General features: G+C 39.2%; 52 protein-coding genes and 1 tRNA gene (2 of these 53 only partly in view). 24 read left to right on the plus strand and 29 right to left on the minus strand.

Annotated features, from left to right (window positions below; translation table 11 throughout):
• A protein-coding gene (locus tag CLV48_RS11140; RefSeq protein WP_106567357.1) for an AsmA-like C-terminal region-containing protein crosses the window boundary here: on the plus strand, positions 1 to 1,335 show its 3' portion. Its footprint begins 1,647 nt before the window's first position; the window shows 1,335 of its 2,982 coding nt (coding positions 1,648-2,982); the start codon falls outside the window, past its left edge; its stop codon occupies positions 1,333 to 1,335.
• Here the strand turns inward: CLV48_RS11140 and CLV48_RS11145 are convergent.
• Positions 1,332 to 2,237 carry an AEC family transporter gene (locus tag CLV48_RS11145; RefSeq protein ID WP_106567358.1) on the minus strand — a complete coding sequence of 302 codons (906 nt, stop codon included), beginning with the start codon at positions 2,235 to 2,237 and terminating at the stop codon, positions 1,332 to 1,334. The two genes, CLV48_RS11140 and CLV48_RS11145, sit on opposite strands and share 4 nt — an antisense overlap.
• A 101-nt stretch (positions 2,238 to 2,338) precedes the next feature.
• On the opposite strand from CLV48_RS11145, the gene CLV48_RS11150 reads away from it, so the two are divergent.
• A complete protein-coding gene (locus tag CLV48_RS11150; protein WP_106567359.1) occupies positions 2,339 to 2,569 on the plus strand; it encodes a hypothetical protein in 231 nt (76 codons plus the stop codon).
• On the opposite strand, the gene CLV48_RS11155 is transcribed toward CLV48_RS11150, so the two are convergent.
• Positions 2,566 to 2,940 (minus strand): UDP-glucuronosyltransferase, encoded by a 375-nt coding sequence (locus tag CLV48_RS11155; RefSeq protein ID WP_106567360.1) that lies wholly within the window; start codon positions 2,938 to 2,940, stop codon positions 2,566 to 2,568. The genes CLV48_RS11150 and CLV48_RS11155 overlap by 4 nt on opposite strands.
• Before the next feature lie 176 nt (positions 2,941 to 3,116).
• Between CLV48_RS11155 and CLV48_RS11160 the strand changes: the two genes are divergently transcribed.
• From CLV48_RS11160 to CLV48_RS11180, 5 genes are all read left to right on the plus strand, one after another.
• Positions 3,117 to 3,452, plus strand: a complete 336-nt coding sequence (locus CLV48_RS11160) for a hypothetical protein (RefSeq protein WP_106567361.1) — start codon at positions 3,117 to 3,119, stop codon at positions 3,450 to 3,452.
• Between the two features lie 85 nt (positions 3,453 to 3,537).
• A complete protein-coding gene (locus tag CLV48_RS11165; protein WP_106567362.1) occupies positions 3,538 to 5,802 on the plus strand; it encodes a TonB-dependent receptor in 2,265 nt (754 codons plus the stop codon).
• A gap of 140 nt (positions 5,803 to 5,942) precedes the next feature.
• The gene (locus CLV48_RS11170; RefSeq protein WP_245889530.1) at positions 5,943 to 6,899 is read left to right on the plus strand and encodes a TRAP transporter substrate-binding protein; all 957 of its coding nucleotides are present in this window, start codon (positions 5,943 to 5,945) and stop codon (positions 6,897 to 6,899) included.
• Positions 6,874 to 7,347, plus strand: coding sequence for a TRAP transporter small permease (locus CLV48_RS11175; RefSeq protein ID WP_106567364.1), 474 nt, complete (start codon positions 6,874 to 6,876; stop codon positions 7,345 to 7,347). The genes CLV48_RS11170 and CLV48_RS11175 overlap by 26 nt, the downstream gene beginning before the upstream one ends.
• A complete protein-coding gene (locus CLV48_RS11180; RefSeq protein WP_106567365.1) occupies positions 7,344 to 8,618 on the plus strand; it encodes a TRAP transporter large permease in 1,275 nt (424 codons plus the stop codon). The genes CLV48_RS11175 and CLV48_RS11180 overlap by 4 nt, the downstream gene beginning before the upstream one ends.
• A gap of 296 nt (positions 8,619 to 8,914) precedes the next feature.
• On the opposite strand, the gene CLV48_RS11185 is transcribed toward CLV48_RS11180, so the two are convergent.
• The 13 genes from CLV48_RS11185 to CLV48_RS11250 form a co-directional block, all read right to left on the minus strand.
• A complete protein-coding gene (locus CLV48_RS11185; protein WP_146140090.1) occupies positions 8,915 to 9,943 on the minus strand; it encodes a hypothetical protein in 1,029 nt (342 codons plus the stop codon).
• 218 nt (positions 9,944 to 10,161) lie between these two features.
• A complete protein-coding gene (locus tag CLV48_RS11190) occupies positions 10,162 to 10,386 on the minus strand; it encodes a hypothetical protein (RefSeq protein WP_106567367.1) in 225 nt (74 codons plus the stop codon).
• A 135-nt stretch (positions 10,387 to 10,521) separates the two neighbouring features.
• Positions 10,522 to 11,658, minus strand: a complete 1,137-nt coding sequence (locus CLV48_RS11195) for a DUF4221 family protein (protein ID WP_106567368.1) — start codon at positions 11,656 to 11,658, stop codon at positions 10,522 to 10,524.
• A gap of 274 nt (positions 11,659 to 11,932) precedes the next feature.
• Positions 11,933 to 12,223 carry a cysteine peptidase family C39 domain-containing protein gene (locus CLV48_RS11205; RefSeq protein ID WP_106567370.1) on the minus strand — a complete coding sequence of 97 codons (291 nt, stop codon included), beginning with the start codon at positions 12,221 to 12,223 and terminating at the stop codon, positions 11,933 to 11,935.
• Positions 12,224 to 12,294: 71 nt separating this feature from the next.
• A complete protein-coding gene (locus CLV48_RS11210; protein ID WP_106567371.1) occupies positions 12,295 to 13,368 on the minus strand; it encodes a 6-bladed beta-propeller in 1,074 nt (357 codons plus the stop codon).
• Positions 13,369 to 13,439: 71 nt separating this feature from the next.
• A complete protein-coding gene (locus CLV48_RS11215; RefSeq protein ID WP_106567442.1) occupies positions 13,440 to 13,664 on the minus strand; it encodes a hypothetical protein in 225 nt (74 codons plus the stop codon).
• A gap of 104 nt (positions 13,665 to 13,768) precedes the next feature.
• Positions 13,769 to 15,340, minus strand: coding sequence for a cysteine peptidase family C39 domain-containing protein (locus CLV48_RS11220; RefSeq protein ID WP_106567372.1), 1,572 nt, complete (start codon positions 15,338 to 15,340; stop codon positions 13,769 to 13,771).
• A gap of 290 nt (positions 15,341 to 15,630) precedes the next feature.
• Positions 15,631 to 16,611 carry a cysteine peptidase family C39 domain-containing protein gene (locus CLV48_RS11225; protein WP_245889531.1) on the minus strand — a complete coding sequence of 327 codons (981 nt, stop codon included), beginning with the start codon at positions 16,609 to 16,611 and terminating at the stop codon, positions 15,631 to 15,633.
• Positions 16,612 to 16,649: 38 nt separating this feature from the next.
• Complete coding sequence (locus tag CLV48_RS11230) at positions 16,650 to 17,822, minus strand: hypothetical protein (RefSeq protein WP_106567373.1); 1,173 nt, start codon at positions 17,820 to 17,822, stop codon at positions 16,650 to 16,652.
• A 153-nt stretch (positions 17,823 to 17,975) separates the two neighbouring features.
• Entirely contained in the window at positions 17,976 to 19,037 is a 1,062-nt protein-coding gene (locus tag CLV48_RS11235; protein ID WP_146140091.1) for a hypothetical protein, read from the minus strand.
• A gap of 487 nt (positions 19,038 to 19,524) precedes the next feature.
• Positions 19,525 to 20,688, minus strand: a complete 1,164-nt coding sequence (locus CLV48_RS11240; protein ID WP_106567375.1) for an ATP-binding protein — start codon at positions 20,686 to 20,688, stop codon at positions 19,525 to 19,527.
• Between the two features lie 174 nt (positions 20,689 to 20,862).
• Positions 20,863 to 22,002, minus strand: coding sequence for a DUF4221 family protein (locus CLV48_RS11245; protein ID WP_106567376.1), 1,140 nt, complete (start codon positions 22,000 to 22,002; stop codon positions 20,863 to 20,865).
• Complete coding sequence (locus CLV48_RS11250) at positions 22,002 to 23,156, minus strand: DUF4221 family protein (RefSeq protein WP_106567377.1); 1,155 nt, start codon at positions 23,154 to 23,156, stop codon at positions 22,002 to 22,004. Before CLV48_RS11250 ends, CLV48_RS11245 begins: the two co-directional genes overlap by 1 nt.
• A 706-nt stretch (positions 23,157 to 23,862) precedes the next feature.
• On the opposite strand from CLV48_RS11250, the gene CLV48_RS11260 reads away from it, so the two are divergent.
• Positions 23,863 to 25,071, plus strand: coding sequence for an ATP-binding protein (locus CLV48_RS11260; RefSeq protein ID WP_106567378.1), 1,209 nt, complete (start codon positions 23,863 to 23,865; stop codon positions 25,069 to 25,071).
• Positions 25,072 to 25,492: 421 nt separating this feature from the next.
• Here the strand turns inward: CLV48_RS11260 and CLV48_RS11265 are convergent, their stop codons facing one another.
• Both CLV48_RS11265 and CLV48_RS11270 read right to left on the minus strand, forming a co-directional pair.
• Positions 25,493 to 28,018 (minus strand): M14 family metallopeptidase, encoded by a 2,526-nt coding sequence (locus CLV48_RS11265; RefSeq protein WP_106567379.1) that lies wholly within the window; start codon positions 28,016 to 28,018, stop codon positions 25,493 to 25,495.
• A 274-nt stretch (positions 28,019 to 28,292) separates the two neighbouring features.
• Positions 28,293 to 28,754 (minus strand): DUF4143 domain-containing protein, encoded by a 462-nt coding sequence (locus CLV48_RS11270; RefSeq protein WP_211299933.1) that lies wholly within the window; start codon positions 28,752 to 28,754, stop codon positions 28,293 to 28,295.
• Between the two features lie 250 nt (positions 28,755 to 29,004).
• On the opposite strand from CLV48_RS11270, the gene CLV48_RS11275 reads away from it, so the two are divergent.
• Positions 29,005 to 29,223 (plus strand): hypothetical protein, encoded by a 219-nt coding sequence (locus tag CLV48_RS11275; RefSeq protein ID WP_010609054.1) that lies wholly within the window; start codon positions 29,005 to 29,007, stop codon positions 29,221 to 29,223.
• A gap of 110 nt (positions 29,224 to 29,333) precedes the next feature.
• Here the strand turns inward: CLV48_RS11275 and CLV48_RS11280 are convergent, their stop codons facing one another.
• Both CLV48_RS11280 and CLV48_RS11285 read right to left on the minus strand, forming a co-directional pair.
• Positions 29,334 to 29,813 carry a nucleotidyltransferase gene (locus tag CLV48_RS11280; protein WP_106567381.1) on the minus strand — a complete coding sequence of 160 codons (480 nt, stop codon included), beginning with the start codon at positions 29,811 to 29,813 and terminating at the stop codon, positions 29,334 to 29,336.
• Positions 29,785 to 29,994 carry a hypothetical protein gene (locus CLV48_RS11285; protein WP_010609052.1) on the minus strand — a complete coding sequence of 70 codons (210 nt, stop codon included), beginning with the start codon at positions 29,992 to 29,994 and terminating at the stop codon, positions 29,785 to 29,787. The genes CLV48_RS11280 and CLV48_RS11285 overlap by 29 nt, the downstream gene beginning before the upstream one ends.
• Before the next feature lie 258 nt (positions 29,995 to 30,252).
• Here CLV48_RS11285 and CLV48_RS11290 point away from each other — a divergent pair, with 258 nt between their 5' ends.
• A complete protein-coding gene (locus tag CLV48_RS11290) occupies positions 30,253 to 31,365 on the plus strand; it encodes a 6-bladed beta-propeller (protein WP_106567382.1) in 1,113 nt (370 codons plus the stop codon).
• Between the two features lie 623 nt (positions 31,366 to 31,988).
• Here the strand turns inward: CLV48_RS11290 and CLV48_RS11295 are convergent.
• Positions 31,989 to 32,063: transfer RNA gene (locus CLV48_RS11295), tRNA-Val, on the minus strand.
• A gap of 252 nt (positions 32,064 to 32,315) precedes the next feature.
• Here CLV48_RS11295 and CLV48_RS11300 point away from each other — a divergent pair.
• Complete coding sequence (locus CLV48_RS11300; RefSeq protein WP_106567383.1) at positions 32,316 to 33,581, plus strand: M24 family metallopeptidase; 1,266 nt, start codon at positions 32,316 to 32,318, stop codon at positions 33,579 to 33,581.
• Between the two features lie 534 nt (positions 33,582 to 34,115).
• Here CLV48_RS11300 and chrA read toward each other — a convergent pair.
• Both chrA and CLV48_RS11310 read right to left on the minus strand, forming a co-directional pair.
• Positions 34,116 to 35,312: a chromate efflux transporter gene (gene chrA, locus CLV48_RS11305; RefSeq protein ID WP_106567384.1), complete on the minus strand. Its 1,197-nt coding sequence runs from the start codon at positions 35,310 to 35,312 to the stop codon at positions 34,116 to 34,118.
• Between the two features lie 3 nt (positions 35,313 to 35,315).
• The gene (locus CLV48_RS11310) at positions 35,316 to 36,296 is read right to left on the minus strand and encodes an isopenicillin N synthase family dioxygenase (RefSeq protein ID WP_106567385.1); all 981 of its coding nucleotides are present in this window, start codon (positions 36,294 to 36,296) and stop codon (positions 35,316 to 35,318) included.
• Between the two features lie 79 nt (positions 36,297 to 36,375).
• On the opposite strand from CLV48_RS11310, the gene CLV48_RS11315 reads away from it, so the two are divergent.
• On the plus strand, positions 36,376 to 37,143 hold the full coding sequence (locus CLV48_RS11315) for a hypothetical protein (protein WP_106567386.1): 768 nt from the start codon (positions 36,376 to 36,378) through the stop codon (positions 37,141 to 37,143).
• 92 nt (positions 37,144 to 37,235) lie between these two features.
• On the opposite strand, the gene CLV48_RS11320 is transcribed toward CLV48_RS11315, so the two are convergent.
• Positions 37,236 to 38,435 carry an MFS transporter gene (locus CLV48_RS11320; protein WP_106567387.1) on the minus strand — a complete coding sequence of 400 codons (1,200 nt, stop codon included), beginning with the start codon at positions 38,433 to 38,435 and terminating at the stop codon, positions 37,236 to 37,238.
• A 186-nt stretch (positions 38,436 to 38,621) separates the two neighbouring features.
• On the opposite strand from CLV48_RS11320, the gene CLV48_RS11325 reads away from it, so the two are divergent.
• From CLV48_RS11325 to rpiB, 6 genes are all read left to right on the plus strand, one after another.
• On the plus strand, positions 38,622 to 39,155 hold the full coding sequence (locus CLV48_RS11325; RefSeq protein ID WP_245889532.1) for a VTT domain-containing protein: 534 nt from the start codon (positions 38,622 to 38,624) through the stop codon (positions 39,153 to 39,155).
• Between the two features lie 51 nt (positions 39,156 to 39,206).
• Positions 39,207 to 42,023, plus strand: coding sequence for an excinuclease ABC subunit UvrA (uvrA, locus tag CLV48_RS11330; RefSeq protein WP_106567389.1), 2,817 nt, complete (start codon positions 39,207 to 39,209; stop codon positions 42,021 to 42,023).
• Between the two features lie 70 nt (positions 42,024 to 42,093).
• On the plus strand, positions 42,094 to 42,696 hold the full coding sequence (locus CLV48_RS11335; protein ID WP_106567443.1) for a trimeric intracellular cation channel family protein: 603 nt from the start codon (positions 42,094 to 42,096) through the stop codon (positions 42,694 to 42,696).
• An 86-nt stretch (positions 42,697 to 42,782) separates the two neighbouring features.
• Complete coding sequence (locus CLV48_RS11340; protein ID WP_106567390.1) at positions 42,783 to 44,051, plus strand: serine hydroxymethyltransferase; 1,269 nt, start codon at positions 42,783 to 42,785, stop codon at positions 44,049 to 44,051.
• 14 nt (positions 44,052 to 44,065) lie between these two features.
• Positions 44,066 to 44,923: a twin-arginine translocase subunit TatC gene (tatC, locus tag CLV48_RS11345; protein ID WP_106567391.1), complete on the plus strand. Its 858-nt coding sequence runs from the start codon at positions 44,066 to 44,068 to the stop codon at positions 44,921 to 44,923.
• Positions 44,916 to 45,353 carry a ribose 5-phosphate isomerase B gene (gene rpiB, locus CLV48_RS11350; RefSeq protein ID WP_106567392.1) on the plus strand — a complete coding sequence of 146 codons (438 nt, stop codon included), beginning with the start codon at positions 44,916 to 44,918 and terminating at the stop codon, positions 45,351 to 45,353. The genes tatC and rpiB overlap by 8 nt, the downstream gene beginning before the upstream one ends.
• A 61-nt stretch (positions 45,354 to 45,414) precedes the next feature.
• Here rpiB and CLV48_RS11355 read toward each other — a convergent pair whose 3' ends face one another.
• Positions 45,415 to 46,761 (minus strand): hypothetical protein, encoded by a 1,347-nt coding sequence (locus tag CLV48_RS11355; protein ID WP_245889533.1) that lies wholly within the window; start codon positions 46,759 to 46,761, stop codon positions 45,415 to 45,417.
• A gap of 151 nt (positions 46,762 to 46,912) precedes the next feature.
• Here CLV48_RS11355 and rbfA point away from each other — a divergent pair, with 151 nt between their 5' ends.
• From rbfA to CLV48_RS11380, 5 genes are all read left to right on the plus strand, one after another.
• The gene (gene rbfA / locus CLV48_RS11360) at positions 46,913 to 47,287 is read left to right on the plus strand and encodes a 30S ribosome-binding factor RbfA (RefSeq protein ID WP_106567393.1); all 375 of its coding nucleotides are present in this window, start codon (positions 46,913 to 46,915) and stop codon (positions 47,285 to 47,287) included.
• An 11-nt stretch (positions 47,288 to 47,298) separates the two neighbouring features.
• Positions 47,299 to 48,522, plus strand: a complete 1,224-nt coding sequence (locus CLV48_RS11365) for an ABC transporter permease (RefSeq protein WP_170069019.1) — start codon at positions 47,299 to 47,301, stop codon at positions 48,520 to 48,522.
• 913 nt (positions 48,523 to 49,435) lie between these two features.
• Positions 49,436 to 50,032: a hypothetical protein gene (locus CLV48_RS11370; protein WP_106567394.1), complete on the plus strand. Its 597-nt coding sequence runs from the start codon at positions 49,436 to 49,438 to the stop codon at positions 50,030 to 50,032.
• A gap of 75 nt (positions 50,033 to 50,107) precedes the next feature.
• Entirely contained in the window at positions 50,108 to 50,680 is a 573-nt protein-coding gene (locus CLV48_RS11375) for an LOG family protein (protein ID WP_106567395.1), read from the plus strand.
• Positions 50,681 to 50,751: 71 nt separating this feature from the next.
• Positions 50,752 to 52,590, plus strand: coding sequence for a hypothetical protein (locus CLV48_RS11380; protein ID WP_106567396.1), 1,839 nt, complete (start codon positions 50,752 to 50,754; stop codon positions 52,588 to 52,590).
• 170 nt (positions 52,591 to 52,760) lie between these two features.
• Here CLV48_RS11380 and CLV48_RS11385 read toward each other — a convergent pair whose 3' ends face one another.
• The 4 genes from CLV48_RS11385 to CLV48_RS11400 form a co-directional block, all read right to left on the minus strand.
• Positions 52,761 to 53,243 (minus strand): GAF domain-containing protein, encoded by a 483-nt coding sequence (locus tag CLV48_RS11385; protein WP_106567397.1) that lies wholly within the window; start codon positions 53,241 to 53,243, stop codon positions 52,761 to 52,763.
• Positions 53,244 to 53,256: 13 nt separating this feature from the next.
• Positions 53,257 to 54,264, minus strand: coding sequence for a bifunctional diaminohydroxyphosphoribosylaminopyrimidine deaminase/5-amino-6-(5-phosphoribosylamino)uracil reductase RibD (gene ribD, locus CLV48_RS11390; RefSeq protein ID WP_245889534.1), 1,008 nt, complete (start codon positions 54,262 to 54,264; stop codon positions 53,257 to 53,259).
• Between the two features lie 22 nt (positions 54,265 to 54,286).
• Positions 54,287 to 55,099 carry a DUF4382 domain-containing protein gene (locus CLV48_RS11395; protein WP_245889535.1) on the minus strand — a complete coding sequence of 271 codons (813 nt, stop codon included), beginning with the start codon at positions 55,097 to 55,099 and terminating at the stop codon, positions 54,287 to 54,289.
• A gap of 194 nt (positions 55,100 to 55,293) precedes the next feature.
• Positions 55,294 to 56,142, minus strand: a complete 849-nt coding sequence (locus tag CLV48_RS11400) for a DUF4382 domain-containing protein (RefSeq protein WP_106567399.1) — start codon at positions 56,140 to 56,142, stop codon at positions 55,294 to 55,296.
• Positions 56,143 to 56,254: 112 nt separating this feature from the next.
• Here CLV48_RS11400 and CLV48_RS11405 point away from each other — a divergent pair, with 112 nt between their 5' ends.
• A complete protein-coding gene (locus CLV48_RS11405) occupies positions 56,255 to 57,607 on the plus strand; it encodes a deoxyguanosinetriphosphate triphosphohydrolase (protein WP_106567400.1) in 1,353 nt (450 codons plus the stop codon).
• 7 nt (positions 57,608 to 57,614) lie between these two features.
• Here the strand turns inward: CLV48_RS11405 and CLV48_RS11410 are convergent, their stop codons facing one another.
• Positions 57,615 to 57,671: the 3' portion of an oxidoreductase gene (locus CLV48_RS11410; RefSeq protein WP_106567401.1), read on the minus strand. It continues 972 nt past the right edge of the window; the window shows 57 of its 1,029 coding nt (coding positions 973-1,029); its start codon lies off the right edge, out of view; its stop codon occupies positions 57,615 to 57,617.

Below are 57,671 nucleotides of genomic sequence, written 5' to 3' on the forward strand. Positions count from 1 at the left end.
AATATAGAGGTAAGTAAGTTTTACTTTACTTCATCCGATTTACCACAGGGTATTCGTATTCATGACAGCAAGGCTGACTTTTCTCCTGAACGTATAAATCTTATCCAGTTTGATGCCAGGGTGGGACAGAGTCCTGTCCAGGCTACAGGATACCTTTCGAATTATCTGAATTTTGCTTTGAAGGATAATGAAATCCTGAAAGGGCAACTGTCGCTCAATTCTTCCAAATTTGATGTCAATGAGTGGATGTCCGAAAGCAGTAATAGTGAAGAACTTACTGTATTGGAACTTCCCAAAAACATTGATTTCAGCATGTCAGTGGCAGCTAATGAGGTCATATATGACAATATGAACTTGAAAGAAGTCAAGGGAACCATGAACCTAAAAGAAGGTGTCCTCACTTTTAGAGATGCCGGAATGAGAGCCCTTGGAGGTCAGATCAGCCTCAATGGTACTTATGATCCGAGGGATTTGAGTGAACCAAAGTTTGATTTTGGACTGAACTTGGCCAATCTAAGCATTGCACAGGCCTTTGAGAATCTCAACACAGTGAAAGCTTTCGCCCCTATTGCCCAACACCTTACAGGGAATTTTAATAGTAACCTGAATTTTTCAGGAATTCTTGGTCAGGATATGATGCCTGTATTGTCTTCTCTTAGTGCCAAAGGCCTTTTGAAGGTTGCTGAAGCTGCTTTTCAAAATAGCCAATTGCTTCAAGGGATTACAAGTCTCACGAGACTAAATGATACCAATACCCTTCAGTTCAGAAATGTTACCATCCCTATTGAAATCAAAAACGGGATTTTGGAGGTAAGGCCTTTTGATGTAAGGCTATGGGATTATCAGGCCAATGTACAGGGGAGTACCGGTTTTGATGGGACTATCAATTACCTTGTTAATATGCAAGTTCCTGCTGGCAAGTTTGGGGCCCAGGCCAATACTCTTTTGGCCAATATTTCAGGTACGGAAGCTAATGCTTCAACCTTAATTCCTGTAGCAATAAGCTTGGGAGGGAATTACAGTAATCCAAGAATTTCCCTTGCAGGCGGCAATAGCATAGAAAATCTATTGGCTACTGCCTTACAATCCAGGGTAAGAAATGAAAAAGAGAACCTGGAGCAGCAAGTGACGCAGCAGTTTAAAGCAGCCGAGGATAGTATCAAAAAAGAACTTCAGCTGAAAGCTGAAATGGTTCAGGACAGTGTCAAAAGAGAAGCAGAAAGAAGGGTATCAGATACCAAAGAAAGAGTTACTGAAGAAGCTAAAAATGTACTGAAGGGTCTGATCCGTCCTAAGCCAGCTAAACCGGACACTACCAGAAAAAATGATAATTAGGCTAACACCCAATACCATCCTGCAATAGTGACAAAAGAAAGTGGTATGCCTACTCCTACCAAAAGGGAGGCAAGTTTGGGTTCAAGTCCATGGCTGATAGCAATAATGGACCCGGTAATCATTGGGGCCATGGCAGATTCAATCACAGAGACCTGAAGTACAAGTCCATCCAATTGGAAGAGGTATTTAAACAGGATTAAGACAAAAAATGGAATAAAAAGCAATTTGTAGCCTAGACCAGTCCAAAGGTAGGGATTTTTGATGGCGGGCAAACTGACTTTAACCTGTAGTCCTACAGAGGTAAGGGCTACAGGAGTCAAAGACAAAGCTATAATATCCAATGGAATTGAAAGGAATTCCGGGGGGGTTATATTGGTCAAGTTCATTGTAATGGCCAAAATGAAAAAAATAAATGGAGGAAATGTCACAATTTTTTTAGTGATATCACGCTTTCGCTTTTTTTCTTCACTGTAAATGGATGCAACAATTACTGCTATGCTGCTTACCAAAATAAATGAACCTCCCTGATCTATCAATAGGGCAATTTTTACTGCCTCATCTCCATAAAGCGCCCTGACGATAGGAATTCCTACAAAAGAGGTATTGGAAAGCCCCGCTGTGATGATCAGGCATCCTGTCAGAGAATTGCGCCAATGGAAGAATTTTCCCAAACTTCCAAAAATCAGCCAGGAAAGGCCAAAGGTGATCCAAGCAGAGGTTATGGGCAAGACTAGTTCTAACTGAAGTTCAATAATGGGCAGATATTTCAAAGCCAATGCGGGCAAAACGATGAATATAAGGTAATTGTTAAGAAGTTTTGGAAGAGTTGTAGGAAGGTTTTTGATTTTTTGTAAGAGTATTCCAAGTAGAAGGAATGCTGGAATCAAAAGTATTTGTGTCATCAGATTTTTTTTGGGGCAGTACAATAAAATTAACAAAAGGGTAATTTCTTATTCATCAAACTCTTAGGTATTCTATTTTTCTTTGTAAAAAGTAATTGAAGATGAACAAAATGACCCCAATCCAAATAGACGGTTGTAAACTTATTCCATTGGATCAACTCACCATTGACCAAGCCAATGACCTGAGAAGCTGGTTGCCAAAAGAAGACATCCTGCAGATTCATTTTCAGGGATTTTTATTCAATGAGTGCATTGCTTATGATACCTATGTTTATTGGTTCAAAACCCATCAAGTCTTGAGCAGGACTTATGAGTCCATTCTGGATTTTTAAATCAATCCAAAATGCTTCCTTTTTTCATTGAAATAATTTTCAAGATCAGGATATAAATAACTTTCTGCTTCAGGTATGCCACATAAGGTAAGGTCAATATTTCCCTGTTGAAGTATGGGGTTAGCCTCCATCGTTTCAATCATGAAAATCACTTCCTGTAGGCTAAGCGTTTTGTTTGATTTTTCAGGACTGAGCATCAATTCGTTTCCATAAAAATCAATTGCTTCAAAATGGTATTCACCGTCTATCACATTGGTGTAAATATTTATTTCTTCACCCCATTGGCTTTCAGGATAGGTTAATTTGACCAGTAAGGCTGTCGGCCCTGTGCCGTCAAAATAGGTTTCGGGCCTGAAATGGAAGTTAATCATGATCGAAAAATACGGAATAAAGAAATTATAAATAAGTTTTAGATGTAGCTAAAAAATAATTTTGTGCACATTTAAAAATAAAAAAGGGCTGTCTAATCTAACTTTGTTTCTTATATTCGCGTAAACTCCACAAGTTAAAATACGGGTTGAGATTTTTGCGAACCATATTGCCATTCATGAGCCATTTTAGTTTGGCTTTAATGTTGACCATTTTGGCCAATGGGGTGCTCTTTTTTCATGCCCATGAATTGGAAAATGGTAGAATCATCACCCATGCCCACCCAATTCTGACTGAAGAGCAAGAAGATCAGCCTGATCATGGCCATTCGGAAATGGAATTGATTATTCTGGATCTGATCGCACATGCGGATTATTTTATTTACAGCATATCAATTGAAATACCTGATTTTTCCAGGGTTGAAGTTAATAAGAACTCCGGTTTTGTAGCCCAGGAGTTTTCCCAGGAAGTATCATTGGGATTTGACCTGAGAGGGCCCCCATATTACGTCTAACTTTTTTTCATTTTGCGTTCATTCTCAATGGACATGGATTCCCAATTCCTTTCTTATTTCAAAAAAGTTAAAAGACGTAATTAGCATGCGATATATTTTGCTGCTGACCTTGTACATATTATCTATGGATGTCCAGGCAGCTCAAGACCTTAGTATCAATGGTAAGGTTTTAGATAAAAACACCAATGCTCCACTACCTGGAGTCACTATTTTCATACCCGAACTGAACAGGGGTACAGTGACAGATCTGGATGGCAGTTTTAAAATTGCAGCCATTCCATCTGGGAATATCACCGTTCAGATTTCATTTGTAGGTTATGCTACCATCATCAGATCGGTTAGGCCTGGATCGGATAGAAGCCTTGTTTTTGAACTGGAAGAAACAGCAACCAATATTGATGAAGTGGTAGTCTCCGGCGCCTATATCATGAGCAAAGAGAGTTCTCCTATCAGTATAGAGAAAGTGGACAGATCTGATTTGATGAAAATGCCATCCCCCAATTTGATGTCGGCATTGGCCAGAACACCTGGAGTAAGCGAAATTTCACTGGGGCCGGGTATCAGTAAACCTGTTATCCGTGGTCTTTCATTCAGCAGGGTGCTTTCACTTTATCAAGGTGCACGTTTTGAAAATCAACAATGGGGTGCTGACCATGGTTTGGGTATGACTGAAACAGGTATAGCCAATATTGAAATGATCAAAGGTCCTGCTTCCATTATTTATGGTTCTGGTGCCATGGCTGGAGTGGTACACTTGGTAGAAGAAAAAGATGCGATAGCCGGCCAGGTGGAAGGTGATGCAGTATTCAGGGGTTTCAGTAATTCATTAGGCCTGAGATCTGATATAGGTGTCAAAGGTTCCACAGAAAATGGATTTGCATGGTCTTTACGAGGAGCCACAGAATCCCACGCGGATTATCTGGATGGAAATGGAAATGCAGTTGGCAATACCAGATTCAATACACAAAATATCAAAGCAGGTGTAGGCTTGCAGAAAAAATGGGGAGATACGCGCGTGCGATATACTTTTCTCCAACAGCGCCTTGGGATTCTGGATGAAGAGGCCATGGAGGAATTGGTGACCACGAGAAATGATAGGTCCCTACAGTTGCCTTTCCAGGATGTTAGGGATCATTTTTTCAATTCAGAGACCAATATATTCTTGGGAGAAGATAGGTTGAAAGCAACATTTGGTTATCACATAAATAGGAGAAAAGAGATAGAGGAGGAGTTTGATGAGGTAGATTTGGGGATCAATCTCTCCAATTTCATGTACGACTTGAAGTATTTTAAAGGCTTTGGTCCTCATGTTGAGGCGATTTTTGGAGTACAGGGTTTTTATTTGAAAAATACCAACTTTGAAAATGCCGGGGAATTTCTAATCCCAGATGCAACAAAAGATGACCGCTCGGTCTACGGTTTATTGAATTATAACAAAGACAAATGGGTACTTCAAGGTGGCCTGAGGTATGATTTTAGGAAGGTTACAGCAGATGCCAGTGCCCCTCATTTAATAGATTATGGGTTTATCTTGCCAGGAGAACCTGCCAATAGGATGTTGGAAAGGACTTTTGATGGAGTTACTACTAGTGGAGGTGCCACTTTTAGACCGGATTCCCATTGGAGGTTCCGATTGAATATCGCTCAGGGATTCCGTGCGCCTGACCTTGCCGAATTGTTTTCAAATGGCCCACATCCTGGTACCAGTCGTTTCGAAAGAGGAAATGCTGATTTTGTCCGGGAACAGAACCTGCAGACAGATTTTGGAATCAGGTATACCAACAATGGTTTTTCCATTGCCGGAGAAGTGTTTTACAACCATATCAACAATTACATCTTCTTTTCACCAACCGATGAACGAGTAGAAGATCTGACGGTTTGGACATTTGAACAGGCTGATGCCAGATTGTATGGAGGTGAGCTTGAACTGGATTACCAACCCGCTTCTGCAAAATGGGTGAATTTCGGAACCAATTACAGTTGGGTGATAGGTCAAAGGAGATCTGACAACTCCTTTCTGCCCTATATCCCTGCTTTTCGATGGGCCCAGTCTGTAGATTTCAGGATGAAAAATTTTGGAAGGATTCAAAAACCTTATATCAGCATTTTGGGATCATTGATTTTTGATCAGGATAGGGCTGCTCCTTTGGAAGAAGCCACGCCGGGTTACTATCTTTTGGGATTGAATATTGGGGGCAACCTCAAAGTTTCCAATAATCTATTGGATGTGTACCTCAGCGGAACCAACTTGTTGAACAAAACATACCTGGACCATATGTCCCTGTTCAGGCCATTTGGCGTGAATCAGATGGGTAGAAATATTGCATTGAACGTTAGAATTCCTTTTTGATAAATAAAACCCTCCAAGGGTTCCAAACCCTTGGAGGTTCCACTCTTCATAAAATCAGGAACTTTTTTATTATTTTTTGATATCTTATAGGACTGCTTTCCATCGGTTCTATGCAAGTTCTGCGGCTAATTGGTTTTTGTTTGATTTCAGTTTTATTATTTACCTGTGTAGATAAATCTTCCCAGGAAAAGGCAGAGTATGTGCTCCGTTTTGGTCACTTGGCCAATGAGCAGAACATTTGGCACAAAGCGGCTTTAAAGTTTGCAGAAGAAGTCCGGCAGCGCTCCCAGGGAAGAATGATAGTCAAGGTCTATCCCAATGAGCAATTGGGGAAGGAGATGGACATGATCACAGGGATTTTAGCTGAGGTGATGGATATCATGATCACTGCAGAATCTTTGGAAAACTGGAGCCTACCTTACGCCATTCTTTGTGCCACACCTTATGCCATCAGGGACTCGGATCACCTTCATATGGTAGCAGGAGGAGCAATCGGCAAGGAAATGGCGCAGCATATCATCGATATGGCTGGATTGAAGCCTATCGCCTATTTCGAGAGAGGAGCCCGAAACCTGACCAGTAATATTCCCATCCGTCATCCTGACGACCTAAAGGGCCTGATCATAAGGGTTCCCAATGTTTCTTTGTACGTGTCCACTTGGTCTGCTTTGGGTGCCAAGCCAACCCCTATGGCTTTTTCGGAAGTTTTCACTGCTTTGCAGCAATCCACCATTCACGGTCAGGAAAATCCTTTCGCGCTGATCAGGAATGCGGGACTCTATGAAGTTCAAAAATATGTCAACCTTACTGAACATGTGAAGGGTTGGGCTTATGTAGTGATGGGCAATAAGCAGTTTGAGAAGTTACCTGAGGAATTGCAGCAAGTGATTATGGAATCGGCCAAGATCATGCAGGAGTATGAGCATTCACTTTTTTTGGAACAGGAAGCGCTTGATGTCCAATTCTTAAAGGACAAGGGTATGGAATTTATTGAAGTAGATAAGAGCGCTTTTGAGCAAATGGCCAGGAAGGCTGTCCGGGAGAGTTTTACCAAAGAACAAATTGAATTGTATGAGCGGATTCAACAGGTTAGATAAGGCTTTGGAGTGGGCAGTTGTTGGGTCATTTATCCTGATGATCCTGACCGTGTGCTTGCAGGTTTTTGCCCGCTATGCGCTTCCATGGTCTCCTCCATGGACGGAGGAGTTGGCAAGGTTTTGTTTCATCTACATGGTGAGTTTGGGAGCGGGATTGGCGGTAAAGGACAGGTCTTATGTGAATGTGGATATCCTATTGGAGTCAATGGGCCCCAAGCAAAGAATCATTATAGGTAGTTTCATTCTCTTGATGATCCTTTTGTTGATGGGATTGATGTTATGGTATTCCATCCCCTTAATAAAAATTGTACAGTTGCAGCATTCAGCTTCCCTGAAAGTAAACATGGCCTTGATTTACTTTTCGATGTTTTGTATGTCCGCATTGGTCTTGCTTTATGGAGCAAAGGAGTTTCAAAAAAATATCAATCGCTTAAGAAATTCCAGATGATCTTACTTCTGTTTTTAGCCTTTCTGATTTTCCTGATTATTGGTATTCCTATAGCCTTTGCTTTGGGATTGTCATCCATGGTGTATTTGCTTTTTTCCGACATTCCTTTGATCGTGATTCCCCAAAAGATGTATGCAGGATTGGATGTCTTTGTGCTACTTTCCATTCCGGGGTTTATTCTTGCGGGTAACCTGATGAATGCTGCAGGAATCACTCAAAGGATCATAGCTTTCTGCAATGCCCTGCTTGGCCATATCAGGGGAGGCTTGGGTTTGGCCAATGTGGGGGCTTCCATGCTGTTTGGGGGGATTTCCGGAACAGCCATTGCCGATACTGCCAGTATTGGATCGGTAATGATTCCCGCCATGGAAAAGGAAGGATATGATAAAGGGTTTTCCTGCGCAGTGACGGCTACCTCTTCCACCTTAGGCCCGATTATTCCTCCCAGTTTGCCCATGATCATTGCTGCTACCATGACGGGATTGTCCGTTGGGAAACTGTTTATCGCAGGGATCATTCCCGGTTTACTTCTTGGCTTAGGTTTGCTTGGACTGACGTATTTTATTTCTGTGAAGCGGAAGTATCCAAAGAAGAAAAGAGCTTCCCTGATGGTAATGGTCAAGAGTTTTTATCAGGCTTTCTGGGCCTTAATGATGACGCTGTTGATCTTGTTTGGCATTATAGGAGGAGTCTTTACCCCAACCGAGGCCTCTATCATGGCAGTAATTTATGCCATGTTGATTGGTTTGTTGGTGTATAAGGAGCTCAAGTGGGCCCAAATACCCAAAGTCATTCTGGATTCTGCGAAGATGACTGCTTCTTTGATGGTTTTGGTGGGATTCGCCAATCTCTTTGCCTGGATCATGACAGTGGAGGAAATCCCGCAGCTGATAGCATCCGGGCTACTTGGGTTCACGGAAAATAAGTTTCTGATCCTTTTGCTGATCAATATCCTGCTGCTGTTTGTAGGTGCCTTTATGGAGACCATTGCCGCCTTGCTGATTTTATTTCCGGTGCTCTTGGGAGTGGCGGTGCATGTCGGAGTGGATCCGGTACAGTTTGCCATCATCATGGTCATGAATTTGGTCATTGGTCTGACCACTCCGCCGGTAGGTGTCTGCTTGTTTGTGGCCTCCAGTATAGGAAATATTTCTTTGGAGAAAATTACCAGGGCAGGCTTCCCATTTCTCTTGGTCAGTCTGATTATTCTTCTGCTGGTGACTTATGTGCCAGAGGTTTCTTTATTTTTGCCGGGTTTGTTTTATGATTGAATACCATGAACCTCCATACCCCCCTGTAATCTTTTTCATCTGACTCCTGCCCAATACTTCATCAGAGGTAAGCCTGAGCAGTTTGAGCTTAACTTTATTTACCAAACTAAAATATTAAAAATTAAATTGTAACATATTAGTGGTTTTTATGGAAATTTTCATAATTCGGTGTTGATAAAGGTTTAAATTTCAATTTTCCATTTTAAAAGTAGATTTGAATAGGTTTCCTGGGCAACCAAGATGCAAGCAATATGTTATTACATTTAATTTAAACCATAATCTCACCTTTAGATTTTTTAATGCAATCTAAATTCAAAAACAGCATATTTTGAATAAGTCGATTCTTCGTCATCTTTATCTTTTTCACGCATTAAGATCTTACCATTCTCCAACAGGATAATCTCTGCATTTGGGTCAAAATTTTCAGGAAAACTAATGGGAGGGGAAACTAGATGACCTTTATCCAAAAAGTAAAATTTATACAAGGTAGGATCCGTAAGAGGGAAATAATATTCATTATTGACTTTTTTCTTTTCCAATTCCACTTCACTAATTCCTGAGTACCTGAGTAGGATGTAGCCACTTTCATCCGCAGGGTATAAACCGACTGTTTTACCTTTTCCCTTATCTTCCAGACTTTGTTCGACTATTTTGACATATTTTACCAATTCAAAATTCTTGGTTAAATCATAAATCCCAATGGTAAGGGAATTATCAAATGTAAGATGGAGTAATTTCTGATTGTCATCCAGAAAATACACCTGTGTCAAGTCAAACTCTTTGTCTGCGGGTTTATAGGGGCTGAAGGAACCAAATTGGATTGGAAGCTTCCAGGTCAAAGATCCGTCTGATGGATCAAAAACCTCGAGCAAATTTCGGGAAGATATTGAGGGGTCTACATCTGCAATTGGAATCTTAATATTTGAGTAAAAAGAGGGCAAAACTTGAGGATATGTTGCACCATTGAGAAAGAAATAGGGAGTTTTGATTTTAGGTCCTCCATAGAAAATAATATTGAAGAAGGAGCTGAATCTCCACCGATTTATCACTTCCCAATTTTCATTATACCATAATAATTCATTTGAACTTTGAAGGAAAAAACCGTCTCCTCTTTCATTGAATGCAGCGGAAAGTATATTTGTGAAATATTCGTTTGGGCCCTCACCTGCTCTTTCTATTTCATCTATGACCTTTCCTTTGCCATCTATGCATATAAAGCTTTTGGTAATGGCATCATAAGCCAGAAAAACATTCTTTTCTAGATGATGGTCTAGGATAATAAACCGGGTATCCCTTTCAATGACCATTTCGTTAGTTTTATGCAATTCAGCTTGGGGGATTTGAGATTGGATACCATTTTCTTTACAAGAAAAAAATATGATTGTTGTCAACACAATAAAAATTGAATAAGCAACTCTACATAAATTGAAAATGATAATCATGATTTTATTTTTAATAATGGCAAAACAATTTTATTCTTAGGATATTCTTGTTTAGGGAGAAAATAGGGATTAGTTATAAACCTGAACTAATCCCTCATTTATCATGAACATCCAGTTGCAACACAGCTAATTGCTCCTCCATTACCTGAGCATTCAAGAGAAGCATCATTTGCGTTTGGACATGGACCAGAACCTGAGGTTTGCGTTCCATTTCCACATGTAGTTGTATGGGAACAATCCGTCGCTCCCATTATTGTTTTCATCTGACTTCTTTCTAATACTTCATCAGAAGTAAGTCTTAACATTTCTAAGCTTAACTTTTTCATGATTTTTAGATTTTATTAAATATTACTTTCCTCGGACATTAAAGTCACCCGAAGTCTGTGACCATTCATCGCGTTTGAATATTTTATGGTCAACAATTGCTACATTTTTTTAAAAGATTCACTTCATTTAAGGAATTAAATGTCAATAACTATAAACCCAAGCTCATCATCTATATTTTGAAACACCCAAAGTTTCCCACCTTGGATAAAATACTTTACATATTCAGTAGTTAATTCCTCAATGAGTAATTCAGTGGTTAAGTTGAAATTCTGATCAAATAATGATAAAAACACCTTTACTTCCTTTATGTCCGGCAAAAGGGAGTTATCCTTAGACTTCTTATCAGAAAATGATCTTTGGGCAGATAAACGTAAATATCTTTTATTTACATTATCCCATACCGGAGGACCAAATATGACTTGTTCCAGTAATGATTGGTAAGTTTTGCCCAGCTCAGAAAGTGTAGAAAGTGGCTTAAGAAGATGTCTTTCAGCTTTTTTTTGTGTAAGCTTTGGTTGATAATTTACCTTCCTAATAAAATTTCCTTTATTGTCAAAAAGAAACAATTCATTGGAGAATTGATGACTTACAATTACCAATTCATTTTCTTCACCAATATAAACAATCGGATCTAAGTAAGTGTAAGCTGCTGGATCGTCAATAGCTAATACAAAATTACTGTATGAATTTTCTTGATCTATATCAAACTGGCTTACCCTATTATTTCCCACATCTAAAACATTTAGGAAAACCTGTCTTGATGAATAATCAAAACTCAGTCCGAAAACTTTTATATTTTCAGTGCCGACTGCAATTTCAATCAGTGGGGTATTTTCAAAAGGCAATCCAGATGAATCAATGGCAAAGTTCCAATTTACCCGCTGTATTAAATTTCCTTTCTTATCCATCAAAATGGAATTACCAAAAGATTGCAGAAAAAATATATTCTGATCCACTAAGTTCAGCTTATTAACAAACTCTCCAGTCCCATTTGGACCTTCTTTTTCTAAAATATAGCTTTTATTAAATGCTAGTTTTCTAAGGTCTATTTCGTCTATTGAATGCTCATAACTATTGTACAAATACAATATTTCACCGTTCAAATTGACATCTGAAATCAATAAATAATATCCAAGATCAAGTAATTTACCTTTTGAATCAATGGTTACGGTTTCCGCATTGTAATTCTGAACACGGCTGATTTGATCTTTTGGGCCTTGTTTACAACAAATTAATACTGTAGACAACAGCAAAAGCATGGTGTTTCTCATATTTCATGTATTAAATAAGCAATACTGAGCATTAGCTCAGTACTCTTTTTCTGATTCTTGAATCATAATTATTAGATACTCCCGCACCTCACACATTGACCGTTTCCTGCCGAATTACAATAATCGTGAGCGCTGCAGCACCGAAGTGTTGGTGAGCAGACAGAATGACTACAATTACCTGTGCCATACCCTCCAGTTATCTTCTTCATCTGACTTCTTCTCAATACCTCATCGGAAGTAAGTCTTAACATTTCTAAGCTTAACTTTTTCATTTTTATTTGATTTTATACACCACTACAAAGTGATGTTTGTTCCAGTGGACAATAACTGGAAGGGGGGCTTCACTAAGTTTATTAAAATTCAGTTTTGCCCCTATGGTCTTAAATCCCATAGCCTCTGCTGCATCACTGAGTTTCAATAGACTACTTCCTTCCCTCGTAGTTTCGGATATTTCTCTGATTTCTTTTAACGATATCAACTTGCCATAGTGCTTGGCGATGATTCGCAGGCAGGTAGGTCCACAGTCTTTAGTGTCGAGTTGTTTGTAGAAGGGGAAGGACTTCAATTAACTAATGGGGCTACAAGTAGAAAAACTTTGTTTATATGTTTATAGGATAGAAGACAGTATTTACCATGTTATTTCAGTTTCACTATCCCAATTAAGGGATTTAGTTCCTCAATGGTTTTATCTTCAAATTCTGTCTTTTTAATATAATAAAACAGATCTTGATCCAAATCCAGGGGCCTTAGAAACACAGGATCCCCTTCATCATCAATCAAGCCTTCACTAAGATTGTATCCTCTTTGGTTTTTCTTGTCGTACAAAAACATATATCGTTTCCAATCTTGATCATATTCCAAAATATAATAAGAAGTACTATTAACTATATTGTAAAGTAAAAGTGTTTGATAGTCTCTTTCATCCAAGGATTGTTTTCTTTCAAAATTGAACTTTACAGAAGGCACTACCATTTTATCTTCTACTCTATACAATGTATCCCTCATCATATTTTCGGGTGTAAGTACAGGCATAAACATAAAGAGATCATCTTCAATTTTAGACATCCAATATCTAAAGGGATAACCTCCAATACGTTTTTTATCAATTTTAATTGTTCTATATGGAATAGTATCTGCAATCTGATAATATTTATCCAGTTTATAAATATTGGTCCTATTTGCTATTCCATCCTCGACCGCTACTCCTATTTCTTCAGAAACTATCCACAACTCCCCATTTAAAATTTTCAAATAACCTATTGGATAACCTAGTTTCCGCTCTTCCTTCAATTGAAATGTCGAGTCATAAACAATTAGTTTATTGTATGTAGATAAATAGATATCTCCTGTTTCTTGGTCTATTGTAAAAGAATTAACAGTTCTATACTCACCAGGTCCATCTCCCAATTTTCCTAAGATTTTAATAAAATTCCCATTTAAATCAAAAATCGACACCTTCTTCAATTCTCTAATAAATAACTTATCATCATAAATAATCACATCATTGATAAATCCTAACAGGATATTTTGTGACGTTTCCAATTGAATTTCATTAATTTCTTCAGAAAATTCAGACAAATAAACATGTGTGTTAGTATTATCAGGTATACAAATAATTTTGAGCGTAGATCGTTGATTATTCTTACATCCCAATAATGAAATAAAAGCAATAAAACTTAGCAGTATTTTTTTTAAAGTAATTAAAGGCATAAATTCTTAAATTATTAAATAATGGAGTTCAATTCTGAACTCCATTTAATTTGAATAGGTAATTATAGATTTTAAGCAGGCGAACAAGAACCTCCTGTATTATAAACAGCAGTGCAAATTTGAGTTGGATCAGAATAATTACCCGGATCTGGATTATCACTATCCCAAACAGTAATTGGTGGATTATTCCCACAGGTACATATCCATGATTGACCCCCTGTAATCTTTTTCATCTGACTTCTTCCAAGTACTTCATCGGAAGTAAGTCTGAGCATTTCTAAACTTAACTTTTTCATTTTTTTTAGATTTAATTGAAAATTAAAATCTCCGGACATTTGGGTCAGCCGAAGCTTCTGACCATCCATCGCGACTGAATATTTTTACATTCTAATTGATTGTTTTATATCAAAATATATTTTAGGTCTTCAACTGTATAAGCTTTAGGAAGTTCATATCCATTGATAAAGATGGTGGGAGTATAGTTGATGTTTTCCTGTTCACACCAATTCAACATGTCTTGTATGTGAGCTTCCTGTGCTTTTAGTTCCCTATTCATGGGGTATTTGGCTGCAAAGGCTTCATATTCCTTTTTCTCTGGCAGGTACCAATCGTCAAGTGCTTTTTGTATTTCCTCCTGACTTGCCTGAGCAGCTACTGCCATAATATGACTGATTGTTTTATACCTAATTGCATCTTCTCCGCCGGGATGAAATATGACCTGTAAGTTTATGTTTCCGGAAGCAAACAATTCTTCCAAAATAGGATGAGAATTAGCACATGGTCCGCAATAAGGATTGCATACTTTGAGTACATGATATTTGGCATTTTCCCCTTTAAGTAATATTCCCAATCCTTCTGGATTATTGGAAATACTTCTTGAACCCGATAAAAAATGTTCAAAGGTTTCACTATTGGAAAGAAATCTGGTCAGTTTGGTTTTTTGCTTTTGGAGTTCCTTTTTAGCTAGGAAATATGGCTTAAGACTCAGCCAAGCCACTACTGTCCCAATAAATAAGAAGGAAAACAATGTCAAATCTTGAAATTGTACGGAGCCGGTATTTACAAGAAAAATCTGACTAAGCAATATTTCTGCGAGCAGTACTGTCGAAATCCAAAGGCACAGCATGCACCACTTCTTGATTTTTGCCCATTGATAATAGATGGAAATGGGAATTATGAATACTCCGGACAGACTCAAATAGCCAAAAAACTGCAAACCTGATCCTGAAAATGAAGTCAAAAGCAAAAAGAGAACTCCAGAAAAGAAGTAGGCAAAAACTATGATGCTTAAACTTATCCCTCCTGGCAATGAAAAGGAAGAAATAACTGAGTTACAGTCTTTATTTTCCACTCCTGTACAAAAATCTTTTATTGCTTTATTGCCCTTATCAACTTCTGACCAAAGCAAAACAGTGGAAATGAACAATCCAATAGCTTTTATCAGGAAAAGGGACAAAATTACAAGAGCTTGGTTTGGGTTTGCGAAAATAGGCTGATAAAAAGCAATTAACCCAATGAGACTTATTAATCCTAGGGAAATACATAAAAAACGGAAGACGAAAGCATCCTGCTGTCTCGCCTTAAATCCAGGTTCACCTGATTTATCAGACTTTTCCAATAGCAAGGTCACACCAGTCCAGTTTTTGCCAAAATCCTCTTTTGAAGTGTTTTTAATTTTCCCCTTTTCATCCAGGTAGGATACGGTATCTATTTCCGATTTAGTAAGCACACTAAAAAAAGGATGTCCATTTTCTTGAATCTGTATTATACAGGGCAACGGAATTTGTTCTAACTTTTCTATAGTAAGGTTGAGTCCAAGGCTGTCCACCTTATATTGTTTCAAGGTATCTGAAATGGAAAGCAAGGATTCCTGTTCAGGATGGGATCCTACTATTTCTTCCAGGTAGCCCTTAGTAAAAGGAATATCCAGTAGCCGCAGAATTTTCTTTAAAATCAAAAACGAATTTTCCATAAAAACTTAGGTTAAAAACAGCTTCATCAGAAATAATCTCTTTCAAAAGATTAATTACGTTGGCTAACCTAAAAAATAAATTTTTAAATACCAAACCCATATTGCGTTATAACCTACTAATTTGAAGGCATTTAAATTATTTTAATAGCAATAAACCAAAGATAATTCTAAAAACTTCGTTTTACCCCCCTCCTCCAAACTAATTGACCCTCCTCCAAACTAATTGATAAGTGAATTTGAAGTTTTCGGGATTTAAAACTTTTTTTATAGTTTTTGAAAAAATTCTGTATTCAGTTGTCCGAAGGTTGTACCTTTGGATAACATGGCTGCCTGCAGGTTTCGCCTTCGTACCCCTGGTAAAGGATTTTCAACTCCTTTCCAAAATAGGCCAAAGGCTTAAATACCAATGATACCAAGCCACATGCTCCGGATGGCCCGGAGCGGTAGTCGCGAATCCGCTGCATGATATCCCCAGTCATGCGGGTATCGAAATAGGAAATGGGCAGGTTCATCAATTTGATAAAAAAATCCGAAACAAGTGAAATATTAACCCGGGTCGTCAAGTGCAGCAAAATCCAGCTGCGGAGCACTTCCACGCTGATCCTCCCTAGAAAGAGCATGATCTGTGCAAAAAGGACCAGGTAGATAAAGTTAATATCTTGGTTTTGGATCCCCACATCCACAATACTCTGGGTAAGGAAAGGAAAAATCAACTGCAAGAGACTGCCTAACAGCAATCCGATGGCCAGCTGGGCTATCAGGTTTTTATAGTTGAAGAGGTATTTGAACAGGAAGCTGAGGGAACGCTTTTCCTTTTCCTCCCATTTCATTTTCCTGAATGTAGGGGTAGGTTCCAGCAGAAGGATGATGCCTTCTTTGGTATTTTCATCGGCATTGTTGCCGATCCATCGTGAAATAAATTCTTTTTTAGAATACTGGATCAGACCATAAGCTGGATCTGAGATATAGACAATATCTTTTCTGATTTTATACACCACTACAAAGTGATGTTTGTTCCAGTGGACAATAACTGGAAGGGGGGCTTCACTAAGTTTATTAAAATTCAATTTTGCCCCTATGGACTTAAGTCCCATAGCCTCTGCTGCATCACTGAGTTTCAATAAGCTACTTCCTTCCCTCGTAGTTTCGGATATTTCTCTGATTTCTTTGAGGGAAATCAGCTTGCCATAGTGCTTGGCTATGATGCGCAAGCAGGTGGGACCACAGTCTTTAAAGTCGGGTTGTTTGTAAAAGGGGAAGGTGGTTTTCAAAATAATCCGTTCTTTTTAAGAAATGTTTTCCATAAAAATTATTTTAAAAACACTCTGTAACGATAATAAACATTATAATCCAATTCGTTTTCTGAAGAACGCTTTACGTATAAAATATCATTTGAATCCATAAAGTGTACTGAACCAGAAATTGGAAGTTCTGAAATTGCACCCTGAATTCCGTTTTTATCGATTAGGATATATTTTACTTTTCGGTAATTCTCCAATGTAGACCAGTATTCCGGATCACTATGAAACTCCTCACCTTTTGCTCGAAAAGTATCATAAATTTCTTGGGGTAATTCTGTGTGAAATTCTGCTAAAAAGTAATTGCCTCCACTGAATAATTGTGTAAAAAATGGATATAATACATAGTCATTTTTGGGATCGAAGGGAAAATCAACTTTTCTTTCAGGATGAATAAGCGATATTTGGAAAAGGGGAGAAATGCCTGCATCTTTCAATTCATAAAAAAACAGCTCATTGCCAACACTTGGGAGTACTGCTACTCTATTATCACTTTTCGAAACCTGCAAATAGGAAGAAACCCTCCCCGCCCATTTCTCTTCAAGTCTTGGACTCCACGTTTTTGGATATAAATTAATTGTTTTTAATTCTTCAGTATCCCTATAATAGATATATCCAATATCAGCATTTTCATAAAAGCTCCAATTCTCGGATTTTTCGTCTAAAAATAGATCTGGAATCATATTTAAATCCTGACCGATAATAAAGGTTTTGCCATCATTTTCAAGGACTGAAAAACTCCTGTGTGAATTGTAAATGGTAAGAAAATTTAGCCCTTTTGTTAGTGCTGGACTTTGGGCTATTTTTTTAAAGTTCCCATCGAAAAAATTAAACTTATGCTCTGGAGACATTTCCTTGATTACTATTCCTTCTTGCCAAAAAGCCACTTCCAAAGGAATTTCTACCTTATTAGGACCTTCTCCCTTTGGTTCAAACCGTGAAATAATATTTCCCTTAAGATCTGTAATCAATAATTCCTCCATTTGCCTCTCATTGAAAAGGAGATGCTGCGTTTGTTCATTTTTGTCAGCAAGATATAGTTCAACCAGTGATTCAATCCTAAGAGAATCCAAAAACTCAAATTCAACGACCCCCTTATTTGAAGTGAGCTCATCACTCTTTTGCCCTTTTCCGCAGGCAACTAGCCCAAGTATTAAAAAAAAGACTAATAAATTCCTTAACATAATGTATAGCTTTTAGGAGTTGGTAAAACTGAAAGTTTACTTAGGGCTTTTAGGTCAGCTGAAGACTTTGTCCACCTACCTTTATTTAACATCAATGACAAGTTACTGAATTACACTGCCCCCCAACTAATGATCCAATCATATGGCTTGTTCTTACCGAGATTTGGCTGACTTCAATTCAAATATTTTCCCCCAATAAAAGTCTCTTTCAATTTCATTTTCAAAAACGAAAAGAAATTTATTGTTTCCCAAATAAGATACCTTTTTCCAAAATGAAGGATGACCATTGTGCTCTGGTAAAACTACTTGACTCCCATTTCTAGAAGAAAAATCATAAAAATAACCATAAAACAAAGGATCAGGGGCTTCAATGGCATCTGCTTCACTGTCATTCATTCTTATATTTTTTCCTTGACTGTAAACAAAGAAAATCCGCTCATTATCCAAAGATATAACATCATTCATGTGGCTATTTATATCACTCGCTTTATTAAAATGCCGATAGTTATCAATTGTCATAGATTTGTAATCCAATCCAATAGGCTCTTTAAATCCTGGGACATCGAATTTTATTTTCTCTATTGGATACTTTGATTCTCCAATACTGTACGTATAAATGATCGGCGTCAAATTGAAAAAAAGATTCACATTTCCGCCATCCACAAAAGTCCTTGGTGAATAACTGTTATACTTAAAATCAGAGAAAAAAACACTCATAGTGTCTAAGTGACCGAACTCAGTTATTTCAAATTGATTTGTTATTTGAGAGTATTCATATTGAAGCCAAATTGGCACAGAATCAAGAACAGCCCGATGATCTGGTCTTCTGGAAAGGCCGTCTAGGTAAATATTCGGAACGATAAATTTATTTTCCCCAACAAAGTCCAGTTCATTAGAAGGCATTCCTCCCCTTAGGCTTTTGTTTGGGTCATTAAAGGGGATACTCTTCACCCATTCACCCTGATAACTGAAATAAGATAGCTTTTTATTATCCATGAAAATCAAGTGTCTGTTGTTTATCGTAACGAATGACAGATTCCGGGTATACTCTTTAGGCCCCTCTCCCTGATGATTAAATGAGTTCTGAAGCCTACCCTTTGAATCAAGAACATGGAAAGTCTGATCAAGATAGCTATAAGCTAAAAGTTTACCATCAATAACTTTGGGGAATACCAAGCCAAACTCGTAGGGTATCTCAATTTTTACAGAATCCACAAGCTCAAGATAGAAACCTAAATCCTTAATTTCGGAATTTTCATTCCGGTTACATGAAGTGAAAAAAAAGGAATTAATTGAAATAAAGATTGTTATTAATAAAAAACAGACACTAGGACTATTCAATCTCTTCAAAACTGATCTCAGGAATTTGTTGTATGATAAGAACATCATAATTGATTTCAATTCTCCATAAAAACATAGTTCAAAAACAGCTTCATCAGAAATAATCTCGTTCAAAAGATTAATTACGTTGGCTAACCTAAAAAATAAATTTTAAAATGCCAAATCTAGAAATGTTTATAACATACTATTTTACAGGTAATTACATCAATTAAAGAGTCAGCTGCCAAAGAATATTCTAAAAGCTTCGTTTTACCCCCCTCCTCCAAACTAATTGATAAGTGAATTTGTAGTTTTCGGAATTTAAAACTCTTTTTATAGTTTTTGAATTTTTTTGAGTCCCATTTTCATAATGGGGGAGTAGTTATTTTGAAAATGTGGATTTCTTGTTTTCAAGAAAATTCCAAAGTCCCATAGCCTCAATATTTTCTTCCAAAGGATAGGAATCTGTGATGCGACAGATAATGGTCCCCTTTTCAGCCCTGGTATCTTGCATGCTGATGCGGAAACCTTTACTGATTTTTGGGGAAAGGGTGTTTTTGATTTCAATGGCATGTTTGACCTTTCCTGATTTTACGAGTAGCAAGTCGCATTCTGCACCCTGGTGGGTTCGGTAGAAATAATATTCATAGGCATCCCCGAGTACATTACAGATCTGTTCAATCACAAAGCCTTCCCATGAATGCCCGACCAGTAATTGGTTGATCAAATCCTCGTAAGAATCAATACCTGTTAGACTATGTAAAAGGCCGGAGTCTCTGATATAGACCTTTGGAGATGCTACCAAACGTTTCTTCACGTTTGGAAAATAGGGTTGAAGAAGGCGGACCATAAAGGAGCCATGAAGAAATTCCAGATACCTATTCACTGTGGGCCGGGAGATTCCCAAGGCTCTGGCGAAATTTTCAGAAACCAGTAATCCTCCTTGTGCATGGGCCAGCATGCGCCAAAAGCGTTCCACCAGAAAGGGGTCGGTATTTAAGCCTAAAAGCCCTAAATCCCTTTCGATATATGTTTTGATAAAATTCTCTCTCCAAAGTCTGCTTCCTCTTTCCGAATAGGCCAGATAGGAAAGGGGAAATCCTCCCCTGATCCAAAGTTTATCTATTTCATCTGCCTCAACTTCTCCTAAATGAAAGGGGGTGAGTTCTAGGTAAGCAATCCTGCCCGCCAAAGAATCGGCTGATTTACGGATCAGGTCAGGTAATGCTGATCCCAAGAGAATAAATCTACCTGCTTCCCTCTTTTCATCAATGAGGCTACGGAGTTCAGTGAATAATTCCGGCATCATCTGAATTTCATCCAGGATGACTGTTTTGTTTTGATGGGTTTTCAGGAATAGCTCTGCATTGACTAATTTGGCCTTATCGCTGGCTTTTTCAAGGTCCAGATAGATGGATTCTTTTTCCAATAAAAGATTTTTGACCAAAGTAGTTTTACCTACCTGTCGTGGTCCTATTAGCCCAACAGCAGGGAATAGGCTGAGGTATTCCTGTAATAAAGGCCAAATATATCTCTTTTTTACCATGAAAAACGTAAGTTGTATTTTCGAATTTCATGGTAAAACTAGAGATTAACTTTTATAATTCAAAATAAAATACCATGAAAAACGTAAGTTTAACTTTCGAATTTCATGGGAAAGCGATTGTGAATTCTATAGAAGGAGAAATCACTTGCTGCTCAAATCCTGAGATGATTGATTCTAGGTGACTTTGATTCTGATAAAAGCCAGCTCATCGTTTATATTTATCCTAAGCCAGACCATTCCGTCTTTCACAAAATAGTCGGATTTATATCCTTCAAGTGGCTGCCTGTCGAGAATCTTTACTTCTGCTAACAATTTAAACTCAGGATCATATTTCAGAAGAAAGACATCCCATTTGGCAGGTGCGTCCTCGAATGCAGCTACTACTTTTCTTTCCGCTATTCGGTAAAAGTTCCCAGATTCCCGGTCAATGACCAATTTCTGGAATCCAATTTCTTCCTGCATAGCAAAGAACTGAGATTCGAATTCCTCAATAGATTCTGTTTCCAGTCGGTAATACTTACTTTTTCCCGAGGGGATTTGCCCCAGCCCAACATTTACAGAAAGAAGTTCTTTTGATTCAGGAAGGAACTGAAAAATATCATTATTCGCTTTATTGAAGATATATACCTTATTGTCCCAACTTAAAATGCCAATTGGTTGAATAATGGAACGATAGCTATTCCCTTGGATATGCCTGACTTTGTAATCATTCACTTTTTCCAATCTTGAATTTTTGATAATTTTAACTCCCTCACTTTCAAAGTCAATAAAGGCTAAATGCAGAAAATCATTATCAAAGCTTTCAACCGGCACTAAAACTTTATTGGCTGAATTTAATAAGGAGAACGAGTTTCTGAATCCAAATCCTTCCCCTAAGACCATTTTGATAAGAGAAGAGTTTCGTAAGTCAATAGAACGTACTTTCTTCATATCGTGATTTAAAAAACCTAACTGAGCAAAATTGTAAAAGACAAAAAGGCTATCGTTCCAGTAATCAAACCAAGATACAGTTCCAACGCCATCAGGACCTTCCTGAGCAACTTTTAGTTTTTTCTCTAGTTTTAAAAGATCGAGGTCAATTACTTCAATTTCACCATTCTTTGTATCGTAGTGATAGAGTTTGGAAAGATCATTAGAAAATCCGCTCAAAAACATGTTGTCTGCAGCCATTACAAGCTGACCCCCAGGTTCGATCAAAACAGTATCAATGGAAACTAAGCCCGAATACTTGTCTGCTGAGCCATTCTTACTTTCACAGGAAAGTAGTATAAACACAATAGAAAAGAAAACTATGGTATACTTTTTAGTAAGCATCAGTACTTAATTTCCATTCGCAAAAATCCCAATTCATCATCAACGTTGACATAAGACCATATCAGGCCATCTTTGACAAATGGGGTATTTGGGATTCCCTGGATTTGGGAGACTAAGGATTCTCCTAAAAGATTAAAATTTTCATCGAAAATACTGATGTAAATTTTGGCAATAGGTTTTTTTTCGGAGTCTTCAAACAAAGGACCATCTGTATTACCGGTAGGGATGGTTTCATAAGAAAATCTGTAAAACCTTCTGTTTTTGGGATCCCAGATGGGTGCCTGAAAGTTGATTTCAGCATAGATGTCTTCCATGACCTCTTTAAAACGTTTTTCAGAATCTACTTCTGAGGGGTAACCTCCTTTTTTGGCTTTGGAAGTTAGTACAGGTGTGTAATCTACCATGTAAGCACTGTCCTTTTCTATGTCAATAATGAAAAGTGTGCTGTAGGCAGAACTAGAGAGTATCAGCTTGTTCTCAAACTTTTTAACACTTTTATCAGAAGCCATTATGGAAACCATATTGTCCGTTCTTAGCATCACAGAATAGTCTGGAAGCTCCGACCTTCCGGGGAGTTCCAATTTATTTATGAGGCCATTTTTAAAATCAATCTTGGCAAAAGACTCAATTTCATCAGCCCAATTTCCCAATAAGCCATAAATGACATCACCATTTTCAGCTAAGATGGATTTGCGATAAAAGTTTTCCCCATCCAAAAGACTGTCTCCTTCAAATTTATCTTTTTCTAATTTATAGGTCATCAGTTTGTTCGCATCTAGGTCAAAGAGGCCCATGCCCTCAAAACTGGCCAATAGAATTCTGTTGTCATCGCATAGCCCCATCCAACTCACAAAGGAGCCCACACCATTAGGACCTTCTTTCTCAAACTTAACTTTCCTTTCCAGGATCAATTGATCCAAATCAATTATATCCAAAGTGTAAGCCTGATTATCGAAAAGAAAAAGTTTTGAGTGACTGTTGTTCAGGACACTATTCCAAAGGCCATATCTCAGATTGATGATTTCATTTCCTGGATCTACAATTACCGTGTCTATTTGGAAAGTGATATTAGAAAAGTCCGCCTGTTTTTCACCGTCTTTTTCTCCGCAGGAAAACAACAATAGGCTGAATGCCAATAAAAGATAATTTTTCATTTCGTGTGGTTTTTATACCCGTAATGTAACTACTAAAGATATAATTTCAAAAATTACTGATAACTATTCCTGTCCACAGTTTTGATATTTTTCTACAATGATTCAACGATCGGCTTCCATTAAACTATTGCGACTGGCTTCCAAATTCAAAACAGATGCCTTAGTAGGTCCCAGGCAATCAGGAAAAACCACTTTGGTGAAATCCTTATTTCCAAATAAACCATATGTTTCTTAGGCTTTACCTTGGTGAAGGGTTGGGTGAAAATGGATTCTACGATAGACTCGGTCCTGTTGATGGAGGTTTCTTTTTCTATTGCTTTCAGGGCACTTTCTTTTGAAATTAAAAATGTAAAAAATTAAGTTGAAGGTGTTTTTCGTCCTTAAGTTTGAGGTCATTTGAGCCGGTTGACATTATAAAAACAAATTTTTGAAATGAAAAAGAAGCTTGGACATTTAAGCTGCTCTTGTTTTGAGATTTCCACAGACATACTTTTTCTCTTCCTCTTTTAAATTCGATAACCACCTTAACTAGCCTTACAGAGGAGGTATGAATAAATCTGTACAGGGAGCTTTTTGGTTGCCCGCTTAGAGATAAAATTGGATTATTTTACGAGTTGATTAGTTAAAATATCCGATATTTTTACTAATATAGCCGTAAAAATATCCGATAATTTTACTATTATTGGTTTTTAAACCAGTAGTATAGATGATCCGAAAATTATTTAACAAGCTTGTCCAGCATCTCCCCAAAAAGGAGTTTACAATCCTGACTGGTGCCAGACAGTCTGGTAAAACTACTCTATTAAACAATTTGCGTGAATATTGTAAACAGCAAGGTATTCCTGAGATATTTATTAATCTTGAGAATAAAATACTTTTGGCAGAACTTGATGCTAATCCGCTCAACCTATTAGCTTACCTTCCCAGTCAGGGGGTTAAAACCATTGTGTTTCTTGATGAAATTCAATATTTGTCCGATCCTTCTAATTTTCTAAAGCTCCTGTTTGATGAATACAATCACTTGGTAAAAATAGTAGCAAGCGGCAGCAGCGCTTTTTACATTGATTCCAAGTTTAAAGATTCTTTGGCTGGAAGAAAAAGGATTTTTAATCTGATGACCTGTGATTTTGAAGAGTATTTGATTTTGAGTGGTAAAGAAGAACTTTGGGATGAAGTGGTACGGATCAAATCACAGCCAAATGCGAAGAGTCTAAAGTTGACTGAACTTAGGTTGGAATGGGAGGCATTTATGCTTTATGGAGGATATCCTGCAGTCATTACAGAAAACTCCATTCCCGAAAAAATTGAAATGCTCAAAGAGATCAGAGACTCTTTTATCAAAAGGGATATAATTGAATCAGGGGTTCAAAATGAAGCAGTCTTTTATCGGCTATTCCAGATTATGGCCTCTCAGACCGGGCAATTGGTTAATGTCAATGAATTGAGTAACACACTTCAATCCAGAAATGAGACCATACAAAGCTATGTGGGGATTATGGAAAAGTGTTTCCATCTTTCCCTTGTGCGTCCGTTTTTTGCCAATTTAAGAAAGGAGTTGGTGAAAATGCCCAAAGGGTATTTATTGGACTCTGGACTGCGAAATGCACTACTCAACAACTTTACACCCATCAATCAGCGATTGGATAAGGGTGAAATCTGGGAACAAGCCGTTTTTCGTTTGTTGGTTGATAAGTTTGGGCTTGATGGAATCCGGTTTTGGCGGACAGCTGATGGAAAAGAAATTGATTTTGTTTTGCCTGATGAAAATCCTCCAATGGCTGTAGAGGCGAAATTTGATGAAAAAATGGCTAAGATCAAGAAGTACCAGTTATTCAGGGATACATATCCTGATTTTCAATTTCAATTTGCCTTTATGCATCCCTGGTCAGAAGATTTTTTCAGGAAGTATTTCTGAAAGTTGATTTTTATTCTTTAGCCTTACCATAAAAAAACCTCCTGGATGGGATATGTCCAGGAGGTTTAGTGTTTCAATGCTTCCAATAATAATGGAACGCGGATGACGCAGATTGGGCTGATTTTTGCAGATTTTTCCTCTTTTTTCGAATTATAAGATATGAGACAAAAGACACAAGGAATAAGAACTTAACTTACTTCAAATCATTCCTACATCAGCCTTCCGAAATCCGACCTCTTGCTTCATTGTCTCTTGTCTCTAAACTCTCACTTCTAAACCCTCATTTTCTACCTGAAGGTAGGCAAGCTCGTTTCCTATTTGCTCGAACTTTTTCTTGGTACATGGTACTTCGTACTTGGTACAAAATCTCCATTTCTACCCAGATCGAGTCTAGTTTCTCGCTTCTAATCTCTCGCCTCTATTATTGTCCTACAAAGAAAACAGCATTCGCCATCAGCAACTTGCCGCTTTCCCAGAAGGAACGGAACATCGGATTGTCCACCATATAGACGATCTGTCCTCTTCCCTGAGGCTCTACCCCATACACCATGGATTTGGCCATTTTTGGTTTGATTTTATGACCAATATAGCCAAAGCGGTAAGCATCATTGCTTGGGATAATACCGGCATTTACGCCATTGTTGAGATAGGAGAATCGCGAACCGTTATTTTTCAGCGTGTAGAACTTGCCCCCCAATCCAAAACCAAGTGGATGGGTTCGGTCAAAAGTCACTTCATAGACTGCACCGGCAGCAGTATTGGAAATGGCCAGTCTTTCTCTTTCCTGATAAGGTTCCAGTCTTTCTACATTCTGTATTTCCTTTTGTTCTTTTTCAGCTGCCTTTTTCTCCTCTTCTGTGTCATAGCGGCTTAGGTCAAAACCGTTTTTATCCGCAAAAGCATTCAAAGCATTCTCAATGGCAATCAGCTTTCCTCCGTTCCTTACCCATTCCATCACTTTTTTCATGTTGTTTTCATTCAGGTAAGCCCCCCAGCTGGAAGGCAAGATGATGACATGGTATTTTGATAAGTCAAATCTTGATAGGTTTTCCGCCTCCAAAATGCTCACCGGGTAATCCAGCTCCTGCTCGAAGTAGTACCACAATTCACCGAAATTGAGCGATGAGGTACCGCTGCCCCCCAATAGGGCTACATTTGGTCTGACAATAGGTCTGACATCAGGAGAGCCAAAATCTTTTCCTTTGTCCACATAAGCGGAATTGCTGACTGTCAGTGGGATCTCAAACCTGTTGGCCAAATCCACTACTTTTTGGTCGTAGTTGGCCACATATTGGTTGCCATTTCTATGGATGATCAAAGTTCCTGCAGGATAGCTTTTCCCACCAATCTCGAAATCGTATTCTGCAAACCTTACCCTGATGCCTTCATTCAACAAGGCCGCTAAATACTTCGCGTGAACAGTGGCATGCCAAGGTGCCAGGTAAGCCAAAGGCTTTCTGTCTACCTTGTTGGGGCTGAAAGCAGGTTTTTCAAACTTTTTGGCAGGATCCAGACGGGTTTCTAAGGCATAGGCCTGCACACCATAGGCATAAGGCAAAGCCCAGCTCGTAATGTCATAAGTAATACTGTCCTGTAGGGTGGCCTCGGGTTCAAAGAGCACCTGGGTCAACACTGATTTGGGTTGGTAGGCATTGATGACAATGTCTTTTTCTGTGGTTGAAAAAGTCGCTGTTTTTCCGGTATTGTAATCCAGACCCCTCAGTCCAGACCTGTTTCCGGCAAATCCATATTGGATCTTATTTTTATCCATCAAGGCAAGCAGGGCTTTTACTCTCTCGGGATTTTGGTCTCCTTTGATTACAAAGCTCTTGTATTTGGCTCTTGGGTTGCTGCTGTTATTTTTGAAGTAACTGGCAAATTCAGAAGTAATCCTGCCAGCATTTTGGGCAGTCACTTCTACTGCCGAGATCCCGGCCATGTGTTGGTGTTCAATCCTTTCTTTTAAGGTAACCGTGTCACCCAGGGCATCTAACATACCGAGTCCGGCACGGCCTGAACCGCCTTTTTCAATGGTCATCCCTATAGCGCCACTGTACATGGGATAAGTGTCACCATAAGATGGATAAAGGAGGTCAAATCTTTCTTTGGTGAAATAGAACCAACCGTTTTGATCGAAATATTTGGCGGTATTCCTGCCATAGATTTCCTGGAATTCATGTTGAAAAGGTGTGAGCTGTTCGTGAGTAGGCTTGGAAGCCGGAGCAAAATAGAAGGGATCGTTGATGCCCTGCTCATGGAAATCCACAAAAAGATGCGGCATCCACTCATGGTAAAGCTGCAGGCGTTGTTCGGATTCTATTTGTGTCTGCCAGGCCCAGTCCCTGTTGAGGTCAAGCAGGTAATGGTTTGGCCTTCCACCTGGCCAAGGCTCAAAGTGTTCTATAGATTGAGGGTCAGGCTGCAATCTTTTGTTTTGCTTTTGGTTGTACCAAACGGTATAGCGGTCCTTTCCGTCGGGGTTGGCGCAGGGATCTACGATGAGGACCTGATTTTTCAACCAGTCTTTGGATTGTGCATTGTTGGGATCGGCGATCTGCCAGAATGTTTTCATGGCCGCTTCTGTGCCTACTGCTTCGTTGCCATGCACATTGTAGGACATCCAGTTGATGGCGACGGAAGTGCTGGGACTGCCGTCAACCAGGCCTGTTCTTTTGAGGTTATCCAAGCGGATATTTTCCAGGTTCCCCATATTCTCAAGGCTGGAGACAATGGCTATGAACAGCGGCCTTTTTTCATAGGTTTCCCCGTAGTAGACCAGTTTGACATTGGGTAGGGAGGAAGCCAGGTGTTCGAAGTAATCTACCACCCGGTGATGGGGTGTAAATCTTTCTCCCATTTTGTAGCCCAGGAATTCCTCTGGGCTTTTTTGGGCAAAAACTTGGAAGCTCAGCAGCAGTCCAAGAATCAGCGCGTATAGTTTCTTCATAGACGTAAATTTTGAACCTGTAAGATAGGTGTATTTGAAGAAGTGGACAAGGTGAATTTTGGGGGAGGGGAATATAGGGGTTGATAGAGATATTTATGGATATTAGATATTTATGGATATTAAAGCTGTCCCTAGGAATACGTTATTGATGGATTTTAAAACGTGTCAATTGCTGTAAATTGATTTTTTTAGAGATCTGATAAGGAGGATATTGGTTTAAGATGGTCCAAAGGTTCTGATTGCTTCAAGAGAATCTAAGACACAACAATTTACCTTATGATCCCAAACCCGCCAATTCATAAAAATTCTCTGGACTTATGACTTTGAACGCCGATTCCGGATAGGTTTCCTGAAATATCTTAGGGAATTTGGATTTGGTGTGGAGGGTATATTTGAATTCAAAACAGTGAAACTTTCCATCCACTTCTTCGATATAGTCGATTTCCTGTTGGTCATAGGTCCTCCAAAAGTAGGTATTGACAAATCTTCTATTGTTGTGATTGTATTTTAACCGTTCACTGATACAGAAATTTTCCCATAAGCCTCCGACATCCAATCGGACATCCAAAGGGCTGAAATTTCTGATAATGGCATTTCGGATTCCCAGATCGTAAAAATGAATTTTTTGGCTTTTGTTAATTTCTTTCCTCAGATTCCTGCTAAAAGCCGAAAGCCTGAAAATAACAAAGGATTTTTCTCTGTATTTCCATAATTTGCCGGGATCTATTTCACAAATTTAGCTAAAATTAAGAACTTACGCGTCAATTAAGCATCAAATCTCCGATTCAAAACCATTCTTGCCGAGTTGGGCATGGGAAACCAGGTGTGCTTGGAAGAACATGATGATGGGATAGCCGAAGCCTCTTTTTCAAAGATTGGCTAAAAATAAGACAAGAGAAATATAATGAACGCAAAGCAGTACGAATGACATTGATTGTTTTTTTGCTAAGAGTCAACAGGTCTAATTTCAAATAAAACAGATTTACATGAAACTTCAGGTCTTTCAGGACAGTAAAGGCAATCCCACGGGGGGGTACATCCCAATCAAGGAATGGGAAGAACTCAAAAAACAATTTAATGATCTGGAAGCATTGGAGTATAAAGAGCCTTCAAAAGAACAGATTTTGTTGGAAATCAAAGAAGCAGTGATTGAACAGGGAAAATTGAAAGCGCGCGCTGCAAAAGAACTTTTGGATGAGTTATAGCATATACTCCATACCTCTCTTTGACAAGCAGGCCAAAAGGCTTGCAAAAAAATATCCATCCATTCCCTAAGCACTTTTCCAAAGATGGGAAATTCAGGATATCTGAAAAATCATTTGATCCTATGTATTGATTTCAATTCTAAGATATCGAGCAAATCCTTAGGTCTTCCTGCTCTTCTTTTACTTTCTATCAAGTCACGTAAGTTGAGGACATTCCATTTAAATACTCCACTTTCATTTATTTCCACTATTTCACTTTCAGCAAGGGCTTCATCAAAGCTTTTTCCAATCTGAAAATTTGTAATCAATTCAAGGTTTAAATCAGCTGGAGAGAATTTTACGGATATATTTTGTTCCTTATTTTTAACTTTATAGGGAAAGCTATCTATCTCATATCCCATTCGTTTAAATACTCGGAGTAGCTTTGAAAAATTCTCTTCTGATGTATCTATCCAAAAATCAACATCTGCAGAATGACGCTGATACCCGTAAAAATTGACCGCTCCACCACCTACCAAAAGCATCTTTACACCTTCTCGGGATGCTTCTTTTAAAAATTCATCAATGTTTTGTTTCCAGATTTTTTCCATGGGTACTAGGTCCAATGATGAAGTTCTCTGGAGAAATTTTGGTAGTTGTTTTGACAGGAAACTTTATCATATTTTCGCAAAGGTCCAAGAAGCTATAAAAACGTTCTCTAGGTTCAAGTTTTAGAAAGGCTTCCCGCTGTTGCTGCTTACTTTCCTCTTTAGTCTGAAACTTAATTTCCATATAGGATGGATTTAGGTTTTTAAATATAACAAACAGATTTGAGATTTCGGAAAAAAATAAAACACTGCCCAAACAAAGGGAAAACCCTTTTGTTTGTCTTCGGTAAGTATTATTGAAGTTGACTGTGAAATACAGGGTAATAATCCATGCCTGATTTGGGATATTAAAATTTATTTTTTAGGTTAAAAATTATTAAGACTTAGTGCCTGTAAGGTATTGGGCAGGAATCAGATAAGGAAGATTGTATTGCTAACATATATGAAAGTCAAAAAGGATTACAAGCATTTTTACAGTTCTGAAATTTTCATTTTGACTGTGTCAGGCCTTTTCATCCTATTCATGCAAAGTTGTGGTACTAAAGACCATGCCATCACCCAAATTGCGTTCAATACTATAGAAATCCCAAAGGATTTTTTGTTTGGCGACTCGCAGGGATTACCAATTGAAATTATAGACACCATCAACCTTGAAGCCAAGGGAAATCCTCCTCTTACTACAGTCCACGATTTGGCTTTTTTGCAAGACTTCTTTCTTCTACTAGACAGAAGACAGGGTCTATTAAAATTTGACAACAAGGCTAGTTTTTTAGGGAAAATCGGGGAGATGGGAGAGGGGCCAGATGAATATACTATGCCCTATGCGATTCACTTAGATGAAAAAGAAAATGTTGTCCTTGTGGCAGATTGGGAAAAAAGGATTGTGATTTCCTATGACTTTGAGGGAAATTTTATTTCGTCAAGCCAACGACTGCCGGGTCATCCGATCTCCTTTTACAAAGAGGATGACACCGTACTGGCAGTTCAGGAAACGCTTAACGGTACCAAAGAAAAGCCCCGTCAGGTGTTGATAAGCTCAATTGAACCCAAAACCCTAGAAGTTGAAAACCGGGAAAGGCCACTTTACGGCTATCATTCTGATTACACAATTATCCATCCAATCCCTAGGATATTAAGTCGGGTAAACAATGCAACCTTGTTTTATATGCCCATCATTCGGGGAGAGATGTCATCGCATAGAGACAGGGATACAATTTTTAGAAAACAGGAGGGTCGATTGACCCCAGAATACCTACTTCATTTCATTGGATTTGACAACACGCTTCAGTTGGGGATAAGCCAAGTGGTGATGTCCGATAAAATTGCGTTTGTACGTGTTGTATATGACCATCGTTCCTATTTTGTAGTAATTGATTTGGAAAACAATCGTCCCCTAATTCATTTAAGGCAATTATTTGATCAGGAGATGACAGATGAAATGATTCCTAATCCGTTGGACGGGGATGTGTTTTACTCCATTTTGCGTGACCATGATAGTTTCCCAGAGATTAATCCACAAATCATAATTTATCGCTTGCCATCCATAGAAAATTGAATTTGAAGTAATAGATCCACGAAACCATGCGTACAAATAAAATAAATATCCCATTCTCATTTTTCCTAAGTCTCCTTTACAGGTAATTTATCGGATAACCATATGTAGTTACAAAAAAAGGAATCTATTTGGTGAATACCAGCCCTCAAAGGGTCACGCCATTTAATGATATTCGACACCCTTCGGGGTCGGAGGGCTCATCTATCCGAATTTCTTCTATAGATATGTTATCCCGAAGGGATAATTTTAGCCTGATTTAAATAATCTGATTAATGGGGATTTCCGATTTCCCGACCCTGAAAGGGTCATCTATTTGTAGAGTAAACATTTTAGTTTGGATTATTTGACCTAGAATGGGTCATATTTTATTTTCATGCACGAAAAAAATATTTCGTTGAAGGCTTATTTCAACTTATTCGAATAGCATATTTAAAGACAAAAGACCAGATTGTTCTTCCAAAGTGAATCGAGTCTAATCTCTCGCTTCTCGCCTCTCGTCTCTAAAAAAGATCGCCAGCTCTTCGGAAAAACGAGTCTTACTTCTTGTCTCTTATAAGCAATCGCCTATACGGTCAAAGTCGAGTCTATTCTCTCGTTTCTCGCTTCTAAAAGTCTAAAAAAAGTGGAACTTGAGGGATTCGAACCCACGACCTCTGCCCTGTCAAGGCAGCGCTCTAAACCAACTGAGCTAAAGTTCCATGTAGTGTTTTATCGGTAGTCTGGGATTCTAGCATTCTATCCTACGACCTTCCCGACCGTTGTCGGGACGCTTACTAAACCAATTGAGCTAAAGTTCCATTTGGTGCCTCTAAATAAGGTAAAGAGATGAACATTTGCAAAAACTTTTCGATTTGGATTTTTACCTTTTATGTAATTCAGTAAAAAGTGAAAATTGAAGAGGCTGTTATGTCAGTTGGAATTTATTTATTTTTCAGGAAAAACTGACCACCATGAAACTCAACCGAAGATCGTTTGTCAAATTAGCTTCACTTTCTCCTGCATTGGCTCTGCCTATGGTTTCTTGCTCCCCTTCCGAAAAGGAAGCCGAGGGCAAGAAAAAGGAAAATATAAAATCCCTCCAACTCAATATTCAGCCCATTTCCAGTGAGGAGCGATTGGCTAGAATTGCCAAAGCCCAGCAATTGATGCAGGAACAAAAAATCGATGCACTTTTCCTGGAACCTGGTACCTGCATGAAGTATTTTCTGGATTTTGATTTCTTTCTTTCCGAAAGGATGGTTGCTGCAGTTATTCCCGCCAAGGGGGATATTGCCTATATCTGCCCAAAATTTGAACAGGATAAGGTAGAGGAATTGGTGAAATTCGGCAATAAGGTACTTACCTGGGATGAACATCAAAGTCCTTATGCGCTTACGGCTAAGTTGCTCAGTGACCTGGGAACCCCCAATCAAAAAGTGGCGATTGAAGAGCGTTGCCGGTTCTTTCTGTATGATGGGATCAAAAATGAAACTTCCAGGATCAATTTTGTCAATGGGGAAGGGGTAACAGCAGCTTGCCGCATGTTTAAATCTCCGGCAGAAATTGCCCTGATGCAGGCAGCCAATACAGCCACATTGGAAGCATACAAAATTTTGTTTGATTCCTTGGAAGAGGGGATGACCCAATATGATTTTCGGGATATTGCTTCAGAAGCACACAGTAAATTAGGGTTTAGAGGTTCTATTGGGGCCAATTTTGGAGAATGGTCGGCTTTTCCTCATGGAAGCAGCAAAACACAAAAATTAAAGCCCGGAGATATAGTTTTGGCAGATGGGGGATGTACAGTAGAAGGCTACCAATCAGATATCAGCAGGACCATTGTATTTGGGGACTACAATGACAGGCAGAAGGAAGTGTGGGAGGTGGTGAAACAAGCCCAAACGGCAGCCTTTGAATTGGCCAAACAACATGGTACTACCTGTGAACAAATGGATGCAGCAGCAAGAGCTGTTATTGATCAAGCAGGGTTTGGACCAGATTATAAATACTTCTCCCATCGCCTAGGGCATGGCATCGGTATGGACGGACACGAATGGACCAATTTGGTGCGGGGCAATGATACTACCTTGCAGGCAGGGATGTGTTTCAGCAATGAGCCTGGCATATACATCGTAGGTGAGTTTGGTGTACGCTTGGAAGACTGTTTTTACATGACAGAGAATGGACCACAGTACTTTACCCAGCCAAGTCCGGCCATTGATCAGCCATTTGCATAGAAAGGCTAAAGTTTGATTTTGCCACAAAGGCGCCAAGGCACAAAGAATTGGGGAAGTAAGCATCTTAGTGTCTTCGTGCCTTTGTGGCCTATTCACTTCAGTGTCTTAGGATTGAAATGTCACGAAGGAATAATAATGTAGAATGAGGAATTTAGAATTAAGGATGCATATCCAGACACTTTCCCGAATCATGTTGTGTTTGGGACGTTCGTAAAAGCACCAGTTTCTACGCTATTTCGATCTTATTTATTGGGTATAAAATCTTAAATAGCTTAGTGTCTTGGTGCCTTGGTGGCCTATTCACTTCAGGGTCTTAGGATTGAAATGCCACGAAGACACGAAGGCACAAAGGAAGGAATAATGTAGAATGAGGAATTTAGAATTAAGGATGCATATCCAGGCACTTTCCCGAATCATGTGGTGTTCGGGGCTTTCGTAAAAGCACCAATTTCCACTTTATTTCAATTTTATTTCTTATTTCTTAAATGTATTAGTGTCTTGGTGCCTTAGTGGCAATATCCTCAACAAACCATATCAGAAAATCCAATTGTACCCAATCCCAGCCAAGATCCCAATGATGATAATTACAGGGGAACTCAGTTTGGTGAACTGCAACAATAGGTATGTGCCAAAAATAGCGAGGATATTGAACAGATTGGCATCCAACGGTTCAAATAGCAGGTAGGCCGCAGCTATTAGCATCCCGCAGCTTACTGCATTGATCCCTTCCAAAGCTGCCCGGACCGGGCGGTATTTTTTGAGTTGGTCCCAAAACCGGATCACAAAAAAAATCAGAAAGGTTCCCGGCAGGAAAATACCTGCTGCAGCCACAAATCCACCTGTAAGCAGGCCTGTAATTCCATCCTCCCGCATGGAAAGGGCCCCTACGTATGAACTGATGCTGAATGTTGGGCCGGGAATGCCCTGGGAGATACCATAACCGGTTAGGAATTCTTCCGAACTCAGGAATTTTTTGAATTCCACGAATTCGGTGTATAAATAGGGCACCAAAACCTGCCCTCCTCCAAAAATAAGGGATCCGTTTCGGTAAAAATTTTCAAATAACAAAATGGACTGGTTTTTTGTGATGGCTCCCAATACCGCTGCAAAGACCAAAACTCCTCCCCATAAGAAGAAGTTGTCCCAGGAAACCATCAGTTTTTTGTTTCCATCTTCTTTTGGTTGGTCCCGGAATTTCAATGAAGTGCTGATGCCTCCCACCACCAAAAGTAAGGGAAATACATAAGGGGAATTGTAGAAAAAGGACACGAATGCCGAAAACATCATCAAGACTGTCGCTTCCGGTGTCTTGACCATTTTGAAAATTGTTTTTTGTGCTGCATAAATGATGAATCCAATGGCCATGGGCTGTATGAATTTGGCAAAATTCAAAGCGCCTGGCGTATTTTCCTGCAAGAAATCAATCAAAAAAGCTGCTGCAATCATTAAAATCGTCGCAGGAAGTATCCATACAAAAAGTGAGAGGTAAGCCAAATTGGGGCCACCGATTCTGTAACCTATGGCAGAGATGGTCTGTGTGGAGGTAGGCCCCGGAAGAATCTGACATAAGGCATTCAGTTCCCAGAGTTCTTCTTCCTTTATGTAACCCCGCTTTCTCACCATGAGGTCGAGCACCATGGCGAGAAAGACTTGGGGTCCACCAAATGCCGTGACAGAAAGTAGCAATACATCCTTCAGGTAGAGGTAATATCGTACTTTCCTGACAGACACCTATTATTTTTTAAGTCCTAATTCTCTTAGACGCTCATCCAGGAATTCTCCGGCAGTTGCGTCTTCAAATTGTTTGGGGTTGTTGGCATCTACACAGCTTTCCAGGCAGGTCAGGTCCATCTCAGACCTAGGGTGCATAAAGAAAGGGATGGAATACCTACTGGTATGCATCAGTTCACGAGGTGGGTTCACCACTCTGTGGATGGTCGATTTAAGTTTCTTATTGGTCAGTCTTTCCAACATGTCACCCACATTGACCACCAATTGGTCAGGCAATGCAGTGATCGGGATCCATTTTCCGTCTCTTCTCAAAACCTGAAGCCCATCAGCTGAAGCACCCATCAATAAGGTGATCAGGTTGATATCCCCATGTTCGGCAGCTCGTACCGCATCAGCAGGAACTGCATCCGGGTTTTCTATTGGGAAGTAGTGGATTTGTCTTAAGATGGAATTGCCATAGGCTACTTTGTCCTCAAAGTAATCTTCCTCCAGGCCCAGGTGAAGGGCAATGGCACGCAACATATTTTTCCCTGCATTTTCGAGGGTTTTGTAGATCTCAAGGGCAACAGTTTTGAATTCAGGCAATTCTTCCGGCCAGATATTCGCTGGATACTCGGATTTGATAGGATCACTCTCGGGGATATCGGACAATTCCTGCCCTACATGATAAAATTCTTTAAGGTCACCGGTATTTCTGCCTTTGGCATGTTCTTTGCCTTTTCCGGTATATCCTCGCTGGAATCCGATTTCAGGCTTCTCGTATTTGGTTTTTACATTATCAGGAAGTGCAAAGAATTCTTTAATCACCGCATAAAGTCTATCCTGCAAATCCTGGTTTAAGCCATGGTTTTTAATGGCCACAAAGCCAATGTTTTGGTAAGCATCACCCAGCTTTTTAACAAAAGCCGCCTTCTTCTCAGCATCCCCGGAAGTAAAGTCTGCCAGATCCAAGGATGGGATTTCATCATATAAAATCTCAGTCATATTTGGTAAATATTTATCCCGAAAGGTAAGCCATTTTCATCTAAATTTAAATAAATTAGCCCTTTAGCCTTAAAAAACCATGAATAAAAGCCAATTATCGGTTCTAATCTTGCTTTCTCTTAGCATAGCGGGCTGTGGAACTTCCAGAGAAAAACAGGGCGAAATCGTCATGCAAAACAGTCTGGCCAATCAGCCACAAAATGAGGGCTCAGAAATCAGTTTTTATTTTTATGATGAGAAGAATGATTACCCGGATGCCATTATTGAGATGTATACGCCTTTGGGAAATCAAAAATTTAAGCCTGGAAAGGTGCCTTTCGAATTCAATATCAAAAACTATCCATTTGCTTCTGGATTAGGTGGTTTCCAATTGATGATGATCCTTAATGGAGGTGACCCTGTAGGTTATAATGCACCCATTTTCCAAAGAGAGCTAAAAGAAGGGACCTACAGGGCCGTGGCCTATTTAGTGGATGGAGAGGGCTTGGCATTGAAGGAATTCGGAAATTATGTGGACAGGGATTTTATGGTCGGTGAGACAAGGGCATTTCCCTACCAGGCAGAACCTTACATTGCATTGAACTTACCGGGCAATGGACAGATATTTGCTGAAGGAGATGAGGTTACTATCGATTTTTTGATCTTGGGAGGAGATTTGAAACAGGACAGGTTAAAGGTGCGTATTCAGTTGGATTCTTTGGAATATGAAGTTGATCAAATGACACCTGTCCGCATTTCAAATCTGCCCAAAGGAGAATTTTCCCTTACCGTGACGCTGCTGAAAAAAGATGGAAAGGAATTAGTTGGGCCATTTTCCTCAGTTCAAAAAACTATCCTGGTTCAGTAAAATAGTATCGAATAGCAGTGAATACCCAAACAACTTCGATAAATATAGGGGGTGAAAATATTTCATCCACCTCATTTTAATTCTGATTGGCCTCAAACTTTCATCCTTATCGCAATGATAAAAGCAGATATCAAAGTAAGCCCAGCAATACTTAAGATGGAAGCTTCGATTCCAAATGCATCTGCGATGATTCCTGTCAAAATGGCCCCTATGGCATAACCCAGATCCCTCCAAAGCCTGAAGACTCCAATACTGTTTGCCCTGTCTTCAGGATGGGTATTATCGGCCACTGTTGCCAGGAAGGTAGGATAGACCATTGCGGTTCCCCATCCCAAAATGGCGGAAAGTATCACATAATGGCTCATTTCTTGTGCAAAGAAAAAGAGGGCAAGAGCGATTGCCTGAAGCAACATGCCAATAAACAGCAAATGTTTTTTGTTAAAGATATCGGCCATTTTACCTGTAAATAACTGACCGATTCCCCAAATCGCGGGATAAATGGCCGTCACAATACCAATTTGTTCGAGATTGAATCCTTTAACTGCCAAAAGAATGGGGAAAATGCCCCATGCCATACCGTCATTGAGGTTATTGACTAATCCTGCCTGGGTTACTGAACCCAGGTTTTGGTGTTTCCATGTAGTTTCGAGAAATATGTTGGAAAGTTTCGGAATGTCCGAAAAGGATTTTTCTGCCGATACGTGTTTTCTGGTATCCTTGATCAGGAAAACCGATCCAAACAGGCCTCCGATTGCCAATGCAATTCCCAAAATAAAAGGGTAAGGCCTTAGTCCAAATTCTGCAGCAATAAATCCTGTCAGGAAGGCCACTGCTGCCACTGCAAGGTATCCTGCAAATTCATTTAGTCCCATGGCAAATCCACGGTCTTTTTCTCCGACCAAGTCAATTTTCATGACTACAGTACTGCTCCAGGCCAAGCCTTGGTTGATGCCGAGGAGCATATTTGCGGCGACGATCCAATCCCAACTTGGGGCATACATAAGTATAAAAGGAACAGGTAGGCCAAATAACCAACCAATGACCAAGAGATTTTTTCTTCCTATTTTATTAGCAAATACCCCAGCAAAATAATTGGTAATGGCTTTGACAATACCAAAAACAATAATAAATGAAAGGATAGCTGTTTTGGCAGCTATGGCAAACTCCACTTCGGCTATTTGGGGAAGGATACTTCTTTCCAGGCCCACCATTCCTCCGACAAAAGCATTGATTATGACAAGCAGCGTAAACTGTTGCCAATTCTCCTTTAATCCAAGCTTTATTTGATTCATAAAGCAAAATTGATTAAACAATTAAAAAAAGAATGTGACAAATGTTCAATTGGTGTAGGGATTTGGTTTTTGGAATTTAAAGAAAAAAGCTGGCAAAAAGGGAATATTGGCTAATTTTAAAGAAAAAACCTCCAAGTGACAGATAAGCAATTAAAAGCAAAAAGGACAAGTTTTTTGATTAAAAACTTGCTCAAAGGATTCCTGTACCTTGCAATATTGCTAGGCTTATTTTTCATATTGAAGCAATATTATTCCGAACAGGAAAGGCAGGAATGGTTCGGTGCGATATACAACAATCCTCACTTGGTTATGTCCATATTTGTAGCTTCTGAAATTTTGTTTGGAGTTATTCCTCCTGAAGTTTTTATGCTTTGGTCATTGGAAACAGGGTGGATAGGCAGCTATTTTATAAGTATTGGGATGCTTTCAGTGATTTCTTATGCAGCAGGATATTTCAATTTTAGAATAGGTTTATTCATCAATCACAGAAGCAATGTGCTAAAAACCAGGAACAGATTCATCCAAAAATATATAGTCCTTTTTAAAGAATATGGGGCATTTTTGGTAATCGTTGCCGCGATAAGCCCAATTCCCTTTTCATTGATCGCACTTCTGGGAGGTACAGCTGGACTCAGTAAAAGAAAATACCTGCTTTTCAGTTTGCTCAGGATTGTTCGTTTTTTTGTTTATGCCTATGTTTTATGGTTAATTCAAGGCTAATGTTGCCAACAAATTATCATTTCAGCTGTTGAAATGGTAACTTTGCCCTTTATGATTTTGACTGATACAATGACTTCACATTCTATAGATCAACTTGATCCAAAAGATTTTATTATCATAAAGAACGCCCAGGTTAACAACCTTAAAAATCTAAGTGTAGCCATTCCCAGAAATAAATTGGTGGTGGTTACTGGGCTTTCAGGGTCGGGCAAATCGTCCTTGGCTTTTGATACGCTTTTTGCCGAGGGTCAGCGTATGTATGTGGAGAGTTTGAGTTCCTATGCAAGACAGTTTTTGGGCAGGATGGAAAAGCCAGAGGTAGAATACATCAAAGGAGTTTCACCTGCAATCGCAATCCAGCAAAAAGTAACCACGAAAAATCCCAGATCCACGGTGGGTACGACTACGGAGATATATGACTATCTCAAATTGCTGTTCAGCAGGATAGGCAAAACCATTTCTCCTGTCAGTGGTGAAGAGGTCAAACACCACACCGTCACCGATGTGGTGGATTTTATCAATACTTTTGATGAAGGCGAAAAGGTTATGATCACCTGTCCTTTGCATTGGGTAAAGGGCAGGACCAAGTCGCAGGAATTGGAGCTATTGCTTCAAAAAGGATTTACCCGAATCCTTATCAATGGAGAAGCTTATTTTGTAGAGGACTTAGTAAAAGCAGCTACCTTACTCAATGGAGATTATGAAATTTTGATTGACAGAGTTTCGGTTAGACATGATGATGAAGACAATCAGTTCAGAATAGCGGATTCTGTACAGACGGCATTTTTTGAAGGACATGGAGAATGCACAGTTTTGGTTCCGGGAAAAGAAAGAAGGACTTTTTCGGACCGCTTTGAATTGGACGGGATGAGTTTTGAACTCCCATCGGTTAATTTCTTCAGTTTTAACAATCCCTATGGTGCATGTAAGACCTGTGAAGGATTTGGCTCGGTATTGGGTATTGATCCTGATTTGGTCATTCCGGATAAAAGCCTATCGGTTTATGAAGGAGCTATTGCACCCTGGAGAGGAGAAAGTACAGGAAAGTGGCTGGAGCCATTAGTTAAAAAGGGGATTTATTTTGATTTTCCAATTCATAGGGCTTATGAGGATCTGAGTGATATGGAAAAGGAGTTGGTCTGGACCGGGAACTCTTATTTCAAAGGTCTAAATGCATTTTTTGAAGATTTGGAATCCAAAACCCACAAAATCCAATATAGGGTGATGCTTTCCCGTTTCAGGGGGAGGACGACTTGTCCCGATTGTAAGGGAACAAGATTGAGAAAAGATGCATCTTATGTCAAGATCAATTCAAAATCCATAGCCGATATTGTTTTGATGCCCATCAATAAAGCACTTGCATATTTCCGGGACCTTGAATTGCCTGAAGCGGAACAAAAAGTGGCAAACAGGATTTTGAAGGAAATTCTTAACCGCTTGGAATATATTGATAAGGTTGGCTTAGGTTACCTTACATTAAACAGACTTACTTCTACACTTTCCGGTGGGGAATACCAAAGAATAAAGCTTGCGACTTCTCTTGGTTCGGCACTTGTAGGCTCTATGTACATTCTTGATGAACCCAGTATTGGTCTTCACCCCAGGGATACGGACAGGTTAATCGAAGTGCTGAAATCTTTGAGGGACTTGGGCAATACCGTTATTGTGGTAGAACATGAAGAAAAGATCATGAAAGCCGCAGACCAGATTATAGATATTGGACCAGATGCAGGTGTTAGAGGAGGGGAATTGGTGTTTCAAGGGAATTTGAAAGAACTCTTGGTTCATGGGCAAAGTCATACGGCCAGGTACTTAAAAGGCGAGGAAAAAATTCAAGATAAGAAGCAGAACAGAAAATGGAGGGACAGTATTACCGTAAAAGGAGCCAGAGAAAATAACCTAAAAAACCTTACTGTAAATTTCCCTCTCCATGCACTTACAGTAGTGACAGGTGTCAGTGGTTCGGGAAAATCTACCTTGATCAAGAAAGTGCTTTATCCTGCTTTGGGCAAAATGCTGGGAACTGTTATAGATGAGAGTGGAAAGTTTGATAAGCTTGAGGGAGATTATAAAAAGATTACCCAGGTTGAATTTGTAGATCAGAATCCTATCGGAAAGTCTTCAAGATCCAATCCTGTCACCTATGTGAAAGCATATGACGCCATCCGCACATTGTATTCTGAGCAGCCACTTGCCAAACAAAGAGGTTATAAACCCGCTTTCTTCAGTTTCAATGTAGATGGCGGAAGGTGTGAGGCTTGCCAGGGAGAAGGTTCAGTTACTGTCGAGATGCAGTTTATGGCTGACATACATCTTACCTGCGAGTCATGTAAAGGCAAGCGCTTTAAGAATGAAATTCTGGATATTAAGTTCAAAGACAAGGATATTTCTGATGTGTTGGATATGACTATTGATGAGGCCATGGAGTTTTTCAAGGATAAACATGCCATCATCAATAAGCTCCAACCCTTGCAGGAAGTTGGGTTGGGTTATGTCGGAATGGGACAGTCATCCAATACCTTGTCAGGAGGGGAGGCCCAAAGAGTAAAGCTTGCGTCTTTCCTAGGAAAAGGAGGTACACGTCCCGGAGATCATGTGCTTTTTATTTTTGATGAGCCAACTACCGGCCTGCATTTCCATGATATCAGGAAGTTATTGTATTCGATCAATGCATTGATAGATCAGGGCCATTCGGTGATCATCATTGAACACAACACAGAAGTAATAAAAGCAGCAGATTGGGTGATAGACTTGGGACCGGAAGGGGGTGAAAAGGGAGGGCAGCTTATATTTGAAGGGACTCCAGAGGCTTTGAAGGAGGTAGAAGGTAATTTTACGGCAAAATACCTCAAAGAAAGCTTCGAATAAATTATTGGGGGAGAATTCAAGCAGTTTCCTCCGATCAAATTTGAATTCAATTCAGCAAATCATCAAAATCATGGATATACAATATCCCTTAGAGCTTATTGGTACTTTTGTCTTTGCCATTTCCGGGGCACTGGCTGTAAGGGACAAGGAGCATGACCTATTTGGTGCAGGTTTTACCGGCTTCATTACTGCTATTGGAGGAGGTACATTAAGGGATGTTTTATTGGGTTCCTATCCCTTGGTTTGGATAGGGGATGTTTATTTTTTGTATGCGATCCTTTTGGGTGTATTGGCAGCATTTGTTTTCCCCAGGTTTTTGATCAAATTGAGAAAGACCATGTTTTTGTTTGATACCATTGGGATAGGTTTTTTTACGGTTCTAGGAGTAGAAAAGGCACTGGCATTTGGTGTCCGGCCCGAAATTGCAGCCATTATGGGTATGTTTACAGCTGTGATGGGTGGCGTAATCAGGGATACATTGGTCAACGAAATTCCCATCTTATTCCGGAAGGAAATATATGCTTCTGCCTGCCTAACCGGTGCTATCCTGTATTTACTTTTAAATTATTCAGGTTTAGAAAGGGATTACAATCTTTTGATTTCCATTTCTGTGATTATTTCGATCCGTTTGGTAGCAGTCAAATATAAGCTCAGTTTGCCCAGATTGGAATAGTTTGAAAAAGCCTTATTTCAATTTACACTATAATTGGATAATCCATTGAATCAAGCTATTTTTGAGCACTTAATCTATTATGCCTAATGAAAAGAGACCAAGTCATTTTTGACCTCATCGCCAAAGAAGAAAACAGACAGAAAGTAGGAATAGAGCTTATTGCATCAGAAAACTTCACCTCAAAGCAGGTAATGGAAGCGGCTGGTAGCGTACTTACCAATAAATACGCAGAAGGTCTTCCCAATAAAAGATATTATGGAGGTTGTGAGATCGTAGATCAGATTGAGCAACTTGCCATTGATAGGGCCAAGGAGCTTTTTGGTGCCACCTGGGCCAACGTGCAGCCGCATTCAGGAGCCCAGGCCAATGCTGCCGTGTTTTTGGCTTGCTTGAATCCAGGTGATGTGATTTTGGGATTTGATTTGTCCCATGGGGGTCATTTGACTCATGGTTCTCCGGTTAATTTCTCCGGAAAATTGTACCAGCCACATTTCTACGGAGTGGAGGAAGAGACTGGAATGATTGATTATGACAAGGTGGAGGCAAAAGCATTGGAAGTGAAACCTAGATTATTGATCTGTGGTGCTTCTGCTTACAGCAGGGATTGGGATTATGAAAGATTAAGAGATATTGCCGATCAGGTTGGTGCCATTTTATTAGCTGATATTTCTCATCCCTCAGGCTTGATTGCTAGAGGTCTCCTCAATGACCCTTTGGAATATTGCCATATAGTGACTACAACTACGCATAAGACCTTGAGAGGCCCAAGAGGAGGTTTGATTTTGATGAGAGAAGACTTTGACAATCCTTTTGGATTAAAAACTCCAAAAGGTGAATTGAGAAAAATGTCTTCTTTATTGGATTCTGGAGTATTCCCTGGAACCCAAGGCGGTCCTTTGGAGCATATTATTGCTGCAAAAGCTGTAGCATTCCAGGAGGCACTATCTGATGATTATATGCAGTATGTAATTCAGGTGAAGAAAAATGCTTCCGTAATGGCGGACGAGTTTGTTTCTCTAGGTTATCAGATCATTTCCGGAGGTACTGACAATCACCTCATGCTTATTGATCTCAGAAATAAGGACCTGACTGGTAAATTGGCTGAAGAAACTTTAGGCAAAGTAGATATTACCATCAACAAAAACATGGTTCCTTTTGATACCCGCTCACCTTTTGTGACTTCAGGTATGCGCGTAGGGACTGCTGCAGTGACTACCAGGGGATTGAAAGAGGAAGACATGAAAAAAATTGTCCATTTGATAGACAGAGCTCTTCAAAACCATGATAATGAGTCTGCATTGGCTCAGGTCAAAAAAGAAGTTAATGATTGGATGGTTAAGTTTCCATTGTATTAATTTGATTCCAAAGCGTGGCCTTAGATCAGTATAAAGAAGAAGAGGAAGAAGGCATGTCCTTTTTGGACCATTTGGAACAGTTGCGTTGGCATTTACTCCGTTCCATATCTGCCATTCTAATATTTACAGTCATTGCCTTTTTGGCAAAGAGCATTGTTTTTGGAAAAATCATCCTAGGTCCTTCAAAGGTAGATTTTTTTACCTATAGGATGCTTTGCAAGATTGCTGAAGCTATTTCAACTCCAGCACTTTGTATAGACAATTTGCCATTTACCATTCAAAGTAGGCAGATGACCGGGCAATTTTCCATGCACCTTACCTCATCCGTTGTAGTGGGATTGATTATTTCTTTCCCTTATATATTCTGGGAAGCATGGAGATTTATCAGTCCTGGATTATATTCCAAAGAAAGGCAGGCAGCCAGGGGAGCAGTTTTCTTTGTTAGTTTGCTTTTCTTTGCAGGTGCATCTTTTGGGTATTTTATTTTGGCGCCTTTGTCAATCAATTTCCTTTCCAATTACCAGTTGGACCCGACGATCCTGAATGAATTTGATATTACTTCTTATGTTACGACTTTGACGATGTTGGTTTTGGCATCAGCCATTATGTTCCAGTTGCCGGTGGTGATTTATTTTCTATCCATGTCAGGTCTGGTGACAGCAGCTATGCTGAAGACTTACAGGAGGCATGCCATAGTGGCCATTCTGATTTTAGCAGCAGTCATTACCCCACCGGATGTGATCAGCCAGATTTTAATAGCTATGCCTATCCTGGTGCTTTATGAGGCAGGTATCCAAATTGCAAAAAGATTGGAGAAGAAAAGAGCAAAGAAGGAATTGGAAGAAAACTTAAAATATCAGAGAAATGAATAGAAAAATTGCAATAGGAGGGGATCATGCAGGCTTTGAATACAAAAATGATCTTATCCAGAAGCTTAGGACGGAGGGTTATGAAGTCAAGGATTTTGGTCCCTTTTCTGATGCATCTGTGGATTATCCCGATTATGTGCATCCATTATGTAAGGCTATAGAGCAGGGGGAATTTGCCCAAGGTATATTGATCTGTGGGAGTGGTAATGGTGTCGCTATTACTGCCAATAAACACCAGGGAATAAGGGCTGCCCTGTGTTGGAATGAGGACTTGGCTGCCCTGGCCCGTCAGCACAACAATGCCAATGTTCTTGCGTTGCCTGCTAGGTTTATTCCATTTGACCTGGCTGAAAAGTTGGTTTCCATCTTTCTGAATACAGAATTTGAAGGAGGCAGGCATCAAAATAGGGTGGATAAAATTGCCTGTCGTTAGCAATGGGCAAATATCAGGCAAATAAAAAAGAGAAGCTGTTCTTAAAAACAGCTTCTCTTTTTTATTTGGATTTAAGTAAATAGTATTTTCCTGATTTCTGAAATTTTTGCTTCAATATGGGGACTTTTTCCAGAAATGCTTCAAATACACCATCTTCATCAACCACCACTTCGGGAAGATCCAAGCTGATGTTTTTATAAGCTTGGGAAATTTCATGTAAGTTGTCAATTGAACCAAGTAAATCCCTAGTCAGATGGTAGTTGAGGTAAGGAGTAGCTTGCTTGGCATTTTTGAAATAGGCCAGATCATCACTTAGGACCAAGATTTTTTTGTTTTCCGTAATTTGGTGCTGTTCATTTGGGAAAACCCCGTAAGTTCTCAGTTCATCATTCAAGGTTTGTACAGTCAGCCAGCCCCAACCCACAAAGGGGACAAGAACCACGAACGCAATGCTAAGTCCATTATAAAGGTGGCCTCTTTTCAAAGACAAGAACAGCATTGAAATGAAGTAAGTGAACGGGGTAAGCAGAATAATAAGCTGGTAAGGGGCGCTTCTATTGGTCAATAAAAATGAACTCGCTGCAAAGACAAAAAAGAACATCATCAATTGCAACTGCTTTTGCTGATTTACAGTCAGTGGTCTAATGATGGCTCCTAGAAACAAACCTAAAAAAGAGAAAAGGATTGGAACTGCATATAAAATAGAAATATCCCTTAAGCGGACATGAACATATATATCAGCAGTCCTGAATGTCAAGATGTATTTGTAAATAAAGTCAGATAGTGCATCTTTCCAGAAATAATAAACGGAGCAAATTAAAATGGGCAAGAGGTATCCGGAAAGAGAGATCAAAAGCTGTCTAAAAGAAAAGCCACTGATAATGATGCCAATTACAACCATATAAGGTAGGAAAAACACCAATGGAAAATGGAAGCATACTGCAATTCCTGAAAAAATCCCTGTCAAAAGTACTGAATCGCTTCCTTCCTTTTGAAGCACTGTTTGTGAGAAAAGCTGTCCCAAGGCAAAGACAATAAATGTACTGCCCATAAGTGCAGGAGATAAACTCAGAAGATCGAAAGATAGATGGACAAGGATAACTCCAATGAAGGCAGGAACATAGCTTGTTTCATCAAAGGATTTGTATTGGTTAAAGAGATAATTGAGATAGGCAATCTGCAGTAATAGGAAAAAAGAAGCAATAATTTTTTGGACCAGGATACTTTTTCCGAAAAGTACGAAAAGGATCCAATAAACAATTGCTGAAAAGGGGCCGGAATCATCCAAAATATCCCTATACATCATATTTCCTTCTGACATACGTTCTCCAATAAGTTGCCAGATCATTTCTGGCTGTAAAATCGGAGGGGTAAGAATAAACCAATATATACTGCTTAAAACAAGCATGATGCCTAGTATGGCAAGGAGCCTTAATGGGTCGTTAATTCTAAAAAAACTTATCAAAACAGTAATACAGGGCTATGTGGATACAATCAGTTCGCACGAAATTAAAGGTTACGCATTTAATTCACTAAATTTGCGTCAATTAAAATACGCTATGGAAAGTAAAAGACAGCAGAAATACAGCAAATTGATCCAAAAAGAAATTGGTGAGATCTTTCAAAAAGAGGTCAAACACCTCTTAGGAACTTCTTTTGTTACAGTTTCCCGAGTGACTATAAGCCCTGACCTAGGATTGGCCAGAATTTACCTCAGTTTCTTGTTGGACAAAGACAAGCCAGTATTTGAAAAACTTAATGAGAAGAAAAATGAGCTAAGGAAGCATTTGGGCAATAGGATTGGCAAAAGTGTAAGGATTGTTCCGGAAATCGCTCTATTTATAGATGATTCTGCTTCTTATGCCCAACATATGGATAAGGTGATATCTTCATTGGATATTCCAGAGGCTTCTGAAGAAGAGGAAGAAGATTAATTTTTATTATTTTGAACCTTTCATTTTTTATAGCATCCAGGTATTTCCGCAGCAAGAAAAAGCGGAATTTCATCACCATCCTCTCCCGAATTTCCATGATTGGAGTTGCGGTAGGGACAATGGCTTTGGTGGTAGTTCTTTCTGTATTTAATGGTCTGGAGGATTTGGTCAGGGCACTTTATGCTTCTTTTGATGCCGAGTTGAAGGTGGAGGCTGCAATAGGCAAATCCTTTGAAGTGGAAGACGCTTGGCTTAAATCCATCAATAATGTCGAGGGCGTAGAATTAGTGACAGAGGTAATTGAGGACAATGCCTTATTTAAATATAGGGATTATCAGCATCTGGCCCGATTGAAAGGTGTTTCTGGGAATTACCTTGATCATGGAAGGTTTGGAAGGGGCTACACTTGGGGAGAATTGGATTTAGGAACAGTCAGTAGGCCCAAGGCCATCATTGGAAGGGGAGTTGGATTTTTCCTTTCTATGGACCTTGACAATGAATTTGAAATGCTTCAGGTATTTTATCCCAAAGCCCCAAGAAGTGCAGGTACGATTGATCCTTCCCAACTATACAATAGTGGTTTGCTCCGTCCATCAGCCTTTTTTAGTGTGGACAAGGAATTTGATGACAATTATATAATTGCACCTTTGGATTTTGTTGCAGGGTTATTGAATTATGGATCCAAAAGGACTGCACTTGAAATCAAAGTAAGAGATGGAGAAAGCATTCAAAGAGTAAAAAAGAGGCTAAGGGAACATTTAGGAGAAGGGTTCACTGTGAAAGATACAGATGAACAGCATGCCGGTTTATTACGGACAATTAAGATAGAGAAGCTTTTTGTATTCATTACATTGAGTTTTATCCTGGCGGTGGCTTCATTCAATATCTTTTTTTCATTGTCAATGATGGCTATTGAAAAAAAGAAGGATAATGCAATTTTGTTTGCAATTGGAGCCAGGGAAAAATTGGTGAAAAGGATCTATATTAAGCAAGGTGCGATTATTGCTTTTACAGGAGCATTTATAGGTCTTATTTTAGGGTTTTTGTTAGTTTGGGCCCAGGATACCTTTGGATTGGTTTCTTTGGGCATAGCTTCCTCGGTCATTGAGAATTATCCGGTAAAAATGGTTTGGACTGACTTTTTATGGACGAGTGTGACCGTAATCGCAATCACTTTTATTGCATCTTACAGGCCGGCAATGATTGCTTCCAGAGTAAAGCCTAATGAGCTATAATAAAAAAAGCCGTGAAACAAAATCTCACAGCTTTAGTCAATTAACAATAAACCCAAAATAACCAGCTGTAGGAGAAGGATTCGAACCTCCACGGGGCAGTTAGGAAAGAACACGAGCTCCATGTTCGCTTTATTCCGGATTCCCCACCCCCGAGACAGGAGGGCATGTCTGCCAGTTTCAACATCCTACAGTATAAGAATTTCAATTATTTGAAAGCCGTTTGCTTCCTTTTGATTTTTTCATGCTGTAGGAGAAGGATTCGAACCTCCACAGGGCGGTTAGGCAAGAACACGAGCTCCATGTTCGCTTTATTCCGGATTCCCCACCCCCGAGACAGGAGGGCATGTCTGCCAGTTTCATCATCCTACAGTGTGATAAGACCTTTCGTCTTGTTTGATGATTCAAAGTTAATAAAAGCTTATTAAAATTAAAAATAATTCAACAAAAATGATAAAAAATTACAGTTTAAATAATTAAACGTTTGTTTAGATGATAAAAAGGTAAAACAGGGTTGGCATTGAGTCGTTCTATTGAAAACTTTTCAATTCAGATCCCAATCAAAAAAAATGGGGTGAAAGCCCGGAAAAATTCAATTCTTAAACTGTTGTTTTTTTGCGATGGGATGAAAGACAAAATGAAATACTCAAAACTCAAAAAATGTGGTGTAAGATGGATAAAAGATATAATAAAAAGTATATTGTAAATTGATAAAAATCAATTTACGTTTAAAACAGCCCAAAAAAATAGGAATAAATTCATTAGTTTGTTTAATTTAAACTTATAAAAAGCATAATTTTTTTCAATTATTTTTGTATTTGATTATTAAAAAGGGCATATTTATTGCTATTAGTCGAGTGTTGTCAACAGTGTAGATTGACTAGGTATAAAATTAGTACAAATTCACCTATAGCCGATGAAAAATAAACTATTACTCCTGCTTTTTACTTTTAGTGTTTTTGCCACCATTTTGAAAGCCCAAGACCAAGAAAATGCGGGTTCCCTGACCAGTGGTACCATTTCCAGTCAGTTTGATTACCTTAATACTATATCAAATAATTATCAGGACTATAAAGTAGTCAAGAAGGTCCATTTGGACAGAATCCGTCAAAATGTAACAGATTCTCTTAATGTTTTCAAGAACGAGCTGATAGCTTTAAAGCAAGATTTGAGAGAAAGGCAAAATGAAATTGCTGAATTACAGTCTCAGATGTCCGACCTTAGAGGTCAATTGGAAAGTGCAGAAAAGGCAAGAGACAGCTTTTCCTTTTTGGGTATTCCCATTCATAAGTCAGCCTATAGCAGTATGATGTGGATGATAGTGGCCTTATTGACTGGAGCATTTTTATTTTTTCTATACAAGTATAGCCTGAGTCATAAGGTAATTTCCAAAGCAAGAAAGGATCTGGAGGAAACAAGAGAAGAGTTTGATCAGCATAGGAAGAATACCCTTGAAAGGGAAAGAAAACTAAAACGAGAGTTAGTGGATGCTTTAAATCAAAAAGCACTCTAAGTATATCTTTCATTGAAAATAAGATAGCCTGGTTTACCAGGCTTTTTCTTTTCCTATACTTTCTTAAATTTAAGCATGAAAAAAATCACGGTTTATTGTGGGTCTAATAAGGGTAAAAACGCAATTTTTTCCCAAGGAGCAGTGGCTTTGGCCAATGAAATGATCAAAAGGGATCTTTCATTAGTTTATGGAGCAGGAAATGTAGGTTTGATGGGGGTGATTGCAGATGCTATGCTGGCAGCAGATAAAAAAGTCTATGGTGTGATACCTCAGAAGCTCGTGGATATTGAAGTAGCGCATCAGGGATGTACGGAGCTCACCGTGGTTGAAACCATGCGGGACAGGAAATGGCTTATGGCGGAGAAAGGAGATGGTTTTATTGCTATGCCTGGTGGAATTGGAACTTTTGAAGAATTGTTCGAGATCATGACATTGAACCAATTGGCTTATATCCGGAAGCCTTTGGCCCTTTATAATTTAAATGGATATTATGATGGTCTTCTCAAGTTTTTACAACATGCCGTTACGGAAGGATTCCTTCACCAAGCCCAATTGGATTTGTTGATAGTGGGGGATAATCCTGCTGAGATTTTGGATAAGATGGCAGCTTTTGAGCCTAAATATATTGATAAGTGGGAGGTCAAATGATTTCTTTCTTAATCAAAAGCCTAACATTATTTTATGTATTCCTATATTTAGCTAAATAAAATGATCTGAAATTGTCTTTCATCGATAGAACGCGATTTTTTAGCCGAAAAGCAAGGAGATTCATATCTCCTGAAAGGTTTGCACTTGCCCCTATTTGGATACAACTTATTGCCATCTTTATCACCAGTGCCACGGTGATTTTTCTTCTTTCCCCATTTTTGGGAGGCTTACCCAGCAGTTATAGGATTTTTGCCGATCCTGCTTATTATGCCGATGTTCAAGGACCAATGGAAATTGCCTTTGGATTGCTACAGGTAATCATTGGTCTTATACTTTTCTCTTTTATTATTTCTGTACTCTCAGCTGCACTTATCAAGCTTATAGAAAACATCAAGAGCGGGTCTCTTCCATATAAAAAAAGCGGTCATATTCTTTTTGTAAATTATAATATTAAGCTTTTCATGATACTTGACCAGATTGATATACGGGCCAGGGACAAAGGTATTTTGGAAGATGTGGTTTTATTGTTCCATGAACCCTCCAAGGTTGTTGCTTTTAGGGCACATTTCGATCAAAGTCGTTGGAAAAATCTTGATATTTTTATCCGTCAGGGTAATGTCATGTCCTTTCGGACATTTGATCGGCTTTCCATATTTGAGGCAAAGGCATTAGTAGTTTTATCCCCTGATAATTTTGGAGATACTTTTGAGTCAGACAATTTTAACCTCAAAATATTGACCAACCTGACCAATAATATTCTCTTTTTGAACCATCTGAAGGGGAAACAGGAAAATGGAAACCCAATCAAATGTTCAATAGAGCTATCCAGTCACCAAGATGCCCGAAAAATTGCCCTGAATCTTACGAGTTATAAGTCAGGTTACCTTTTTGCCGTCATTACTCCGGGGGATGTTATTGGGAGTATTATAGCAAGAGCAAAGGTAGATCCTGTTTATTACAAAGTATTTTTTGAAATCTTGTCCTCTGATGGCTCCACAATCCATTTTATAGATCCCAGACAATTTGGCGATTTTAGAAAATTTGAGCAATTGTCATTTGAACAGTTAATGTTTAGTTTCAAAGGTGGGACTTTAATTGGCTTTTCCAGCTCAGTGGGCCTTGGACATTTCCAAATGAATCTCTGTTCTTTTGGCAGTACATTTAAGCTTGGTTCTTGGTTTATTTTTTTGACGACTGACGCCAAGCAAATCAGGTATCAACCACCTAAAACACCTTATATCCTCGAGAAAAAATTCGAGATCATTCCACCAAATGAAGAGGTAAGTAAAAAGATCTGTGTGATAGGCAATACCTGGAATCTGGGCAATATAGAAGATTTTATTGATGTCAAAAGCAAGAATGAACTTCGGGAATCCCAATTTGTATTCGAGGAGGAAGAAGCATATTTCTCAGAAAATTTGTTGCTCAAGATCCAAAATGGCGATTTTGACAACATTGTAATCAATTTAGGAGATGAACTTGGGTTTAGGTTGACCATGCTGCTTGTTGGTGCAAATAAAAGTGACCCCCAATTTCTGAGTAAAATCATCACCATTTTGGGTGATCCTATAACTGAACAGTTGTTGAATACCAATGTTTTGGGTTGTAATATCGTCCTTTCCCATAAGCTATCTGCCAGATACATTGCCCAACTTGCTTTTCAAAAGAATCTAGAGCAGATTTTCGCTGAATTGGCATTTATTGAGGGTTCGGAATTCAATTTGTTGGATGTGGGGAAACACATTCCTGCTGAATTGTTAAGGGATGTGGAAGAAGTCAAAAGGTTACTGGCTGCTCATGAAATGATTTACCTGGGTACTGTTGATCAAGAGAAAAATGTGATTTTGGAATCAAGGAATTTTGATAATACCAAACAAGTTTTGGTGTTGAGCAAGGGTAAAATAATTTAAAAGAAGCTGTAACATAAGGCAAATGAAGGCTCTGAGATTTGGTTATTTGAAATTAGATTCGATACCTGCAAGAATATAAAAGAGGCTGTCCTTTAATGAGACAGCCTCTTAAGGCAATTCATGTTTGGAGATGGAGTATAAACCTAACCTGGCTTAGACTCTGTTCAATCTTAAGATCCTTTGGATATGAGTTCCATAAGTTCCTCAAGGAAAATTTTGTCGTTATGGTCAAAATCATCTAATTGATCACTGTCCACATCAAGGACACACCACACATTTCCCTCTTTAATCCCTGGAACCACAATTTCAGACCTTGAAGCTGAACTACAGGCAATATGGCCCGGAAAAAGATCTACGTCAGGTACAAGCTGTGTTTTACCTTCTTTCCAGGCAGTCCCACATACACCCTTTCCAAAAGCAATTCGGGTACAGGCTAAAGGCCCTTGAAATGGACCTAAAACCAATTCATTTTCTTTGACCAGGTAGAAACCCACCCAGAAAAAGCCAAAAGCTTCTTTCAACACTGCTGAAACATTGGCCAGATTGGCATAAAGGTCTGTTTCACCCTTAATCAATGCTTCAATTTGAGGAAGAATAGCCTGATAAATTCCTGCTTTATCTGTTTCTTTGGGTATATACAATGATTCTGCCATTATCGTATTAAGTTTAAGATTTAAATTGCCAAAAGCTTAGCAAGTCCCCTTGCACATCATATTGCTTTACAACTTTACCTGGTAACACCGGGCTTGGAATTCCCTTTCCAAAGGCAACATTTCCAGTAAAAACACGGGCCTCATCCCAAAGTTCCTTTTCTATAAACTTCTTGAGCAACTGAGCCCCACCCTCCACAATTACACTCTGTATTTTTCTACTATAAAGATTTTGAATGATGTCCTCCAGATCAAAACCTTCTTTTAAACGGATTTTCTCAAGCTGGTACGAGGATTCCTCAATGGTTTGGTTATAACAGAGGGTGGGTTGTGTACCGTCAAACAGATAGAGCCCAGGATTCAGTTTAAGATTCCTGTCAATTACTACCCGTATTGGGTCTTTCCCGCTCCAATCCCTCACATTCAATCGGGGATTGTCATATTGGGCTGTTAATGTTCCTACCATGATGGCATCTTCTTCAGACCTCCACTTATGTACCAACTGCCTACTGTAGGAATTGCTGATCCATTTAGAGTCATAATTTTCCCTGGCAATAAAGCCATCTGAGCTTTGTGCCCATTTCAGGATGATATAGGGACGCTTTTTTTCTATGAAAGTAAAAAACCGGATATTTTGAGTTCTTACTTTTTCTTCAAGAACACCGGTGAGTACTTCAATTCCAGCTTTTTGCAGTATTTGTATGCCTTTTCCACCTACCAATGGATTGGAATCCACCGTTCCTATGACAACTTTACTTATGCCGACTTTTGCCAATAAATCAGCACAAGGAGGAGTTTTGCCCCAATGCGCACAGGGTTCCAAACTTACATAGGCAGTAGAAGATTTAATCAGTTCGGGGTCCTTGACTGTGCTGATAGCATTGGGTTCGGCATGAGGTCCTCCAAAATATTCATGAAAACCCTCGCCAATTATATTTCCATCATATACTATGACACAACCCACCATAGGGTTGGGACTTACTCTTCCCCTTCCTAATTCGGCCAGTTCTATTGCCCTGAGCATGAATTTTTCGTGGATATCCATCTTAGTCCCTTAATCTCAAATTTATAGTCCCCAATTGCTTGTTTTGGATTGCATTTACTCTGACACTGTCCAAAGTATCAGGAAGATATGCTTGATTAAACGGAATGATATAGGTTTTGTAAAGTTTGCCAGCTTCTAAGCCTCTTAATGAGAAATTTCCCGATGGGGCTTGGCTTGAAGTTGTACTCAGGATGAGGTCATTTTCATCTGCGGTTATGATGGCTACGCGTTGATTGGCTGGGGAAATACTTCCGCTTGCTCTTCCTGTATTGAGGGATAGAAATGACCTGATCTCAGGTGTTAAAGATATTCTCGGTTCCAGGCCATTGCTTATCTGGAATGACCTGAATGCATCAAAGTCTAGGAAAATATCATGTGATATCCCTCCTCTAATTGTATAATTGACCAATAACTTTGGCTTCATAGCCTCTTCTGAATTCAGAATAAGGGGAAAATTTTGTCCTCCAAATACAACAAAATTATCCTCCCCCAAGAGCAGTTTGATTTCTATAATATTTCCTTCAGAAAACTCTGCCCTTCCTATCAAAAACTGGGAACTTGCGGTGAGTCCAGCAATATTAACTTTTTTTTCTGTTTGGGTATTGGGTAAGAAAACGGGATCGGTATTGTCTGTACCCCTTCCCCCTGTTGTCTTTACCTCGGCACCAATGATCTCTAACCATATTTCTTCAAATTCACCTGGTGATCCAATTATAAATACATTGACCAATCCATTTGACCTGTCCAAATCTTCATTTGAACAGGAGAATAAACTAAATAAAAATACGAATAAAATGAAACTGGTTTTTTTCACACCCAAATGTAATTGTATTGGCAGTATTAATCAACGTAAAGTTAAGAACGCACTTTTTGATTGCTTGTTTTATTTTCAAACTAATTCAAAAAAATCCGGTGACATGAGATTATGATCATAAAAAATGTCCTGGAAACAAATTTTGAAGCTCCCAGGACAAATACGCTGTTTATGGATGTTTTATTTTTTTTTGTTTAATCTCCACCATTACCATCATCCCCATTCTCTTCAGGTGCTTCACTTAGGATAATCGGTTCAAGTCGAGTAACTGGTCCTACAGGTACTGAAATATTTTGGATAAGGGAATCCAGATAACCTTCCTGCGGCAAGAACCAGAAATTATATGTACCTCCTCTTATTCCTCTAAATAAAAAGAAGCCATTGTCATCAGTAAATGTACCTATGGTATCCTGACCCAATATTGCGGAAACTCTAACTGGTCCTGCTTCCAGTGGTAATACTGTTCCTTCCAATGTGGCCAATTCCTCAGCAACAACTCTTAATACAGGCTTAAGGATATATTGGCCGGAGTTTCCAGCTTTTACAATTGATCGGGAAGCATCAAAATCAATGACCAAGTCATAGGCAACTCCAGCTTCCAAAGGCTTGTCCACTTTCAATTTCAATCCGCTTTGTTGGGCACTTGGAGTTTTTAGGTCTAACCTTTGGCCATTTTGCATGATGTAATTGTCATCACCCAGTACCATTCTGATCTGGGAAATTTCACCTGCCGGGACTTCGATTTCACCAAGGTGTTCAGAATTTCCCCCTGTCAAAGAAAGAAGGTTGATTTTGTTGTCATTAGCTTCATAAGGAAGATTGATCCAGGCACTTTCATTGGATTCATTATCCCCTTTCATCAAAAATTTTACTTCAAGTATTTCCACCCAAACTTCATCATAAGCGGCAGGTGCATCAATAAGGTAAACATTGACACGTGCATGTCCATCCCTAATTCTGTCTTCATTTCGCTCCATGTCACAGGCACTAAGGAAAAAGAAAGTAACTAGGGCCAAGCATAATGATCTTACAAAATATTTCATAGCTATTTAAGTTGGTTTTTTTATTAGCATGCAAGCACTATGCCAAAAAAAAACGAACTTCTTTTTGTACCAATAATTGGAAAATTTCATATCAGCTTTAGTATTTTTGACCATGATGCAATGGGAAAAATTATTGAGTTCAGGAAGATTTGATCCGTTGAGCTCAAAGAAGGAAGAGTCTGCGACTATTAGAACAGAATTTGAACGTGATTATGATAGGATCATTTTCTCAGGTCCTTTCAGAAACCTTCAGGATAAAACCCAGGTATTTCCTTTGCCTGAACATCATTTTGTCCATACCCGATTGACCCATAGTCTGGAGGTATCCAGTGTGGGTAGGTCACTTGGGAAATCGGTTGGAGAATACCTTTTAGAAAAATACCCTGTCCTTTCTGAGAAGGGGATCCATGCGACTGACATCGGGGCTATTGTTGCAGCTGCAGCGCTGACCCATGATATTGGAAATCCACCTTTTGGGCACGCAGGTGAAGAGGCCATATCTGATTTTTTCAGGCATCATCCGTATGGCTACGTCTGGCAATCACATATAAGTACTCAAGAATGGGCGGACCTTTGTAATTTCGAAGGTAATGCCCAAGGTTTTAGGATGCTTGTATCCAAAAAAAATGGGCTACAGCTATCTTATGCTACCCTAGCAGCATTTACAAAATATCCCCGCCCCTCCCTCATTTTTGAAAGGGATAAAGAAAGAAGAAGCCAAAAAAAATTCGGTTTCTTTTCAGATCAAAAGGAGGAATTCAACCATTTGGCAGAAGCACTTGGTATTGGTAAAGCCAATACTGATTGTTGGTTAAGACATCCTTTGGCATTTTTGGTTGAAGCAGCAGATGATATCTGTTACAGCATTATTGACCTAGAGGACGGTTGTACTCTTGGTCTGGTATCAATAGACCAGACAATATCTTTATTGGGAAAAATCCTTGCTGAAAAATTCCAACCTGAAAAACTTGAGAAATACAGTTTTGAACCCCAAAAGCTTGCCGTATTGAGGGCGATGGCAATCGGTAAATTGGTGGAAGAATCTGTTCAGGCTTTCATTGAAAAGGAGGAAGAGATCCTCAATGGACAATTTGATCAGTCCTTGACTGACATCATTCCATCTGCCCAGGCTTTGGCTGAAATCTCCAATCTTTCGGTTGTGAAAATTTATCGCTCCAAGCCGGTACTTGAAAAAGAGGCAGCAGGATTTCAGGTTTTGGAGGGCTTGCTGGAAGTGTTCTCTCAGGCACTTAATCATAAGTATTACCAGACTGATTTATTTTCCGGAAAAGATAAAAGCATACTCAGGCTTTTACCGGATGATTTTCCCCTAGAAGGTTGGGGTGAACAGGCCAATCCCTATCCTTTGTTAAGGGCCCTGATAGATTACATTTCAGGAATGACTGATAAGTTTGCCTTATCTCTTTACCGTAAAGTCAAAGGAATTTCGTTGCCAGGTACCTAAAGAAAGATTAAAGGTCAATTCTTTTGCCTTCCTGATTGCTTAGGAATGCAGCTTCAATGATTTC

Origin of the sequence: Cecembia rubra (assembly GCF_003014575.1) — a bacterium.
Lineage (GTDB): Bacteria > Bacteroidota > Bacteroidia > Cytophagales > Cyclobacteriaceae > Cecembia_A > Cecembia_A rubra.

Excerpts from the sequence above, each read along its gene's own strand:
- CLV48_RS11145 (WP_106567358.1), bottom strand. The coding sequence starts at position 2,237 with ATGACACAAATACTTTTGATTCCAGCATTCCTTCTACTTGGAATACTC.
- CLV48_RS11150 (WP_106567359.1), top strand. The coding sequence starts at position 2,339 with ATGAACAAAATGACCCCAATCCAAATAGACGGTTGTAAACTTATTCCA.
- CLV48_RS11155 (WP_106567360.1), bottom strand. The coding sequence starts at position 2,940 with ATGATTAACTTCCATTTCAGGCCCGAAACCTATTTTGACGGCACAGGG.
- CLV48_RS11160 (WP_106567361.1), top strand. The coding sequence starts at position 3,117 with ATGAGCCATTTTAGTTTGGCTTTAATGTTGACCATTTTGGCCAATGGG.
- CLV48_RS11165 (WP_106567362.1), top strand. The coding sequence starts at position 3,538 with ATGCGATATATTTTGCTGCTGACCTTGTACATATTATCTATGGATGTC.
- CLV48_RS11175 (WP_106567364.1), top strand. The coding sequence starts at position 6,874 with ATGAGCGGATTCAACAGGTTAGATAAGGCTTTGGAGTGGGCAGTTGTT.
- CLV48_RS11180 (WP_106567365.1), top strand. The coding sequence starts at position 7,344 with ATGATCTTACTTCTGTTTTTAGCCTTTCTGATTTTCCTGATTATTGGT.
- CLV48_RS11190 (WP_106567367.1), bottom strand. The coding sequence starts at position 10,386 with ATGAAAAAGTTAAGCTTAGAAATGTTAAGACTTACTTCTGATGAAGTA.
- CLV48_RS11195 (WP_106567368.1), bottom strand. The coding sequence starts at position 11,658 with ATGAGAAACACCATGCTTTTGCTGTTGTCTACAGTATTAATTTGTTGT.
- CLV48_RS11210 (WP_106567371.1), bottom strand. The coding sequence starts at position 13,368 with ATGCCTTTAATTACTTTAAAAAAAATACTGCTAAGTTTTATTGCTTTT.
- CLV48_RS11215 (WP_106567442.1), bottom strand. The coding sequence starts at position 13,664 with ATGAAAAAGTTAAGTTTAGAAATGCTCAGACTTACTTCCGATGAAGTA.
- CLV48_RS11220 (WP_106567372.1), bottom strand. The coding sequence starts at position 15,340 with ATGGAAAATTCGTTTTTGATTTTAAAGAAAATTCTGCGGCTACTGGAT.
- CLV48_RS11230 (WP_106567373.1), bottom strand. The coding sequence starts at position 17,822 with ATGTTAAGGAATTTATTAGTCTTTTTTTTAATACTTGGGCTAGTTGCC.
- CLV48_RS11240 (WP_106567375.1), bottom strand. The coding sequence starts at position 20,688 with ATGGTAAAAAAGAGATATATTTGGCCTTTATTACAGGAATACCTCAGC.
- CLV48_RS11245 (WP_106567376.1), bottom strand. The coding sequence starts at position 22,002 with ATGCTTACTAAAAAGTATACCATAGTTTTCTTTTCTATTGTGTTTATA.
- CLV48_RS11250 (WP_106567377.1), bottom strand. The coding sequence starts at position 23,156 with ATGAAAAATTATCTTTTATTGGCATTCAGCCTATTGTTGTTTTCCTGC.
- CLV48_RS11260 (WP_106567378.1), top strand. The coding sequence starts at position 23,863 with ATGATCCGAAAATTATTTAACAAGCTTGTCCAGCATCTCCCCAAAAAG.
- CLV48_RS11265 (WP_106567379.1), bottom strand. The coding sequence starts at position 28,018 with ATGAAGAAACTATACGCGCTGATTCTTGGACTGCTGCTGAGCTTCCAA.
- CLV48_RS11275 (WP_010609054.1), top strand. The coding sequence starts at position 29,005 with ATGAAACTTCAGGTCTTTCAGGACAGTAAAGGCAATCCCACGGGGGGG.
- CLV48_RS11280 (WP_106567381.1), bottom strand. The coding sequence starts at position 29,813 with ATGGAAAAAATCTGGAAACAAAACATTGATGAATTTTTAAAAGAAGCA.
- CLV48_RS11285 (WP_010609052.1), bottom strand. The coding sequence starts at position 29,994 with ATGGAAATTAAGTTTCAGACTAAAGAGGAAAGTAAGCAGCAACAGCGG.
- CLV48_RS11290 (WP_106567382.1), top strand. The coding sequence starts at position 30,253 with ATGAAAGTCAAAAAGGATTACAAGCATTTTTACAGTTCTGAAATTTTC.
- CLV48_RS11300 (WP_106567383.1), top strand. The coding sequence starts at position 32,316 with ATGAAACTCAACCGAAGATCGTTTGTCAAATTAGCTTCACTTTCTCCT.
- CLV48_RS11310 (WP_106567385.1), bottom strand. The coding sequence starts at position 36,296 with ATGACTGAGATTTTATATGATGAAATCCCATCCTTGGATCTGGCAGAC.
- CLV48_RS11315 (WP_106567386.1), top strand. The coding sequence starts at position 36,376 with ATGAATAAAAGCCAATTATCGGTTCTAATCTTGCTTTCTCTTAGCATA.
- CLV48_RS11320 (WP_106567387.1), bottom strand. The coding sequence starts at position 38,435 with ATGAATCAAATAAAGCTTGGATTAAAGGAGAATTGGCAACAGTTTACG.
- uvrA (WP_106567389.1), top strand. The coding sequence starts at position 39,207 with ATGATTTTGACTGATACAATGACTTCACATTCTATAGATCAACTTGAT.
- CLV48_RS11335 (WP_106567443.1), top strand. The coding sequence starts at position 42,094 with ATGGATATACAATATCCCTTAGAGCTTATTGGTACTTTTGTCTTTGCC.
- CLV48_RS11340 (WP_106567390.1), top strand. The coding sequence starts at position 42,783 with ATGAAAAGAGACCAAGTCATTTTTGACCTCATCGCCAAAGAAGAAAAC.
- rpiB (WP_106567392.1), top strand. The coding sequence starts at position 44,916 with ATGAATAGAAAAATTGCAATAGGAGGGGATCATGCAGGCTTTGAATAC.
- CLV48_RS11355 (WP_245889533.1), bottom strand. The coding sequence starts at position 46,761 with ATGCTTGTTTTAAGCAGTATATATTGGTTTATTCTTACCCCTCCGATT.
- rbfA (WP_106567393.1), top strand. The coding sequence starts at position 46,913 with ATGGAAAGTAAAAGACAGCAGAAATACAGCAAATTGATCCAAAAAGAA.
- CLV48_RS11370 (WP_106567394.1), top strand. The coding sequence starts at position 49,436 with ATGAAAAATAAACTATTACTCCTGCTTTTTACTTTTAGTGTTTTTGCC.
- CLV48_RS11375 (WP_106567395.1), top strand. The coding sequence starts at position 50,108 with ATGAAAAAAATCACGGTTTATTGTGGGTCTAATAAGGGTAAAAACGCA.
- CLV48_RS11385 (WP_106567397.1), bottom strand. The coding sequence starts at position 53,243 with ATGGCAGAATCATTGTATATACCCAAAGAAACAGATAAAGCAGGAATT.
- ribD (WP_245889534.1), bottom strand. The coding sequence starts at position 54,264 with ATGCTCAGGGCAATAGAACTGGCCGAATTAGGAAGGGGAAGAGTAAGT.
- CLV48_RS11400 (WP_106567399.1), bottom strand. The coding sequence starts at position 56,142 with ATGAAATATTTTGTAAGATCATTATGCTTGGCCCTAGTTACTTTCTTT.
- CLV48_RS11405 (WP_106567400.1), top strand. The coding sequence starts at position 56,255 with ATGATGCAATGGGAAAAATTATTGAGTTCAGGAAGATTTGATCCGTTG.